This is a genomic window from Nocardia sp. JW2, assembly GCF_051843015.1.
Lineage (GTDB): Bacteria > Actinomycetota > Actinomycetes > Mycobacteriales > Mycobacteriaceae > Nocardia > Nocardia coubleae.
In genome coordinates this window covers 227,086-268,758 of record NZ_JBPXLK010000007.1, presented here as the reverse complement: position 1 = coordinate 268,758, position 41,673 = coordinate 227,086, and the positions used below count along the sequence as shown (strand labels likewise).

The following is a 41,673-nucleotide window of genomic DNA, read 5'->3' as shown; positions in this document are numbered from 1 at the left end:
GCCGCCTCTTCCCTCCCTACGGGCACTCCTTCGTCGCACCCTTCGGTCAGTCCAGAGGCGGCGACGCGCCGAGACCGATCGTGGTTTCCTCTTCGCGGGGAAGACTAGCTGGCGCCGCGAGTCTCGGTACGCAACGCCGAGACCGGTCTTGTGTTTCCTCTTCGCGGGAAGAGTATCGGCTCAGTGGGGGTCTTGCTGTTCGGTGTCCTTGTTTTCCGGGGCGGCGTCGTGGATGAGGCGGGCCAGTTCGTCCGGGCCTGCCAGGTCGGTGGGGGCGATGGTGCGGCCGGAGCGTACGTAATGGAAAGCGGCGCCGACTCGTTGGAGGATCGCGTCCTCGGATTCGCCGGTGCGGGCGGCCATCAGGCGGGCCCAGGCCAGGCGGTAGACGGCGAGCTGCATGGCGACGGCGGGTTCGTCGGCGGGGCCGGGTTCGGCGCCGGTCTTCCAGTCGACGACGATCCAGCGGTCGCCGGGTTCGGCGAAGACGGCGTCCATCCGGCCGCGGATGACGGTGCCCGCGATGCTGGTTTCGAACGGCACCTCCACGTCGATGGGGTTGCGGTGCGCCCAGGGTGAGCGACGGAAGGCGGCCTGCATGGTGGCGAGTTCCTGATCGGCGCGGCCTGCCGTGTCGGCGGCGCCGGGCAGTTCGTCGAGGCCGAGCAGCTGATCGGTGCTGTACCAGGACTGCACCCAGGCGTGGAAGGCGGTGCCGCGGCGGGCCATCGGGTTCGGCGGGTAGGGCAGGGGGCGGCGTAGGCGGGCGGCCAGGCGGGTGGGGTCGGCGCGCAGTTCGACCAGTGCGGTGGCGGGGAGCTGGCCGGGCAGTTCCACCTGCTGTTCGGCGAGTTCGGCGGCGGTGAACTCGGCGAGCAGGGCGTCGACGTCGTTGGCCCAGCCTTCGGGATCGTCGTCCTCGGGCGCGGATTCGGCCGGCGTGCCGCGTAACTGGTCGAGGGCTGCGCGGACGAGGGTGGCGCCCTGTTCGATGGGGTCGCGGCGGTCACCGAGGGGGTCGCGGGGCCACTGGGCGGTCGGCGGGTTGTCGGCGAAGGGGTTGACGGCGTCGGCCGGTGGTTTGTCGTCCCAGCGGGCGACGGTCGCGACGCCGTAGGCGGGGCTGTCGGGGTCGTCGTTGGCCTCTTTGAGTTCGAGCAGGAACTCCGACGGCCCCTTCTGCGAAGTGCCGGTTTCGGGCCAGTAGTAGGCCGAAACCAGCAGGACCCGTTCGGTTCTGGTGAGGGCGACGTAGAACAGGCGGCGCTCTTCGTCGAGGCGGCGGCTCTTGAGCGCGTCGCGGTGTTCGGTGATGGCCTGTTCGAGTTCGGCGCGGTCACCGACGCCGCTCAGGTCGAGGACCGGGACGCCTTCGGCGGCGTCGGGCTGGGCGCGGTCGCCGCGCAGGGTGGTGGGGAGTTCGGTGAGGGCGCCGAGCCAGGTGCTCAGGGCGGTGGTGGAGGGGAACACCGAGGCGCTCACGTGCGGCACCGCGACGACTTCCCATTCGAGCCCCTTGGCGGCGTGCACCGTGAGCACCTGAACCCGATCGCGGGCGACCTCCACTTCGCCCGGCTCCAAACCGTTCTCGACGGATTCGGCGGCCGTGAAGAAGGCGAGCAGCCCGCTGAGCGAGGCGCGCGAGTCGGCGGCATAACCCGCGACCACCTCGGCGAAGGCATCCAGGTGTTCGCGGCCCGCGCCGCCGCCCGCGATCGCGCGGCGGGTCTGGGTCTCCACACCGACGCCGATCGTCCGCTCGACGTCGGCGACCAGTTCGACCAGTGGCTGCCCGCTGCGTTCACGCAGGGCCGCCAGTTCCTCACCGAGGGCGAGGATGCGCGCGTAACCCGCCTCCGAATAGTTCTCCGCCGGACCGGGATCGGCGATGGCGTCGGCCAGGCCCGCGCGTTCGGTGGGTTCCGGGGCCACCTCACGCAGGGCGGACGCCAGGCCGGTCGCGTCGGTGATCGCGGTGGAGGCATCGCCGGACAGGCTCCCGATCGACAGCATCCGAGCCCGCTTGGCCAGCGCGGCCAGGTCGGCGACACCGATGCGCCAGCGCGCGCCGGTGAGGATGCGCACCGCCGCGCTTCCGGTGCCCGGTTCGGCGATCAGCCGCAGGGTGGCGACGATGTCGGCCACCTCGGGGGTCGCCAAAAGTCCACCGAGTCCGACGATTTCGACAGGAAGGCCCTGTTCGCGCAGAGCTTCGGCCAGCGGCGCGGCGTCCGCGTTGCGCCGGATGAGTACCGCCGAGGTAGGCGGCGGTCTGTCCTCTTCCCGCGCCTGGATCCACTCGCGGGCGATCCGCTCGGCAATCCAATCCCGTTCCTGGGCAACAGTTTCCGTGAGCGCGAGTTCGACAGTGCCCGCATGGGCGTCGGGCTTGGCACGCAGGGCGTCCACGGTCGCACCCCCGGCCGCGCGCGCTCGCGACCGCAACGGGTCGGCCACGAGGTTGGCCAACGCCAGCGCTTCGGGCGGATTCCGCCAACTGGTGAGCAACGGCAGAATCGGCGCCGGAAGCCCGTCGCCGACAGGGAAATCCGTCGCGAACCGGGGCAGGTTCGCCGCCGAGGCACCACGCCATCCGTAGATCGACTGCATCGGATCACCCACCGCCGTCACGGCGAGCGCACCGGAACCTGCTTCCCCGGCTCTACTTCCGTCCCCGGACGCACCAGGGCTGCCCCCACCGGGCAAGCCGGAGCTCGGCGAATCACCACGCCGACCATCATCGACGCCGTCGCGCGCACCACCGCGGCGGCCGGGGCTGCCGGCCCGACGCACATCGGACGCGATTTCACCGGGGGCCGGGTCGTCGGACCACAGCGTGGCGTGGTCGGACGTGGCCGACGCGCGCACCCGCACCGGCTCGCTACGCCGATTCTGTTGTACCGCCCTGGCATTGCCGAACAAGGCCGACAGCAGGACTCGCTGGGCATGTCCGGTGTCCTGGTACTCGTCGAGCAGCACCAGTTTGAAGCGGGCGCGTTCGGCGGCGGCGACCTCGGGGTGGTCGACGGCCAGGCGGGCAGCCAGCGACATCTGGGAGCCGAAGTCGAGGGCGCCGCGGCGTTCGAGTGCCTCGGCGAGCTGATTGACCAGCGGAAGCAGGGCGACGCGTTCACGCTGGGCGTTGACCACGTCCTGGAGCTTCTGGCTCGGGCCGCCGCGCTGACGCGGTCCGGCGGGCAGCGTATAGACGAGTTTTTCCAGTTCGGCGTGCGCTTCGGCGAGTTCCTCCGCCTCCACCAAGTGTTCGGCGAGCTGCCCGGACAGCGCGAGCACGGCCTCGGTGACCGAGACGGGGGTGCGGTCGGTGTCGAGGTCGCCGTCCCAGGAGCGGACCACCTCGTGCGCGAGCTGCCACAGCTGCGTCTGGGTGAGCAGCGCGGCCGAGGGTTCCACCGGCAGCAGCAGACCGTGTGCGGTGAGCAGCCTGCCCGCGTAGGAGTGGTAGGTGCTGATCTCCGGTTCGGCGCCCGCGATGACGGTGCGCAGCGCGCCGCTGGGATCGATCTCGCGGACCAGCGGTGCACCGGCCAGCCGGGCCAGGCGGGTGCGGATGCGAGAGGTCAACTGCTGTGCCGCTTTTCGGGTGAACGTGAGGCCGAGCACCTCGTCGGGGGCGACGAGCTGGTTGGCGACCATCCACACCACGCGCGCGGCCATCGTCTCGGTCTTGCCCGCGCCCGCGCCCGCGACCACCAGCGTGGGACCGGGCGGCGCCGCGATGACGGCCGCCTGTTCGTCGGTCGGTGGCGGCAGACCGAGCGCGTCGGCCAGCCGCTGCGGGGTGACGCACACGCCGCTCACTCGTCGGTCACCTGCCGTCCGGTGTCACGCACGGGACAGCTGCCGCCGACCGGGCAGTGCCTGCACCCGTCGTTGCGCACCGCGAGGTAGCCGGGGCCGCGGGTGGCCGCGGCGGCGTCGTGAATGGTGGTTCGCCACTGCTCGAGTCCCTCGGCGTCGAGGGGGTCCTGGGCGCGTTCGGTCGCCCCGGTCTTGTTGTGGGGTTTGGCGACGTAGACCAGGCGCGCACCGCCCGGCTCCCCCGGTTCGGCGTCCTCCTCGTCGAGCGCGCCGTGGGCGGCGGCGACCTGGTAGGTGGCCAGCTGGGCGTGGTCGGCGACGGTCTTCGCGCTGATCGGTGTCTTGCCCGTCTTCACGTCGACGATCACGAACCGGCCCTGCGCGTCGCGTTCGAGCCGGTCGACCCGGCCCCGGATACGCACGGGCCGTTCCCCTTCCGCGCGCGGCGGCAGCACGCAGTCCACCGGCACCTCGACCCCGGCCTGCGTGAGTTCGCCACGGGTGGTGCGCACCCAGGCGAGGAAGGTCTCGAGCATGGCCTCGGTGCGGCGCAGTTCCTGGCGGGAGTGCCAGCCGGTGGCCGGGTCGATCGCCTTCCACGCCTGGTCGAGGGCGGCGCGCACCTGGTGTTCCGGCACGTTGCCCGCCAGTGCCTGCACCAGGGTGTGTACGAGGTTGCCCTTCACGGCGTGCGGGTTGTCGCCGTCGGTGCCGCCGTGGCGTTCCAGCGCCCAGCGCAGCGGACAGGTGCGCAGCAGTTCGACCGTCGACGGGGACAGGCCGATGGGTGAATCGTCGTCGTCCCACAGTTCGCGTTCGCTGCTCAGTGCCGCGGTGCCGTACCAGTCGTCGGGGTCGGTACCCGGCACACCCGCATCGGCGAGGCGCGCCAGCTGCCGGGCCGCGCGGTCGCGGCGCCGCGGGTCGGCGCCGGGATCGCAGACCACACCGCGCAATTCGGCGACCAGCGCGTGCATCACCAGCGCGCGGCCGGGATCGGCGACGGGCAGGGCGCCCGGCTCGCCGGTGTCGTCGTCGCCGAGCAGTTCGGTGAGAAACCGCGACGGCACCAGATCCTGGTCTCCCGCAACGGATTCGACGGCGGTCACCAGCAGCGAGCGCCGAGCCCGGCTGCACGCGACGAGCAGCAGTCGGCGTTCTTCGGCGAGGATCGGGGCCGCCCGGTTCGTCTTCGCCGCCGGGTCGACACCGGCCACCAGGTCGACCAGGTCCTCGGTGTGCAGCAGCGTGCCGCGCGCTCGCGGGTTGGGCCAGATGCCCTCCTGCACGGCGGCGACCGCGACCACGTCCCACTCCCGGCCCGCCGCCGCGTGCGCGCTGAGCAACGTGACGGCCTCTGTTTCGGCGGTCAACGGCCTGCCCTGCTGCGGAATCTGCTGGTGCAGCAGATATTCCACGAAACCCTCGATGCCCGCCTTCGGTAGCCGGTCGACATAGGCCGCTGCGGCGTCGAACAATTCGACGGCGGCGTCGAGGTCGCGGTCGGCCTGCATACCGGCCGCGCCGCCGCGCCGGGACTGCCGGAACCAGCGGCGTTCCAGTCGCGAACTGGTCCACAGGGTCCACAGCACGTCCTCGAGGCCCTTGTCGTGCGCTTGGGCCTGCCTGGCCTTGTCGACGGCGCGCAGTACCCGGTGCAGCGGGGCCGCCTCCACCTCGGTGAGACCGTCGAGCAGGCGGGGCTCGCCGATACCGACGATGAGGTCGCGCAGTACCTCGGCCGAGGACTGGTCGATCAGCGGTACCTCGGCCGGTTCCGGGCGCGTCGGCGTGGCGACGACGTCCAGTGCGGGCGGCATGGTTTCGGCATCGAGGACGTCGATGTCGTCCGGAAGCCGTTCGGCGACATCCCAGTCCGGTTCCGGCTCCGGGCGCAACGGGTCGTCGGGGTCCGGCGGCGGGGGCAGCCACTCGTCGTCGACCGGATCCGGTTCGGGCTCCGGCCATTCCGGTGGTGGCGGCGGTTCGTCCCACAGCAGGAACTGGTCGGCCGCTTCGGGCGGCGTGCCCGCCAAGGCGCCGGTGCGTTCGAGGTCGAGCACGGTGCGGCGGATGCCACGGCGCAACCTGCGCAGCGCGATCTGATCGGCCCCACCGAGCGGTCCCGACAGCAGATCCATGGCGTCTTCGGGCGAGAACACCGAGTCGACGGCCCGTCGCGAACCCGGCCGCGATCGATCACCGGCCAGCAGCACGCGCAGCGCGAGCACCATCCACGCCGCGCCCCGCCTACGCGCCAGTGGTTCGGCCACGGCGGGCCTGCGCACCGGCACCCCGGCGGCCAGCAGCGCCCGCCGCAACGGGGCAAGCGACAACGGCACCGATCGCACGATCACCGCCATGTCGGACCACGGCACACCGTCGGTGAGATGCGCGCGCCGCAGATGGTCCGCGATCAGCGCGGCTTCCTTGGCGGGCGTCGACAACACCCGAACCCGCACGCTGGTCTCGTCGTCCGGCGGCGGCCCGGCTGTCGACTCATCGGATCTGCCCTGGCCCCGCCGCTCGGCAGCCGGATCGGGCCCGGGGCCATCGGGCTCGCCACCGCGCGAGTCCACCTCGGCTTCTGGCTCGTTCAGGTCAGCGCGCGACTCCTGCCCCGGCAGCACCCGATGCCGCGCGCTGCCCGGCAGCCGGGCGGCGATGCGGGCGGTGGCCAGGCGGATCGGTGCACCGCTGCGGTGATTGTGGCGCAGGATGATTCGGCGTCGGGGAACCGTGTCGAGGTCGACGAGGAACCGCGAGTCGGCGCCACGGAAGGTGAAAACGGCCTGGTCGGGGTCGCCGGTGACAACAGTGCTCGCGCTACCGCTGCCGATCGCGCGCACCAGGGTCGCGGCTTGCGGATCCAGGTGCTGGGCGTCGTCGACGAGCAGGTACCGGATCCGATCACGTTCGGCGGCAAGGAGATTGCGGTCGCCCGCGAGCGCGTCGAGGGCGGCACCGACCAGTTCGGCGGCGTCGAGGGCGGGCGCGGTGGCTTCCGGCGCGGCCACACCGACCGACCAGCGCAGCATCGACGCCTCTTCATAGCGCTGCAGGAACCGACCGGCGGCCACCCACGCGTCGTTGTCGTGTTCACGGCCCAGCTTCATCAGGTCCTCGGGGCCGATCCCGCGTTCGGTGGCGCGCAACATCAGGTCGCGCAGTTGTTCGGCGAACCCGCCGAGGGTCAGCGCGGGCTGCAGGCGCGGCGGCCACAGACCAGACGCACCGTCTTCGATGTCTTCGAGGTCGCCGCGCAACATCTCGCGCAGGACCGCGTCCTGTTCGGCACCGGTGAGCAGACGCGGCGGCGGGTTGCCGTGCCGTTCGGCGTGACGGCGCAGCACCGAGAAGGCGTAGGAGTGCAGGGTGCGAACCATGGGTTCGCGGCTGGCACCGGGGATGCCGGTCTGCGGGCCGAGCCGGTGGGTGATGGCGTCGCGCAGGGCCGCGGCGGCGTGTTTGGTATGGGTGAGGACGAGGACCGAGGACGGGTCGGCGCCGTCGGTGATGCGGGCCGCGACGAGGTCGACCAGCAGCGAGGTCTTGCCCGTGCCGGGGCCACCGAGCACCTGCCAGGGCAGCCAGCCGGGGCGCGGCGGGGCGGGTTGGGCTTGTTCGGCGAACAGCGCGCGCACAGGCGCGCCCCAGGCCCGCGGCCGGGGCGCTCGCGTCGTCCGGCGCACGAGTCGCACCGAGCTATCCGATCGCACCACATCGGCTATTGCAACAGACCCCACCGACACGCCCGCCCACCCCCATCGGGGGACACGCTGCGCGATAGTGCGCGACCGGCCACAATGGCTGTCGTGTCGTCGCTTCATGTACAACGTTTCGGCCCCACCGACGGTCCCGTCGTCCTCGCCCTGCACGGCCTCACCGGCCACGGCAACCGGTGGGAAACCCTCGCCACCCGGCATCTGCCGCAGGCCCGGGTGATCGCGCCCGACCTGCGCGGACACGGTCGTTCCACCTCCCTGCCGCCGTGGGACATCGATACCCTCGCCGCCGATGTGGCCGCACTCGTGCGGGCGGAGACCGACGGTCCGGTCGTCGTGGTCGGGCATTCGTTCGGTGGCGCGGTCGGCATCTATCTGGCGCGCGCGCATCGCGAACTCGTGCGCTCGCTGGTGCTGCTGGATCCGGCCATCGGGATCGACCCGAAGCTGATGGAACAGGTGGCCGCCGCCGATCTGGCCTCACCCGATTACACCGATGTCGACGAGGCGCGCTCGGACAAACAGGTGAGCGCGTGGGGCCCCGACGAGGTCGACCCGGCCGAACTCGAGCGCGAGCTCGCCGAGCACCTGGTGCCCGCCGAGGGCGGCCGGGTGCGGTGGCGCACCTTCCAGCCGGCGATCACCTCGTACTGGGGACAGCTGGCCCGTCCGTTCGTGCTGCCGCCCGCCGATGTGCCGACGGTGCTGGTCCAGGCCGCCAAGGTGCAGCCGCCGTACGTCACCGCCGAATTCCGTGGTGCGCTGGCCGCCGAGCTCGCCGATTTCACCGCTCACGACTGGGATTGCGACCACATGGTCCCGCAGGCCCGTCCCGCCGAGACGGCCGCGCTCATCGCGTCGGTGCTGTAGACCGTGCCCGCGACGACCGACGACCAGGTGGAGCGGGTGCGCGCCCTCGTCGCCGCCATCCCACCCGGTCGCGTCGCCACCTACGGCGACCTCGCCGCCGCCGTCGGCCTGTCCTCGCCGCGCACGGTCGGCTGGATCATGCGCACCGACTCCTCCGACCTCCCCTGGCACCGCGTGGTCCCCGCCTCCGGCCGCCCCTCCCCCCACCTCGCCGCCCGCCAGCTCCGCCTCCTCGCCGAGGAAGGAGTCTCCATCACCGACGGCCGCATCGACCTGCGCACCGCCCGCCTCTGACGATCGGGTCGGGGCCGGCGCGGATAGCATGGCCGACATGTCGACTACTTCGCTGGTCTCATGACCGATGCCGATGCGATCGTGCTGGCGGGCGGGCGGGCCAGCCGGATGGGTGGGGTCGACAAGCCCGGGATCGTGATCGGTGGGCGGTCGATGCTCGAGGCGGCGCTCGGGGCGGTGAGCGACTGCGGCGAGGTGGTTGTCGTCGGTCCGCCGCGACCCGAACTCGACGCGCGGATCAAGCAGGTGCGTGAGGTGCCGCCGGGGTCGGGGCCGGTGTCCGCCATCGGCACCGGGCTGGCCGCGCTCGGGCCCGAGTCGGCACCGTGGATCGTTGTGCTCGCGGCCGACATGCCGTTCCTCACACGCGACACCGTGCGCGAATTATTGCTCCGCGCAGCCGAATCCACCGCCGAAGCGGTGTTCGCCATCGATGCGTCGGGGCGGCCGCAGTACCTGGTCGGCGTGTGGCGGCGCACCGCGCTCACGGCGGCGCTGGCAGGCCTGGACGCCCTGGTGAACCAGCCGATGAAGGCGATCATCCCCACCGAGACGGCTCTGGTCGAACTGCCGGGCACCACCGACTGCGATACCGAGGAGGAGGTGCGCCGGGCACGCGAGTCCGTCGACAACGACGCCCGCCTCGACCTCACCGAAGCCAGGAATCGCATCGCCGGCGCACTCACCCCGTTGATCGCCTACGACGCCGCTTTCGCCGACGTACCCGGCGCCGCACTGGCCGAACCGGTGGTCGCGGCGGGCGCACTGCCGCGCTTCGACGTCTCGGCCATGGACGGCTACGCCGTGTGCGGTGACGGCCCGTGGCGACTGCGCCGCGATGTCGGATTCGCCGGTGGCGCAAGGCCGCTCGGGCTGTTGCCCGGCGAGGCGGTGCGGATCGCGACCGGTGCGCACGTGCCCGACGGAACCACCTCCGTGCTGCGCGACGAATTCGCCGTCGTCACCGGCGACGATCTGGCACGGCGGCCCGGCACCCCGATCCGGAGCGATGTGCGGCGCAGCGGCGAGGACCTGCGGGTCGGTGATCGCGTCGCCCCGGCGGGCACCCGGGTGACGGCGGCGCTGCGCTCGGCCGCCGCCTCGGTGGAGGTGACAACGGGTTCGGTCCGTGGGCCCGTCCGAGCTCGAATAGTGATGACCGGTGACGAGATCCGCAGCACCGGCCCGCTGCAGATCGGCCAGACTCGCGACTCGATCGGCCCCGTCCTGCCGGACCTGCTCACCGGCTGCGGTGTACGCGTGGTCGACCGGGTGCACCTGCGCGACACCGCGCACAGTTTCGACGAAATGCTCACCGCCACAACCGGTCTCGATCTACTGGTCGTGGTCGGCGCCACCGGCGGCGGCGCCGCCGACCAGTTGCGCACCGCGCTGGCGCGCACCGGCGCCCGCATCGTCGTCCCGAGACTCGCACTGCGCCCGGGTGGTTCGACCGTCGTAGCCGAATTGCCCGACGGCCCAACGGTTCTCGGCCTGCCCGGTAATCCCTTCGCCGCCATCGCCGTACTACTCGCCCTCACCCCGGCGATCGTCGCGGCCCGCACCGCCTCGGCGCCGCCGCGCACCGTTGTCGGCCCGCTGCACAATGCCGCCGAAATCGCCGCCCCCGTCACCCGCATCACGCCCGCGCGCTACGCCCCCGGCGGCGGCTGGATCGGTGACCCGAATATCCGCACCGCCCACCTGGCCGGTCTCGTCGACCGCGACGGATTGGTCGTGGTCGCACCATCGGCCGAAGACGGCGACCTCGTGGAATTCCTCCCGCTCCCGAGTTGAAACAATGTCGCCGGAATTACCGTCGGTGACTGCCGAAAATGCCGGGACACGCCGAATATCCGCTGGTAGGAATGCTATTTATCGTTCAACTCTACCGCCGCGACGACTCGATGCCTATCGTTGAGCAAGTCAGGCGTACCCCGCCTCGAAAAAGGCGGAATTACGCCGGACATCCGAATTAGGCGAAGTATTCATCCCTCGGAAAGGACCGTGTGGAGATGGCTGAGAAGTCGAAGAAAACGCCGAAAAAGATGCCCAAGCAGATGCCCCGCCAGCAGCAGGAGCAGCGGCAGGAGCAGGACTCGCAGCGGATGACGCGAGCAGGCCAGGATGATCGGCGCGAGCCGCGCCGCCCAGGCAGCCACTGATCCACGCGTGTCGACGAGCCGCCGGTACCGGTACCGGCGGCTCGTCCACGTCAGGCCCCGATCGGCAGGGCCGCGTCACGTCCCCTGCGAGCCGTCGACGGATCGGGCGCGGGGACCGCGTCGAGCAGGCGACGGGTGTATTCCTGCGCTGGTGCCGCGAACACCGCGCGTGCCGCACCGGTTTCCACGATCCGGCCCTGTCGCAGCACCAGGACGCGGTCGGCGACCTGATGCACCACGGCCAGGTCGTGACTGATGAACAGGCTCGCGAACCCGTATTCGGCGCGTAGATCGGCGAACAGGTCGAGCACCTGCGCCTGCACCGAGACATCGAGCGCACTGGTCGGTTCGTCGGCCACCAGCAGCCGGGGCGCCAGTGCCAGCGCCCGCGCCAACGCCACCCGCTGACGCTGCCCACCGGACAACTCCGCCGGCCTGCGCTCGGCGTAGTCCCTCGGCAACCGGACCGACTCGAGCAGATCGCCCACTTTCGAGTACAGCAGCGCCCCCGAGGCGACTCGATGCACCTGGAGCGGTTCACCGATCGCGTCGGCGATGCTGCGTCGCGGGTCGAGCGAGGCGCTCACATCCTGATGCACGAGCGCCACGTGCCTGCGCAACCCGCGCAGCTCCCGCCGGGGCAACCCGGTCAGCGACACACCCTGTAGCTGCACGGTCCCCGAGGTCGCGGGCACCAGCCCGAGCGCGGTCCGCCCGAGTGTGCTCTTGCCCGAACCGGACTCCCCGACGATGCCGAGTACCTCGCGCGGACTCAGCGTCAACGAGATGTCGTGCAGCGCGGGGAACGCGGCACCACCGTGCCGACCGGGATAGACCACGGACAACTCGTCGATCCGCAACACCTCGCGGTACTCCGGTGCCGGTACGCCCCCGCCCTTCTCGGCGACGACGGCCGGTTTCCGTTCCACCACCCTCCGCAGCGCCCGCTCGAGACCCCGAGTCGCGCGACCCGCCGCACCATCGGACTCCGCGGGAAGGGCTGGAGCGGTACCGTCCCCAGTGCCCACCAGGTCGGCCGCCTCGGCACCGGTATCGAACCGCACCGGGTCGGGCCTTTCGGTGCTCGAAGCGTTCGGGACGACGTCGGCCTCGTTCGCACCGCGCGTCGGGATCACCGTCTCGACTGGCTGGACCTCGGGCACGCCGTCGGGGTCGCCGACCTCGGGCGCCACCGCTGCCCCACCGCGCGCCGAACGTGCCGGCAAGCGCGGGACCGACGCGAGCAGCGTGCGGGTGTACTCGGCCTGCGGTGCGGCGAACAGGTCGAAGACCGGCTGCTGTTCGACCACCTGACCCGCGCGCAGCACCACCACGCGATCGGCGATCTCGGCGACCACGCCGAGGTTGTGGGTGATGAACAGCACCGAGGTGCCCCGATCACGTCGCAGCGTGTGCAGCAGGTCGAGGATTTCGGCCTGCACGGTGACGTCGAGCGCGGTGGTCGGTTCGTCGGCGATGAGCAGGTCGGGCTCACCCGACAGCGCGAGCGCGATGACCACCCGCTGCTTCTGCCCGCCGGAGAGCTGATGCGGGTACCAGTCGAGGCGTTCGGCGGGTTCGGGGATGTCGACGGCGGTGAGCAGTTCGATCGCGCGGGCACGGGCCGCGGCCTTGTCGGTGACGCCGTGCGCGCGCAGGGCCCGCACGAGCTGGGTGCCGATCTTCTGCACCGGATTGAGCGCGGTCTGGGGCTCCTGGAACACCATGGCGGCCCGCGTACCGCGCAGGCCGCGCAAGGTCGCTTCGTCGGCGCCGACGATCTCGGTCGAGGCGAGGGTGACCGACCCGCGCGCCCGCGCTGTCTCCGGCAGCAGTCCGAGCGCGGCCCGCGCGGTGAGCGACTTCCCCGACCCGGATTCGCCGACCAGCGCGACGACCTCCCCGCGCCGCACCTGCAAGCTCACCCCGTGCACCACGGTCTTGTCCCCGAAGGCGACGACCAGCTCGGTGATGTCGAGCACGACATCTTCGGGCTCGCGCTCTTGCGTACTCATCCCGATCTCCTCGCGTTGCCCAGTGCTTGGGCGATCAACAGAAATCCGAGCGTCAGCCCGGCGACGACGACCAGCGGCCCGACCGCCATCCACGGATTGGCGTCGAGGTTGCCGATGGATTCACCGATCAGCGAGCCGAGCGAGGGATTCGGGGGCTGGACCCCGATCCCGATGAAGCTCATCGCGCCCTCGAGGAACACCGCGACCGACAGCGACAGCGCGAACTGCACGACGAGCGGTTCGATCGCGTTGGGCAGCACGTGTTTGCGCAGCGTCCACCAGGTGCCCGCGCCGATCACCTCGGATGCCTCGACGAAGGGTTGTTCGCGCACCGCGAGCACGGCGGTGCGGATCTGACGACCGAAGATCGGGATCTCCGCGGCCACGATGACGATCACCACCGCGTGCCAGCCCGGCCCGGTGATCGCGGCGAGGGCGATCGCGAAGATCAGCGACGGGAAGGCCAGCACCAGGTCGAACAGGCGCTGCACGGTGACATCGGCGAACGGGTGCACGGTGGCGGCGAGCCCGATCAGCGAACCGATCACCGCGGCGAGCGGCACCGCGAGTGCCACGATGAGCAGGTCGACGCGGATTCCGGCCAGCACGCGCGCGGCGACGTCGCGGTTGAGGTGGTCGGTGCCGAGCCAGTGCTGTGCGCTCGGGCCGAGCAGGTTGGCGGACGGTATCTGCGCGAGCGGGTCGAAGGAGCTCAGTACTCCGGCGAACACACCGGCGAGCGCGATCACGCCGACCAGGAGGACACCGGCCAGTCCCTGTCCACTGCGCAACGCGGCCGCTCGCCGCGCGCGTGTTTCCGCGATCGCGACAGTCACGATCGTCCCCCGATCCGGACTCGCGGGTCCAGCCACGCATGGGCGAGATCGGTGAGCAACTGGATCACCACGAACACCGCGACGGCGAGCAGCAACAGCACCTGCACCACCGGATAGTCGCGGCGGCTGATGCCCTGCTCGATGAGCTGACCGATCCCCGGCCACACGAACGCCGCCTCCACCAGCACCGCCCCGCCGAGTAGCTGACCGGTCTGCAGGCCGAGCACGGTGAGCGAGGTCGGCAGTGCGTTGCGCAGCGCCCCGCGCGTGACGATCTCGCGGTGGTCGACACCGAGCGAACGTGCCGTGAGCACATACGGTTTGGTGAGCTCGGTCCGCAGGGACTCGGTGAGGAACCGGGTCAGCGCCGCCGCCACCGGCAGTGCGAGGCAGATCGCGGGCAGCAGCAGATACTGCACCGCGATATCCGGCCGGGCGATGAATCCGTCCGGCGGCACCCCGCCCGAGGGCAGGATCGGGATCGCGACGGCGAACACCAGCACCAGCAGTGGTCCCACCACGAAGGTCGGCAACGCGACGGCGATCGTATTCGCCGCCGCCACCACGGTATTCAGCCAGCGACTCGGCCACAGCACCGAGGCCAGCGACACCGCAAGGCTCACCACCACGGCGAGCACCAGCGCGGTCACCGTGAGCACGAGGGTATTGGTGAGCCCACGACCGACAAGATCGCTGATCTGCCCACCGATGAGGTAGGACCGGCCGAGGTCCAGGGTGACCAGATCGCCCAGCCAGCTCAGGTATTGCACGGGAATCGACCGGTCGAGACCGAGCTGCTGCCGAATGGCCGCGACGGACTCGGGTGTCGCGTCGTTGCCCGCCAGGATGGTGGCCGGGTCGCCCGGCACCAGGCGCAGCAGCAGGAAGATCAGCACCGACGCTCCGAACAGAACGAGCAGCGCCGAGGGGAGGCGGTGCAGCAGGTAGCGCGTCATGACAGGAACGTGTCGGTGAGTACGGGTTCGCGGCGCTTGGTCCAAGCGAATCCGTGCACCGTGTTGCTGGTGGAGTACTGCTGGAAACGCACGCCGATTTCGATCAGGAACAGCCCTTCCAGCAGCTGATCCGTCACGGCCCGGTAGGCGCGCACCGCGTCGGGCCCGGTGCCCTGCGGCAGTTGCCATGCGGCATCGGCGGCCGCGGTGTAGGCAGGCGACTCGTAGCGAGAGGCATTGCGGCGGGCGTTGAACGGGTACGCACTCACGGTGAGCGTCGACGGCACGAACTGTGCCCACGAGTGGTCGGTCACCCACAGCCCGCGGAACTGCTGGCCGGTGAGCTGCTTCACGAAGGCGGCGTTGTCGATCGGGTCGAGATCGACCTCGATGCCCACCTCGGCCAGGTTGGCCTGCACGATCTGGGCGGTCGCCTCGAATCCGGGCGCGAAGGTCAACGGCAGGCGCGGTGGCTTGGTCACCTGGGCCAGCAGTGCCTTGGCCTTGCCGATATCCCGGCCGTACCTGGTGTTGAGGGACTCGTCGAACGCGGGAGAATTCTTCGGCCACGGCACATTCAGGGGATAGCCCGCGCCGCGATAGACCTCGGTGACGATCCGTTCGCGGTCCAGCGCGTAGGCGATGGCTTGGCGCACCCGCACATCCGCCAGCGCGGGCTCGGAGACATTGACCCCCACATAGGTCTGCAGTTCGGCGCCCTCGAGATTGTGCACGGTGAATCCGCCACTCTTGGACAGTGTTTCGGCGTCGCGGAAGCTGAGTTCACGCGCAGCGGCGACCTGACCGGTCTTGAGTGCGTTCAGCAGAGCCTGCGGATCGGGGACGATCGAGACCTCCACCCGGTCGAGGTAGGGACGATCCGGGATCCAGTACCCGCTGTTCTTGGCGAAGATCAGCTGCGAATTCGGAATTCGCTGTACGAAGGTGAACGGTCCGGTGCCGATATAGGTTTCACCGGTGCCGAGTTTGTCGGCGGTTTCGCTGTCGAGAATGGGCACCGTATCGAGCAGGTCGAAGATATTGCTCACCGGATGGGCGAAACGCAGGACGATCCGGGTGGGCGAGACGATATCGAATTCGGTCACCGCGGCGGCGGTCGACCGCAATTGCGCCGACCATTTGGGGTCGGCGTAGGTGCGGATCGAGAACTCCACATCCTTGGCCGTGAACACCCGCCCGCTGTGGAATTTCACGTCGTCGCGCAGGTCCAGACTCACCGAGCGGCCGTCGGCGGCGAGCTGCCAGGCCTCGGCCAGCAGCGGCTGTGGTTCGAGTGAATCGTTCGGGTAGCGGATCAGCGATTCGTAGACCAGGCCGACGAGCACCGGGGTGGCGGCGGTATTGGTGAGCAGGTTGGCGGGCACCAGGTCCTCACGGATGCCGACCTTCAAGGTGCCACCGCGCACCGGCGTCGCGTCGTCGCCGCCTGCCTTCTGCTCCGAGACCGCGGAGGTGCACGCCGCGAGGGCCGCCCCACCGAAGATGGCCGCGGCAGCGATACCGCTGGTGCGCAGGAAATTTCGGCGATGGATACCGCCACGCGATGCATTGTTCGTTGACACGACAGCGACGCTAACAATGTGCGAGACACCGGTCACCGATTCCGCGCAGGCTGCATCTAACCCTGGTGACCAGCCATTTCGTCCAGTTCACTGCGGGAATGCCAGTTCCACCCCACGCACGCGGTTACGAATCCTTCGCAGGCTCGATCGGACGCACCTCCGCCGATTCCACGCCGGATTGGACCTCGCCTGCCACGGCGCCCGCCGGTGCGCCGAATATCGTCGTCGTCCTCGTGGACGATATGGGTTACAGCGATATCGGCCCGTACGGTTCCGAGATCGCCACGCCCACACTGGATCGGCTCGCCGCGACGGGTGTGCGCTTGTCGAATTACCACACCACTCCCCTGTGCTCACCGTCGCGCGCCGCGTTGCTCACCGGTATCAATCCGCACCGCGCGGGATTCGGTTTCGTCGCCAATGCCGATCCCGGCTATCCCGGGCTGCGCCTGGAACTGGCCGACGATGTGCTCACCCTCCCGGAGATTCTGCGGGACAACGGATATGCCACCTACGCGGTGGGCAAATGGCATCTGGTGCGTGATGCCACGATGAATCCGGCGGCGCACCGGAATTCGTGGCCGACACAGCGCGGATTCGACCGGTACTACGGGTCGCTGGAAGGCCTCAATTCCTTCTACTACCCGAACCAACTGGTTTCCGACAGTTCGGTGGTGGATGTCGAGGAGTATCCGCCGGGTTACTACCTCACCGACGACCTCACCGACAAGGCGCTGTCCTACATCAAGGACCTACGCGCACACGACGCGACGAAACCGTTCTTCCTGTACTTCGCGCACGTCGCCATGCACGGGCCGTTGCAGGCGAAGGCGCAGGACCAGGCGAAGTACCGCGGGCGATACGACGAGGGCTGGGACGAATTGCGCCGGAAGCGCTTCGCCGAGCAGTTGGCGCAGGGCCTGTTCCCCCCGGGCACCCAGCAGAAGCCGCGCAATACCGAGCCGGGTTACGAGGCGGCGGAATGGGATTCGCTGTCCCCGGCCGAGCAGCGGCGGTACGCCCGGTACATGGAGGTGTACGCGGGCATGGTCGACAGCATCGACCAGAGTCTGGGCCGCATCGTCGATCTGCTCGAGGAACTGGGCGAGCTCGACAACACGGTCATCGTGTTCACCTCCGACAACGGCGGCACCGCCGAGGGCGGGCCGGAGGGCACCCGCTCCTATTTCGCCGAGTTCGCGCACATCGACGACCCCGACTGGGTGGGCGATGTGCCCCACGACGAGGAACTGATCGGTACCGCGAAGCTCGGGGTGCACTACCCGCGTGGCTGGGGGCAGGCGTCGAACACGCCGTTCCGCTTCTACAAGGGGCAGACCTTCGCCGGTGGGGTGCGGGTGCCGCTGATCGTGTCGTGGCCGAAAGGCTTGCCGCGCAAGGACGACGACACCGGTATCCGGCACGAGTACGCCTATGTCACCGACCTGGCGCCGACCCTGCTCGACCTCGCCGGGCTCGACCGGCCTTCGGTCCGCAACGGTCTACCGGCCAAGGACTTCGACGGCGTATCCGCCGCCGCCCTGCTCCGCGACGCCTGGGCACCGACCCTGCACACCGAGCAGTATTCGGAGATGACCGGTCATCGCGGCTTCTATCGCGACGGGTGGAAACTGCTCTCGCTCCACGAAGCCGGCTCCGACCTGGACGCACCCGACTGGCAGCTCTTCGACGTGCGCGCCGACCCCACCGAGCTGCACGACCTTTCCGCACAGTATCCGGACAAGGCCGCCGAACTCGCGGCTGCCTGGGACGAATCGGCGTGGGCCAATACGGTTTTCCCGCTCCTCACCCGTGCCGACCTCTTCCGCAGGCGCCCGGAGGAGGCCCGCCTGGCCGACCCGGTACGTCTGCTCCCCGGGACCCCGACCCTCGAGCGCTATCGTTCGCAACGGCTGATCGCCTACCGCGACTTCACCATCACCGCCGAACTGGGCGCAGCCACCTCGCGAACCGGTGACCGATCCGTGCCCACCGGATACCGGGACGGCGACGAAGGCGTACTCGTCGCCCACGGTGACCCGCTCGGTGGTTACCTGCTCTACATCGAGCACGGCGAGGTGGTGCTCGGCGTGAACAGTTACGGCCGCTACGCGTCGGTGGGCACACCGCTGCCGGTCGGCACCCGCTCGGTCACCGTCCGCGCCACCGTGCGTCCCCACCTGCGCTGGGACTTCGTCGTCGAAGCCGACGGCACACCCCTGGCCGAACTCCCCGACCAGGTCCAGCTCGTCGGCATGGCGCCGTGGACCGGCATCTCCGTCGGCGTCGACGCCCGCGGCCCGGTGTCCTGGGACCTACGCGAACGCCGCGGCCCCTTCCGCTACACCGGCGCCCTCCGCGCGATCACCTACACGCCAGGTCCGATCCAGGTTCCGCAGGCCACCATCGATGCGGTCGAACGCGAGGCCGAGTTCGTTGCCGAGTAGCGCCCCGGGCATGCACTCCGCCGAGCTGGTCACGCGTCTGTCCAGGTCGGGATCGGGTCCCGGCGGGTCGACCTGGTCGGATATCGTCTACCGGCGGAAAGACAGTCTCGCAGTGAGGACACCCCGATGGACGACAGTTCCCTGACCTGGGACGACGGTGCGCTCGTCACCATCGACCAGCGCGGGCTGCCGCACGAGGTGCGTGAGCTGCGGTTGACGACCGTCGATCAGGTGATCGACGCCATCACCACGCTCGCCATCCGTGGTGCGCCCGCCATCGGGATCGCGGGGGCGTTCGGCGTGGTCATCGCGACCCGCGCTCACACGAAGGTCGTCGACGCCGCCACCGAGGCCGTCGCCGAACATGGCTGCGGGGCCGCTGAGCAGGTAGGACAGCGCAGCGCGGCCGTCTCGCGCGAAGCAGTGCGAGCCGGACATTCGGGCGGCGAAGTGGTCGACATGGCGGCGGTGGAAGCCGAGGCGGATCGAATCGCGGCGGCGCGACCCACCGCCGTCAATCTGGCATGGGCGGTCGAGCGGGTGCGGGCACGGATTCCCGAAGGTGCCGACGCCGTACTGGCCGAAACCCTCGACATGCTCGCCGAGGACGGCCGGGTCAACCTGGCGGCCGCCACCCACGCCGCCGACCTGGTGCAGCAGCTCTGTGGTGACCGGCCGCTTCGCCTGCTCACGCACTGCAACACCGGGCGTCTGGCCACCAGCGCGGTGGGTACGGCCATCGGCGCGCTGCGGGTGCTGCACGAGCGCGGTGTGGTCACCGATGTGATCGTGGACGAGACCCGGCCGCTGCTGCAGGGTGCGCGGCTCACCGCGTGGGAGCTGGCCGAGGCGGGCATCCCGCACCGGCTCACCATCGACTCGGCCGCCGCGTGGGCGATGGCGACGGGCCAGGTGGACGCGGTGCTCGTGGGCGCCGACCGGATCACCGCCAACGGCGATGTCGCCAACAAGATCGGCACCTTCGGTCTTGCCCTTGCGGCGCGTCATCACGGCATCCCGTTCATCGTCGTCGCCCCGGAGTCCACCCGCGATACCGCGATGGCGACCGGCGCGCAGATCGTCGTCGAACAGCGGGCCGCCGCGGAGGTCACCGGGTTCGGTGGGGTGGAGGCCGCACCGGCAGGCACCGCCGTGTTCAACCCGGCCTTCGATGTGACACCGGCCGACCTGGTCACCGCGGTGGTCACGGAGAACGGTGTGGTCTACCGCAACGCGGACACCTTCGACGGGAACGGCCGCGCCGCGAGCTCGGCGAGCGACATGGCCGGACGCGCGCTCGCCGCCGTCGCTCGTCAGCTCTACGAGCGCGGCTGGATGCCCGGTACGGCAGGCAACATCTCGGTGCGATCCGGGAGCGACGATGCGCTGATCACCGCCAGCGGATTGTCGAAAGGCGAACTGACCGAGCGCGATGCGGTGCGCGTCCGCGTGGCCGACACCACCGTGTACCCGGGTCAGGACCGAAAACCCTCCGCCGAGACCAGCATTCACACCGCCGTGTACCGCACGCGCGATGCCGGTGCCGTCGTGCACGTGCACTCACCGTTCGCCACCGCCCTGGCGACCACCGCCCGGCCGGGTGACACCGTGCGGGTCAGCGGGTACGAACTCATCAAGGGTTTCGGGCTCGACGATCCGTCGACCGTGTATGTTCCGGTGTTCGCGAACTGGCCCGACGTCGCGCGTATCGGGGCCGACATCGAGTACTACCTGCGCGAGAATCCCGGTGCCGCACCGATTCTGTTCATCACCGGGCACGGCATCACCGCCTGGGGTGACACTCTTGCTCAGGCGCGTGATCGCGCCGAATGCCTGGAAGCACTGTGCGAGTTGATCGCCCGCACCGGACGTACCGACGCCACTCCTTTCGAGATCGGACCGAGATGACCCTGCTGCAAGTGATGGCGGCCGACAATGCCGCCGATGTCCGGGTGCGGACCACCGATACCGCCGAGATCGGTGCCGAGCTGTCGAAGCACGGCATCGCCTTCTCCCGCTGGGAGGTGCTCCCCGACGCCGCGACCACCGACTCCGACACCCTGCTCGCCCATTACGCGCCGCGGATCGCCGAACTGAACGCGTCGGGTCGCTACGAGCACATCGATATCGCCCGCATCCACCCCGACGACGACAACCCCGACTGGCCCGCCACTGCGGCGGGTGCGCGCACCAAGTTCCTCGACGAGCACCGGCACGCCGAGGACGAGGTGCGTTTCTTCGCCGCCGGTCGCGGCTGCTTCTACCTGCACATCGACGACGCGGTGCTGGCCACGGTGTGCGAGGCGGGCGACCTGCTTTCGGTGCCCGCGGGCACCCTGCACTGGTTCGACATGGGCCCCCGCCCCGATTTCGTCGCCATCCGCTTCTTCGAGGAGGCCGACGGCTGGATCGGCGACTTCACCGGCGACAAGATCAGCGCCGGTTTCCCCACCCTGGACGAGCTGCTCGCGTGATCCGCGCGATCGTCCTCGATATCGAGGGCACCACCAGCCCCACCGATTCGGTACGCACCGACCTGTACGGCTACACCGAGCAGCATCTGCCCGCCTGGCTGGCCGAGAATGTCACCGGCGCAGCCGGATCCGTGATCGCCGCCACCCGGGAACTGTCCGGCGAGGCGACCGCCGATACCGCACGGATCGCCGAGATCCTCACCGGCTGGCTGCATTCCGATGTGAAGGCCGAGCCGCTGAAAGCCGCCCAGGGCGCCATCTGTGCGGAGGGCTTCCGCGCAGGCGACTTACACGGCCGCTTCTTCGACGACGTCGCCCCCGCCCTGCGCGCCTGGCACGGCGCAGGCCACACCCTCTACATCTATTCCTCCGGATCCGTACGCAACCAACAGGATTGGTTCACCTACGCCGACCCCGGCGACCTCTCACCCCTCATCACCGATCACTTCGACCTGGTGAACGCCGGCCCCAAACGCGAACCGTCCTCCTACGACACCATCACCACCCGCATCGGCGTCGCCCCGCGTGAAACCCTGTTCCTCTCCGATCACCCGGACGAACTCGACGCCGCGGTCACCGCAGGCTGGCACGTGGTCGGCGTCCACCGCCCCGGCGAACCGAATCCCCCACGCCCACCGCACAAGTGGGTCGGATCGTTCGCGGAGATCGACCCTGCCGCGCTGACCGAACAGTAGGCCGCGGCGAGCACAAGAAAAGACGCGCCGAGGTCCTGGTGTGGACCTCGGCGCGCCGAATCACTTGCCGACAGTGACCTTTTCGCGTTCAGTTTCCGGTTCGTAGGTCTCCCAGAAGGTGGCGTTGCGGATACCCAGTGCCTTCGGATCGAAGACCGGGTCCTTGCCTTCCTTCTTCTGCTTCTCGTAATCACGCAGGGCCTTGTAGGCGGGCTGCTGGATGATGATGATGCCGATGATGTTGAGCCAGGCCATCAGGCCGACGCCGATGTCGCCGAGGGTCCAGGCGTCGGTGGCCGTCGACAGCGCGCCGACGGCGACCGACACCAGGATGAGGGCCTGCAGGACCAGCGTGGTGTTGGCGCCGACCGTGCCGCGGATGACGGGGACCGGCTTGGCCGCGGCCTTGCCGACCAGGAAGCGCAGGTTGGTGTCGGCCATGTAGTAATAGGCGATGATCGTGGTCAGGCAGAAGAACGCCAGCGAGATCGCGACGAAGGTCGAGCCGAAACCGCCCCACAGGGTGTCGACCGCGTGCTGGGCGTAGGCGGGGCCGACCGCGGCGTCCGACGGCAGCACTCCACCGTCGGCCAGCACCTTGCCGTCGGCGGACTCACCCTCGAAGACCCGGTAGGCGCCGGTCGACAGGATCAGCAGACCGGTGGCGGTGCACACGAACAGGGTGTCGATGTACACGGCGAAGGCCTGCACCAGACCCTGCTTGGCGGGGTGGGACACCTCGGCGGCGGCCGCCGAGTGCGGGCCGGTGCCCTGACCTGCCTCGTTGGAGTACACACCGCGCTTGACGCCCCACATCACGGCCGCGCCGATGATCGCGCCGAACGCCGCGTCGGCGCCGAGGGCGCTGCGCACCACCAGGGCGAGGATCTCCGGGATCTGGCCGGCGTTGGCGAACACGATGACCATGGAGATCAGGATGTAGCCCACCGCCATGAACGGCACGACGACCGCCGCGAAGGCGGCGATGCGCTTGACGCCACCGATGATGACGAACGCGAGCACGATCACGGTGCCGAGGGCGACCACCCATTCCGACACACCCCAGGCCTGGTTCATCGCGGCCGCCATGGAGTTGGACTGCACGCTCGGCATGAGCAGACCGCAGGCCAGCACCGTCACGGCGGCGAAGATCACCGCGTAGACGTTGAACAGTGGGGCGGCCTTGGTGTGCGACATCGCCCGGTGGAAGTAGTAGGCGGGCCCGCCACGGTACTCACCGGTGAGCGGGTCGCGGGTCTTGTAGATCTGGCCGAGGGTGCACTCGACGAAGGAGGTGGAGGCGCCGAGGAAGGCCACTGCCCACATCCAGAACAGCGCACCCGGGCCGCCGAAGGCGATGGCGGTGGCGACGCCCGCGATATTGCCGGTGCCGATCCGCCCCGACAGCGACATCGCCAGCGCCTGGAACGACGACACGCCCGCGGCGGACTTCTCGCCGCGCAACAACAGCCGCACCATCTCCGGGATCTGGCGGACCTGGACGAACCTGGAGCGGATCGAGAAGTACACCCCCGCGGCCAAGCACAGATAGATCAACGAGTTGCTCCAGATATAACCGTTGATCGTGGTCAAGAACTCAGCCACTCGCTCGTACTCCCTGATAGCCATCGATGGACGCCAGACATGATCGCATGTCCGGTAACCGCTGGTTAGCTGAGTACATATTGTTCGCCCGCCCGCCCCGCTCTCGGGCGTGGATCGAAGCGACGCAGGTCACTGTGGGTGTGTAAACAAATGTAAACCGTCCGAGAACCCGTCGTTTCCGAAGCATCACCGCGGCGGTGCCGAACCGCCTCGCGAGCGTCGGGAAAGGCCGGTCGGGTGGGGGTTTCCCCTGGTCGTGGCGGGTGTGGTGGGTGAGCGTCGGGTTACGGGGGTGACCAGCACATTTCGCCCACCTCACAACGCACAAAGGCCCGATCCGGGGTGTGAGAAGTTCGTTTTGACCGGCGGGATCGCCTCCTTACAGTTGGCCTCAACAGCCCGATTTCACAAGCTCGAAGGGGGCGTCGTGGTTAATTCGCGCACTCATGGTCCGTCGCCCACCGATTTCGGTGACAGTCTGCTGACGCTCGGAAAGTACTTTCAGCGCGGTGAGGTTTCCGCGGATCAGCGGTCGGTGTTCAAGGTCGGTGGGCGCGATGCCGACGCGTTCTACCGCGACCGGTGGTCGCACGACAAGGTGGTGCGCTCCACCCACGGCGTGAACTGCACCGGTTCGTGCTCGTGGAAGATCTACGTCAAGGACGGCGTGATCACCTGGGAGTCCCAGCAGACCGACTACCCCTCGGTGGGCTCGGACAAGCCCGAGTACGAACCGCGCGGCTGCCCACGTGGCGCCTCGTTCTCCTGGTACACCTACTCCCCCGCCCGCGTGCGCTACCCGTATGTGCGCGGCACCCTGCTCGATCTGTACCGCAAGGCCAAGGCCGAGCTGAAGGACCCGGTGCTGGCCTGGGAGTCGATCGTCGAGGATCCGGTCAAGGCCAAGGCGTACAAGAACGCCCGCGGCAAGGGCGGGTTCGTGCGCGCCGAGTGGTGGGAGGCGGCTGAAATCGCCGCTGCCGCACATGTTTACACGATCAAGCAGTACGGCCCCGACCGCGTCGCCGGGTTCTCGCCGATTCCGGCGATGTCGATGGTCAGCCACGCCACGGGCGCCCGTTTCGTGTCGCTGCTCGGCGGCTACATGCTCTCGTTCTACGACTGGTACGCCGACCTGCCGGTGGCCTCGCCGCAGGTGTTCGGTGACCAGACCGACGTGCCGGAGTCGGCCGACTGGTTCGACGCGGGGTACCTCATCATGTGGGGTTCCAACGTCCCGGTGACCCGCACCCCCGACGCGCACTACATGACCGAGGCGCGGTATCGCGGCCAGAAGGTCGTGGTGGTCTCTCCCGACTACGCCGACAACACCAAGTTCGCCGACGAGTGGGTGGCCGCACGCCCCGGTACCGACGCGGCGCTGGCGATGGCGATGGGGCACGTGGTGCTCAAGGAGTTCTTCCTCGAGAAGCAGACTCCGATGTTCCTGGACTACATCAAGTCCTACACCGATTTGCCGTACCTGATCTGTCTCGACGAGGCGGCGGATCAGGGCGGCGCTCTTCCCGGCAAGTTCCTGACGGCGGCCGATCTGGGCCACACCGACGAGAACGCCGCACACAAGCCGGTACTGCTCGATCAGGCCGGAAACCCGGTGGTGCCCAACGGTTCTCTTGGCCACCGCTTCAACGAGGCCGACGCGGGCAAGTGGAATCTCGACCTCGAAGGGGTCGACCCGCTGCTCACCCTGCTCGGCCATTCCGACGAGGCGCCGACCACCATTGCGCTGCCCCGCTTCGACACCGACACCGCCGCACCCATCATCCGCGGCGTGCCGACGAAAACCGTTGCGGGCAAACGGGTCACCACCGTCTTCGACCTGCTTCTCGCCCAGTACGGCCTCGGCCGTGACGGCCTGCCCGGCGAGTGGGCCAAGGGTTACGACGACGCCGAGTCGCCCTACACCCCGGCCTGGCAGGAAACCATCACCGGCGTGCCCGCCGTGCAGGCCGCGCGCATCGGCCGCGAATTCGCCGACAACGCCGAACGTTCCGGTGGCCGCTCGATGATCCTGATGGGCGCGGGCACCAACCACTGGTTCCACTCCGATCAGATCTACCGCGCGTTCTTCACCCTCACGCTGCTCACCGGCTGCCAGGGCAAGAACGGCGGCGGCTGGGCGCATTACGTCGGCCAGGAGAAGTGCCGACCGGTAACAGGTTGGGCCACCTTGGCTTCGGCGAGCGACTGGCAGCGCCCGCCGCGTCAGATGCAGGGCACCGTGTTCTGGTACCTGACCAACGACCAGTGGCGCTACGACCCGTTCACCTCGGACTCGTTCGCGTCCCCGCTCGGCAAGGGCAAGTTCGCCGGTCGTACCGCCGCCGACAACATCGCGCTGGCGAGTCGTCTCGGCTGGATGCCGAGCTACCCGACGTTCAACCGCAACCCACTGGACATGGCCGACGAAGCGGCCGCCGCGGGTAAGACACCCGGTGAGCACGTGGTCGACGGCCTCAAGTCCGGTGACCTGCGTTTCGCCTGCGAAGACCCCGACGCCCCCGAGAACTTCCCGCGCGTGCTCACCGTGTGGCGGGCAAACCTGCTCGGCTCCTCGGGCAAGGGCAACGAGTACTTCCAGAAGCATCTGCTCGGCTGCGGCTCCAACCTGCAGACCACCGACGCCACCGGCGTGCGCCCGCAGGAACTGGAATGGCGGGAGGAAGGCGCCGAGGGCAAGCTGGACCTGCTGCTGGCCCTTGACTTCCGCATGACCAGCACCACCCTGTTCGCCGACATCGTGCTGCCCGCCGCCACCTGGTACGAGAAGCACGACCTGTCCTCCACCGACATGCACCCCTTCGTGCACGCCTTCTCCCCCGCCATCTCCCCGCCGTGGGAGGCCAAGACCGACTTCGAGGCGTTCCACCGCATCGCGCGCGGATTCTCCTGGCTGGCCGAAAAGCACCTCGGCACAAGGAAAGACATCGTCGCGGTGCCGTTGCAGCACGACTCGCCGGATGCGCTGGCGCAGGCGGGCGGCAAGGTGCTGGACTGGAAAGCCGGTGAGTGCGAACCGATTCCGGGCAAGACCATGCCCAAGATCGTCGAGATCGAACGCGACTACACCAAGATCGCCGAGAAGCTCGCGGCGCTCGGCCCGCTGGTCGACACGCTCGGCGTGACCACCAAGGGCATCACGACCTACCCGGACAAAGAGGTGGAATACCTCGCGGGCAAGAACGGCACCGTGGTGTCGGGGATTGCGGCCGGGCGGCCGTCGCTGGCCAAGGACACCTTCGCCGCCGAGACGATTCTCGCGCTGTCGGGGACGACCAACGGCCGTCTCGCGGTCGAGGGATTCCACCAGCTCGAACGCCGCACCGGTACGAAACTCGCCGACCTCGCCGCCGAGGCCGAGGGCAAGCAGATCACCTTCGCCGACACCCAGGCGCGGCCCGTTCCGGTGATCACCTCGCCGGAGTGGTCGGGTAGCGAGAGCGGCGGGCGCCGGTACTCGCCGTTCACCATCAATGTGGAGCGGCTCAAGCCGTGGCACACCCTCACCGGGCGTCAGCACTTCTACCTCGACCACGACTGGATGATCGAACTCGGTGAGCAACTGCCGATCTTCCGTCCACCGCTGGACATGTCGGCGCTGTTCGCGGAGCCGAGCATCGGCAATGTGAGCGGCAACGGGCTCACCGTGCGCTACCTGACCCCGCACTCGAAGTGGTCCATCCACTCGGCCTACCAGGACAACCTGCACATGCTCACGCTCTCGCGTGGCGGTCAGACCATCTGGATGTCGGATGTGGATGCCAAGAAGATCGGTGTGGCCGACAACGACTGGATCGAGGCGATCAACCGCAACGGTGTGGTCGTGGCCCGCGCGATCGTCTCGCACCGCATGCCCGAGGGCACGGTGTTCATGTACCACGCCCAGGACCGCGCGGTCGACGTGCCGCGCATCGAGGGCGCCGAGGACACCACCTCCGAAGCCAAGGGCAAGCGCGGCGGTATCCACAACGCACTCACCCGGGTGCTGATCAAGCCCTCGCACCTGATCGGCGGCTACGCCCAGCAGTCGTTCGCGCTGAATTACCACGGCCCCACCGGAAACCAGCGCGACGAGGTCACCACCATTCGCCGCCGCAACCAGAACGTGGAGTACTGACATGCGCGTTATGGCTCAGCTCGCCATGGTCATGAACCTGGACAAGTGCATCGGCTGCCACACCTGCTCGGTCACCTGCAAACAGGCGTGGACCAATCGCGGTGGCACCGAATACGTCTGGTTCAACAATGTGGAAACCCGTCCGGGACAGGGCTATCCGCGCCAGTACGAGGACCAGGAGAAGTGGAAGGGTGGCTGGACGCTCAACAAGCGCGGCAAGCTCACCCTGAAGTCGGGGTCGCGGTTCAAGCGGTTGATGAACATCTTCGCCAACCCCGATCTGCCGACGGTCGACGACTACTACGAGCCGTGGAGCTACGACTACGACAACCTGCTGTCGTCGCCGCCCACGGACACCACTCCGGTCGCGCGGCCGAAGTCGCTGATCACCGGCGAGGACACCAAGGTCACCTGGGGTGCGAACTGGGACGACGACCTGGGTTCGGGCCCCGAGCAGGTCGGCAAGGACCCCTTGCTCGGCAAGCTCGAGGACAAGGTGAAACTGGAGTTCGAAGAGACCTTCATGTTCTACCTGCCGCGCATCTGCGAGCACTGCCTCAATCCCTCGTGTGCCGCGTCGTGCCCGTCGGGCGCGATCTACAAGCGCGAGGAAGACGGCATCGTGCTCGTCGACCAGGACAAGTGCCGTGGCTGGCGCCAGTGCATCACCGGCTGCCCATACAAGAAGATCTACTTCAACCACAAGACGGGCAAGGCGGAGAAGTGCACCTTCTGCTACCCGCGCGTGGAGGTCGGTATCCCGACCGTGTGCTCGGAAACCTGTGTGGGCCGGCTGCGCTACATCGGTGTGATGCTGTACGACGCGGACGCGGTGCTCGAGGCGGCGCAGGTCACCGACCCGCAGGATCTGTACACCTCCCAGCTCGGTGTATTCCTCAACCCGCACGACCCGCGCGTGATCGCCGAGGCGGAGAAGGCCGGTATCTCGCCGGAATGGATTGCCGCCGCGCAGGATTCGCCGGTGTACAAGCTGATCGTCGACTACCAGCTCGCGCTGCCGCTGCATCCGGAATACCGCACCATGCCGATGGTCTGGTACGTGCCGCCGCTCTCGCCCGTGGTGGATGTGCTCACCGAGACCGGCCACGACGGCGAGGACGCGCGCAACCTGTTCGGCGCCATCGATGCCCTGCGCATTCCGATCGGCTACCTGGCGGAGCTGTTCACCGCCGGTGAGATCGGTCCGGTGCGCGCGTCGCTGCAAAGGCTGGCCGGTATGCGGGCTTTCATGCGGTCGGTGAACCTCGGTGAGGAACCCGATTCGGGTATCGCGCCCTCGATCGGGCTCGAGCCCGAGGAGATCGAGGCGATGTACCGGTTGCTCGCCATCGCCAAGTACGAGCACCGCTATGTGATCCCCTCCGGCGCGACTTCCCGTGCGCACGAGCTGGATTCGCTGGCCACCGGGTGCAGTCTCGACACCGACGGCGGGCCGGGTATGACGGCGTTCGACCAGGTGGTGGAGAAGTTCTCCCTCGCCGACACGAATCAGGCGGCACCGGAGGAGAAGTCGGGGCGGATCAACCTGCTCAACTGGGACGGTCGCTCCACCGCGGGCCTGCTGCCCGGCAGCGACAACGGCAACAGCAACGGCAACGGTCACACCGGCAACGGCGCCGGATCCGGTGGTGGAGGCAACGGCGCCGCCACCACCGACCCGGCCGTCAGCGGGGTGCCGCAATGAGTCTGCTCTCCATCCGGCGGCGACCCGAGCCCGTCCTCGCTTTGGCCGAGCACGAGCGTCGCATGGTCTGGCGCCTGGCCGCGCTATTGCTTGACTATCCCGGCGAACAGACCCTTGCCCTGCTCGGCCAACTGTCCTCCGCCGCAGCACAATTGCCCGACGAGGTGCGCACTCATTTCGAGCCGGTACTCGCCTACCTGCGCGGCACCCCGGACATCGAGGTCGCCCAGAGCTATGTCGAGACCTTCGACATGCGCCGCCGCGCCAGCCTGCACCTGACGTTCTACGCCTACGGCGACACCCGCAAACGCGGCATGGCACTGCTGCGTTTCAAGCACGCCTACCGCCAGGCCGGTGCCGAACTCGGCGACGAGGAACTGCCCGACCACCTGCCGGTGCTGCTCGAGTTCGCCGCCACCGTCGACCCGATCGGCGGCGAACGCCTGCTCGGCGAACACGTGCCGGTCCTGGAGCTGCTCCGGTTGTCACTGGGAGACAACAACTCCCCGTACTCGGGTGTCCTCGCGGCCGTCCTGGCGACCCTGCCACCGGTGACCACCGCCGACCGCCGCCGTATCGCCGAACTCGCCGCCCAGGGCCCGCCCGAGGAAGAGGTCGGCCTGGAACCCTTCGCCATGGACCCCGCCCTCTTCGACGCCACAGAAGGACGCCGATGAACGCCACCATTCCGCTCCCCGAAGGCCTGTGGCTGATCCTGCCCTACATCGCCGCGACTTCCTTTGTGCTGGGCCATGTCTGGCGCTACCGGTTCGACCAGTTCGGGTGGACCACGAGGTCCTCGCAGATCTACGAGTCCAAGCTGCTGCAGCTGGGCAGTCCGCTGTTCCACTTCGGCATGCTCGGGGTGTTCGGCGGGCATGTGATGGGCCTGCTGATTCCGCAGTCGTGGACGGCGGCGCTCGGGATCTCCGAGCACACCTATCACCTGGTCGCGGTCGGCGCGGGTTCCGTCGCGGGCCTGATGGTGGTGGCCGGAGTCGCCATCCTGTGTTACCGCCGCATCGTCGTGCCCGCCGTGCGCAAGGCGACCAGCCGCAACGACATCATGATGTACACGCTGCTCACGTTGGCGCTGGTCACCGGGCTGCTCAACACCTGGGGCTCGAACCTGCTGTGGGGCACCTACAACTACCGCGACACCGTGTCGCCGTGGTTCCGCAGCCTGTTCACCATCGACCCGGAGCCGGGGCTGATGGTCGGCGTCCCGTGGACCTTCCAGCTGCACGGACTGGTGGTGCTCGCCCTGGTCGCGGCCTGGCCGTACACCCGGCTGGTGCACATGTTCAGCGCGCCCATCGGGTACCTCACCCGCCCGTACATCGTGTACCGGCGCAAGGAAGTGGACACCAAGGACAAGACCCGTTTCGCCAAGGCCTGGGACGCCCCGGTGACTCCCGATCGCTGGTAAGTCAGCTTTTCGCCCGGTGAGCGGGCGATACCGTTGCGGTCCGTAATTGAAACGTGTTTCACTTCGGGAATGAGCGATGTCCTCGCGCCCGCCCGTCTCGGTCCCCTCACCCTGCGCAACCGCGTGCTCAAGGCGGCCACCTTCGAGGGACGCACCCCGGACGCGCTGGTCACCGACGACCTGGTGGAGTTCCATCGCGAGGTCGCCGCCGGTGGGGTCGGAATGACGACGGTCGCCTATTGCGCGGTCGCACCGGGTGGGCGGACGGATCGGCATCAGATCTGGATGCGGCCGGAGGCCGTGCCTGGGCTGCGGCGGCTCACCGATGCCGTACACGCCGAGGGCGCGGCGGTGAGCGCGCAGCTCGGGCACGCGGGACCGGTGGCGAACGCGCGGTCGAACCGGGCGCCCGCGCTGGCGCCGAGTCGGATGTTCAATCCGCTCGGGATGCGGTTCACCAAGGTGCCCGACGCACTCGCCATCGCCGAGGTGGTCGAAGCGCACGCGCTCGCGGCCCGGTTGGCACGGGAGTCCGGGTTCGACGCCGTCGAGGTGCACCTGGGCCACAACTACCTGGCCAGCGCCTTCCTGAGTCCGCTGCTGAACCGGCGCCGCGACGAATACGGCGGTTCCCTGGCGAACCGGGCACGGGTGGCGCGGGAACTGGTGCGCGCCGTGCGCGACGCGGCGGGCGACGACATGGCGGTCACCGCCAAACTCACCATGGAAGACGGTGTGCGCGGCGGTTTCTCGATCGAGGAGTCGCTGCGGGTGGCGCGCTGGTTGCAGGACGACGGCGCCGTCGACGCCATCGAACTCACCGCGGGTAGCTCCCTGCTCAACCCGATGGCCATCTTCCGTGGCGACGCGCCGCGCCGGAACTTCGCCCGCGCCCTGCCGATTCCGGTGCGCTGGGGTTTCCAGCTCGTCGGCGGCAAGTTCTTGCGCGAATACCCTTATCGCCCAGGCTATCTGCTCGACAAGGCGCGGCGCTTCCGGGCGGAGCTGACGATGCCGCTGATCCTGCTCGGCGGTATCACCGACCTGGCGGGTGCCGAACAGGCCCGCACCGAGGGCTTCGATTTCGTCGCGATGGGCCGGGCCCTGCTCCGCGAACCCGATCTCGTCCGCCGCTGGCAGTCCGACCGGGCGACACCGTCGCTGTGCACGCATTGCAACGAGTGTGTGCCGACCATCTACTCGAAGACCCGCTGCGTGCTGCGAACCCCCTGACACCGATCAATTCGCGGGGTTCACGTCGTCTGCATCATGGGACGTCGGCTCGGCACCACGGCGCCCGGTGATCGAGGGTGCCACGGAGGTTTCACGTGCCCGATTCCCGTGCCGCGCTGTGGGCGCTGACGCACGCCGAACGCGCCGCTCTCGCGGACGACCTCGCCCGCCTCGACGACGATCAGTGGAGTTCGCCGTCGCTGTGCGGTGCGTGGACCGTCGAAGACGTGGTCGCGCACCTCACGGCCGGTGCGAGTACCGGCCGGATGCGCTGGCTGGTGAGCGTTCTCGGTGCGCGCTTCGACTTCGACAAGCACAACGAGCGGCGCAAGGCCGAACACCTCGGGACGACATCGGCCGAAACCCTCGACCGATTCCGGGCGATCGTCGACAGCACCACCGCACCGTCGGGCGATACAGCCGCATGGCTCGGGGAAGTCGTGGTCCATGCCCAGGACATCCGCCGCCCCCTCGGATTCACCACCACGCCGTCGATCGAGGCGACCACCGCCGTCGCCGAATTCTTCGCCGGGCGCGACTTCACCGTCCCCAGTCGCACGCTCATCGAAGGCCTTCGCCTGGAGGCGACCGATGGTCCCTTCACCCATGGCACCGGACCACTGGTCCGCGGAACGACGATCGCACTGACCATGGCGATGGCGAGCCGAGTCACCTACTGCGGCGACCTCACCGGCCCCGGCCTCCCCACGCTGCGCGACCGCATCACCGGCAACGAGAACTGAATCCAGGCACCTCCCGGCCGAGACGACCGGCCTGTCCTCCGACACAGCTACGTTCGCGCTTTCGTCCCCGGGGCAGGATGTCAGGCTCCGGCGCCCAGAGCTTTGCGAACGGTGTCGAACCAGGCCTGGGTGCCGACCAGGCCCGCTTCGATGTCCTTGCGGCCGCCGTGGAAGCCGAAGAGTTCGGCGGCGTAGCGGCTGAGAACCGTCCCCTCGGACTCCTCGAGTTCGGCGAGGACGTCGGTGTCGCCGAGGAGGTAGGCAACAGTGGCGATCTGACCGTCCGGCCACTGGTCGCGGTGGGTTGCCCAGCCGTCGGCGCGGACCGCGCGGGCTCTCGCGAGCAGCTCCGCGCGCAGAGCATCGCGGTCGGCGTCGGTCGGCTTACGGGGTTTGCCCCAGCTGATCCGTTTCACATCCGACATGTCGAGTCCTCTCGCCTGTACACACGACTCATGGACCGAGTCTTGCACGGCGACCGCCTGAGTTGATTTGATGAAGATCTTCTCAACGTATCATCGACTCAGTAGCTGTCCGGACAAGGAGACGCAGGACCATGCGCGAAGCTTCAACTGGGCCCGTACCGACCACCGCGGGCGACCACGGCGGCGTTCTGCGGTGCCGATACGGCACGGTCGACGATTTTCGGATCGAGCAGTTCCTCGACGGCATCGGCGCCTTCGCGGGAGCGGGCGCGAACGTCATCGTGCAGCTCGCGAACCGGCCCGTCGGCTACGGCGTCGTCGAGAGCACGGTCGAGTCGGGCCGCGCCGATGTGCACCCGTGGAAACGCCTGCGCACCACGCTGACCTACATCGCGGTGGCGATGCTCGGCACCGAGGACGACCGCACCATCTATCGCGAGGCGGTCGGCAGCGTTCATCGCCATGTCCGCTCGGCTCCGGGTGCCGCGGTCGCGTACAACGCCTTCGATCCCGAGCTGCAGAAGTGGGTGGCGGTCTGCCTGTGCTGGGGTGTCCTCGATCTCCACGAACGGCTGTACGGCCCGCTGGACCGCGACACCAAGGAGGTCTTCGTCCAGTACGGCGCCAAATTCGGCACCGGCCTGCAGATGCGACCCGGCATGTGGCCCGCCGACCTGGACGAGTTCGAACGCTACTTCGAAGCCGGGCTGGCGACCATGCGGATCGATGACGTGGTCGCCGAATACCTGCGCAAGCTGATCGGGTTGCGCAATGTGCCGCGGCCACGCCGCCTCGCGGACTTCCACCGCTTCGTCGTGATCGGTCTGCTGCCCGAACCCATGCGCGCCCAGCTCTACCTGCCGTGGACCGACGCACAGGAACGACGGCACCGGATCCTGTTCCGCGCCATCGGCGCCGTCTACGGGCGGCTGCCCGTGCGCGCGCGGCTGTTCCCGTACTCGACGGTGCTCTGGGACATGCGCCGACGCCACCGGCTCGGGCGCCCGCTCGTCTGAGTACGGTGAGGCAGTGAGCAGATTGCTGGCCCGGATCCGCAGCCACGGCGGCGTGGAACGGGACAACGCCGATGTCCTGAACGGCGCCCTGGCCGCGTTCCTCGACTTCGGCATCAAACGCACAAGCATGGCCGAGGTGGCCCGCCGCGGCGGGCTGTCCTTGGCCACGCTGTACCGCCGGTTCGGCGGGAAGGACGACGTCGTCCAGGCCGTCGGGCTCTGGCAGGTGCGCTGTCTGCTGAACGAGGCCGACGAATCGATGCGCAGGCAAGCCGAGGACGGCGCGAGCGCCGAGGACCAGATCGTCGAGCTGTTCGTCGTCTTCGCCCTCGGTCTGCGCCAGAACCCGCTGCTGGATCGTCTGCTCGCCACCGACGCCGCCGCCGTGCTGCCCTATCTCACGACCGGCGGGTCGCCGGTGATCGAACTCGGCCGTGACTTCCTCGCCGAGTTCATCACCCGCTTGCAGCAGCAGGGCAAACTGCCCGCCTACGATCCGCTGCCCGTCGCCGAGATGGTGGCGCGCACGGCGTTGTCGTTGGTACTGACCAGGCCCACTGTCATACCCCTCGACGACGAGGCGGCGGCGCGCCGGTTCGCCCGCGATCACATCGCACCGGGGTTCCGCCCGCCGCGCGCACCATAGCGCACCCAGCCGACGGAACCCGCCGACGACTACTTGCCGAAGCGACGCCGTCCGCGCGCACCGGTGGCACGCATCGCGTTGCGCATGAACCCGAAGCTCTTCAGGCTGTACGGGTACCAGACCAGTTCCTTCTTCTGCGTCGGCAAGGCGGGCGCGGTGATCGCCTGCTTGCGGCAGTACTTGCGCACACCGTCCGCTCCGCCGAATCGGTAACCGGTGCCGGACTGGCCCCAACCACCGTGCGGGAGCGCGAAATTGAACAGGTTGATGGTGGCGTCGTTGATGTTCACCGCGCCGACCGCCAGCCGCCGGGCAATGGCCTGGCCGCGCGACTTGTCGCCGGTCCACACCGAGGCCGACAGACCGTACTCGGAGTCGTTGGCGAGGCGAACGGCCTCGTTCTCGTCGGCGACCTTGATCACCGGGATGGTTGGGCCGAAGGTTTCCTCGGTGATGCACGACATCGAATGATCGACGTCGACCAGCACGGTCGGTTCGAAGAAGTTGCCCTCCCCCGTCGCCTTTCCGCCGGTGAGTACGCGCGCACCCTTGGCGATCGCCTCTTCGACGTGGCGGGTGACGATCGCGACCTGTGCATCGTTGGCGAGCGGGCCGACATCGATGGTGCCCGCTCGGTTGTCACGACCGAGCCGCAGCGACTCGACGTGGGCGACAAGCTTGTTCACGAACTCGTCGTACACCGGGGCTTCGACGTACACCCGCTCCACCGACACGCACAGCTGCCCGGCATTGGTCAGGGCACCGAAGGTGATGCCGTTGACCGCGCGCTCGAGGTCGGCGTCGGCCAGCACGATCGCCGGGTCCTTGCCGCCCATCTCGAGGCTGTAGGGGCGCGTGCGTTCCGCGCACGCGACGGCGATCCGGCGCCCGGTGCCGCCGGAGCCGGTGAACTGGACGAAGTCCGAGTTGTCGACCACCGCGGCGCCGGTGTCACCCGCCCCGGAGACGATCGTGAACACGGGCGGCGCGCCGATCTCGGCCCAGCCGCGAGCCAGGAGCAGTGGCGTCAACGGGGTCACCTCCGACGGCTTGAGCAGCACCGCGGCGCCCGCGGCGAGCGCCGGAACGACATCGGCGGTCACCATGGCGAGCGGGAAGTTCCACGGCGTGATGATGCCGACCACGGGGTACGGCACGTATGCGGTAGTCAACTTCTTGACCCGCATCAACGGGGTGTGCGGGCGCACGTCGGTGTCGGCGAGGAACTCGGCCGCGTTGCGCGCGTAGTAGCCGAGGATATCGACGGTGAAGGCGACTTCCACCTCGGCCTCGACCCGGGGCTTTCCGGATTCGTCCTGAATCGAGTCCGCCAGTTCGGCCGCATGGTCGAGCACCCAGTCCTGCAGCTTCAGCAGCCACTGCTTGCGGCCGGCCGGGGTGATCGACTGCCATCTCGGCTGTGCCTCGCGGAGCGCGGCGGCTGCCGCGGCGACCTGCGCCGGGGTGGCGACGGCGACGGTGCCGACCGTCTCCCCGGATGCCGGGTTACGCACGATGATCTCGGCGTCGACGATGGGCGTGGCGGAATCAGACACTTGTTCTCCCGGCTGGCCGAATAGGACTCCACCTCACTGTAGACAGCCTGAGAGAATTTGCATATCACTCTTTCAAATCGGCGTCACGCCTTGGCGGCGGCCGGGCGGTGCGGCTGATCGGCGGCGCGGAGGAACTCCCCGACGCGCTCGGTTCCGAGGACCGGATCGGCCGCGCCTCGGCCGAACACATAGCGCCCGTTCACGAACACCGCGCGCACCGTCTCGTCGTTGCGGTTGACCATGCGTGAGAGGCCGCCGTACACCGCGACGGGACTCTCGGCGTAGGCCTCGAGGGTGTCGTCGAGGTGGGCGGGGTCGATGACGACCGCGTCGGCACGATCGCCGAGTCGCAGATGGCCCGCGTCCAGGCCGTACCAGTCGGCCAGCTCACCGGTGAGCCGGTGCACGGCGCGCTCGACGGACATGAACGGCCGCTGCCCTGCGGCGGCGACTCGGCGCAGCAGACGAAGACCGAAGTTGTAGAAGGCCATATTGCGCAGGTGGGCGCCCGCATCGGAGAAGCCGAGCTGCACCGACGGGTCGGCGGCGAGTACATCGGCGACCTCGGGGCGGTGGTTGGAAATAGTTGTGCGCCAACGAAGTTTGTCGCCGTGCTCCACCACCAGGTCGAGGAAGGCGTCGACAGGGTGCAGCCCACCCCGGTCGACACCGACCTGACCGAAGGTCTTGCCGAGCACTGTGTCGTCGGGGCAGGCGACGATATCGGCGTCGAAGAAGTCGCGGTGCCAGACGCGCGGACCGTACTTCTTCTCGTAGTCCTTGCGGAAGGTGCGACGGTAGCCCTCGTCGCACAGGAGGTGGCGCTGCTCGTCGAGCTGGTCGGACAGGTGCAACGCGGCGGCGCCGGAACCGAATTCCTCGAACACGGGCAGCGAGATGCCGTCGGAGTACACCTCGAAGGGCACCGGCAGATGTTGCCAGCGAAAGTCGCCGTCGAGTCCGTTGATGATCTTGCCGAGGGCGGGGAACATCTTCGCCGCGCCGGGCACCGCCTTCACATCGGCGGCCGACAGCAGGCTCACTTTCAGCGGATCGCGCCACAGCCCGATGCTGGAGGCCGCCATCGACACCAGGCTCACCGGGTTCCCGACGTCGGGTCCGCCCTGCAGCGCGCGACCGCGCTTGCGCAGGATGTTGTTGAGCCGGTGCCGTTCCCTGCTCTTCGCATACGTCGACGGCAGGGTCCGCGACCGGCACTGCACGCCGTCGAGCTTGTCGAAAAGCAGTTGCTGGGAGGACATTCCGACGAAACCGGCGTCCAAGGCCGCGCCGAGCATGCGTTCCATCTCGGCGAGTTCTTCGGCGCTCGGCTTCACCTCCCTGCGGGTGGCCCGGTCCAGGCCCATGACCGCGGCCCGCATATCGGAGTGGCCGATGAAGCAGGCCAGGTTCGGACCGAGCGGCAGCTGCTCGAGCGCCTCTATGAATTCTGTTGCGGTGACCCAGGTTCGATGCTCGTCCAGCGCACTGACGACGTAGTCGCGGGGAATGGCCTCCACCCGCCCGAACAAATCACCGGCCGTCTCGCCGTCGACGTGGACGGTCGAGAGCGAACACGATCCGAGCAGCACGGTGGTGACGCCGTGGCGCACCGACTCCGACAGCGAGGGCTCGAGCAGCACCTCCACGTCGTAGTGGGTGTGGATGTCGATCATGCCGGGAATCACCCACATACCCTCGGCGTCGACCACACGGGGACAACCTGTTTCGTCGAGGGCGGTCTCGGAGATCGCGGCGATTCGGCCGTCGCGGATGCCGAGGTGGCGGATCGCGGAGGCGGCGCCGGTGCCGTCGAACCAGCGGCCGCCCTTGATGATGCTGTCGAACATGTCCATCCTTCTACACCGCGAGGTCGCGCCGGGTGACCTTGCCGGTCGCGTTGCGCGGCAACGCCTCGGCGGTGATCCGCCAGCGTGCGGGCACCTTGAAGTAGGCGAGCCGGGCGGCGAGGTACTCGCGCAGTTCGTCCTCCTCGACCGTGCCCGGTTCGGCGACGACCACGGCCGCCACCTCTTGGCCCAGGTCGGGGTGCGGCACGCCGAAGACCGCGCAGTCGGTGACCGAGGGGTGTTCGACGAGGACGTTCTCGATCTCGGTGGGGTACACGTTCTCCCCGCCGCGCAGGATCAGGTCGGTGCGCCTGCCCGACACGGTGAGCCTGCCGTCGGTCATCGTCCCGAAATCGCCTGAGCGCAACCACCTTCGGTCGTCGATGACCTCCGTCGTCGCGGACTCGTTGTTCCAGTAGCCGAGCATCACGTACTGGCTGCGGATGAAGATCTCGCCTTCGGTCCCGTCGGGCAGCACCGCGCCGTCGGGGTCACGGATCTCCACCGACACCCCGATGATCGGCCTGCCGACCGACCCCGCGTCGGCCAACAGATCCAGCGGTGTCGCCACGGTGGCGGCGGTGCCGCTCTCGGTGAGCCCGTAACTGGTGGTCAGCGACAGCGGGACTCCGGCGAGGTGTTCGCGCAGCCGCTCGAGCAGGGCGGGCGCCGAGGGCGCGGAGTTCAGCGACAGTGCCGCCAGCGTCGACAGGTCGTAGCCCGACACGTCGTGGTCGAGCAGGCGGGTCGCCATGGTCGGTACCGCCGCCCAGTTGGTGACCCGTTCCCGCTGGACCAGGGTCAGCACCCGGTCCACGTCGAAGGCGCCGTGCGGGAACACCGCCGCCGCACCGGTGGCCAGGCGCGGGATCACCAGATTGTGCAGGCTGGCGATGTGGAACAGCGGCGCGGTGACCAGGTACCGACGCTCGCTCGGCCCGTCACCGACCGGCTGACCGGTGAACGCCGCCTGCATGGCATCGGTGAAACGGTGATATTCGGTGATCGCCAACAGGTTTCGCTGGGTATGCACCACGCCTTTGGCGCGCCCGCTCGTCCCGCTGGTGTACAGGATGACGGCCGGGTCGTCTTCTGCCACTTCGGTTTTCGGCATCGCGGCACCACGGTACTCCGCGACGAGGGCGGGCAGGTCCTCCTCGAAGGTCAACACCGGCACGTCACTGCCCGTTTCGGCCAGCCGCGCAGACCTTTTCGCGTCGGCAACCACCACCTTCGGGGTGGTGTGGCCGAGGGCGTAGGCGATTTCCGGCGGCGCCCACCAGGCGTTGTAGCCCACCGGGATGGCGCCCAGACATTGCGCCGCCCAGAAGGTGACCACCCAGTCGGGACCGTTGGCGGCCAGGATCGCGACCCGGTCGCCCTTGCCGACGCCGTGACGTTCGGCCAGCGCGGTCGCCAGCGCACCGACCGCCGCCGCGTGCTCGGTGAAGCTGACCCGGCGGTCCTCGGTGACGAGATAGTCGCGATCACCCCAGGTCAGGGAGTGCTCGAGCAGCTCACGCAGGCTGCGCCGCCGACGCGCGAACACCGGCATCGGCGCACCGAGCACCTCCTCGACCGTCATCTCGAAGGGCGCGCCGGGCGCGGTGAGTCCGGCCGCCACCTGTGCGACGAACACCTGGGGGTCAACGGCTTCGGTCATGAGGTCCTCCCTCGAGAACGGTCGGTTCCGGCGACCGCGTCGAAGACCGCCTTCAGATAGTTGTCGCAGCGATCCGACCCGATCACGCCCGGCGCCATCCGATTCATGGTGTAGGCGAAGGTGATTCGGCGATCCACGTCGTTGACCACCATGGCGCCGCCGTAGCCCGCCCACCAGCAGACCCGGCCGTCGGGAATGTGTGGGTAGGTCTCAGGACGCGGCAGGCCGTAGCCGATGCCGAACCGCAGCGGGGCGAGCAGCGCCAGGTCGAGGCCGTCGGCCTGCTCGCGGAAGATCGATTCGATCGTGGCGGGCGAGAGGAATCGCCTGCCGCCGAGCTCACCACCGCACGAAACCAGGGACTGCACCCGGGCGACCGAACGCGCGTTGCCGTGCCCGTTGACCGCCCCGAGCTCGGCGCAACGCCAAGCGGGAGTCGCCGTTTCGGCGATGTCGAGCAGCGGACTCGTGAGCGTTTTGACGAGAATGCTGTCGGGGTCGAGCGCGGACATGTCGAATTCGCGTTGCGGCGGTGCGACGAGCGTGGCGATCCGGTCGGCGTGCTCGGGTCCGGTGCCGATGTGGAAATCCGCGCCGAGCGGTCCCGCCAGCTCGGCGGCGAAGAACTCGCCGAGGGTGCGCCCGGTGATGCGCCGCACCAATTCCCCGACCAGATGCCCGTAGTTGAGGGCGTGATAACCGGAGGCCGTGCCGGGCTCCCACCACGGTGGCTGAGCGGCGAGCCGGGCGGCGGCGGCTTCGGTGTCGTAGATGTCGGCGAGCGCGATGGGCCGTTCCCAGCCCGAGACGCCCGAGGTGTGCGACAGCACGTGCCGCACCTCGACGCGGTCCTTGCCCTCGGCGGCGAATTCGGGCCAGTACCTGGCCACGGGTGCGTCGAGGTCGAGGTCGCCGCGATCCACGAGCAGCAGGGCGCACAGGGCGGTCATCGTCTTGGTCACCGAGAAGACGTTCACCAGGGTGTCGGCCTGCCAGGCCACGGTGCGGTCGGGGTCGGCGTGACCACCCCACAGGTCGAGGACCGGATCGCCGTCGACCGTCACGCACAGCGACGCGCCGAGTTCGGCACCCGTGGCGAGCTGCTCGTCGAATACCGCTCGCACCTGCGCGAAGTCGTCCCGGCAGAAGCCCGCTGCGCGCGTCATCGACTGGCCTCGGCCTGGGCGCGCGCGGGTACCGGCAACGTATTGCCCGCGGCCGCGGCACGTTTGGCTCCGCGCTCGAGCTCCTTGGTCAGCCCGCGAACGTACGGCTCGAATTCCACCTGGATGGTGTGGCGCGGCGAATCGTAGTACCGCCCGGCGCGGGCATCGAGCCGCTCGTCGACCTCGACGTCCATCTCGGCCCGCGAGGGCAGGTGATAGCGGCCGGTGAGGTAGGCGGCGACCAGCTTGGTCTGCTGTTCGGCGAAGTTGACCAGCGTCGGCGTCGGTTGTGCCAGACCGAGATAGAACAGATTGTCCACCGACGGCTTCATCATCATCTGGAACAGCGGGAGCCGGTTGTCGCTGTCCGGCACCAGCGACGGATCGGTGAAGAACGGGAAGCTGATGTGATAGCCGGTGGCGCACAGCACCACGTCGACCTGTTCGCGCGAGCCGTCGGCGAAATGGACGGTGTCACCGTCGAGCCGGGTGATGGCGGGCTTGCATTCCACATCCCCGCAGCCGGCGCGGTGCAGGAATTCCTCACTCGCCGACGGGTGCGCCTCGAACGGTTCGTGATCCGGTGCGGGCAGACCGTAGTTCTGCATCAGACCGC

At 69.0% G+C, this 41,673-nt stretch carries 29 protein-coding genes (1 of these 29 only partly in view); 16 read left to right on the top strand and 13 right to left on the bottom strand.

Going from position 1 to position 41,673, the window contains the following annotated elements; genetic code table 11:
* Nucleotides 1-180 precede the first annotated feature (180 nt).
* Nucleotides 181-3,822: a UvrD-helicase domain-containing protein gene (locus tag ACSVDM_RS13485; protein WP_439265102.1), complete on the bottom strand. Its 3,642-nt coding sequence runs from the start codon at nt 3,820-3,822 to the stop codon at nt 181-183.
* On the bottom strand, nt 3,819-7,514 hold the full coding sequence (locus tag ACSVDM_RS13480) for an ATP-dependent helicase (RefSeq protein WP_439265123.1): 3,696 nt from the start codon (nt 7,512-7,514) through the stop codon (nt 3,819-3,821). Before ACSVDM_RS13480 ends, ACSVDM_RS13485 begins: the two co-directional genes overlap by 4 nt.
* A 114-nt stretch (nt 7,515-7,628) precedes the next feature.
* On the opposite strand from ACSVDM_RS13480, the gene ACSVDM_RS13475 reads away from it, so the two are divergent.
* The 4 genes from ACSVDM_RS13475 (at nt 7,629) to ACSVDM_RS13460 (ending at nt 10,876) form a co-directional block, all read left to right on the top strand.
* On the top strand, nt 7,629-8,417 hold the full coding sequence (locus tag ACSVDM_RS13475; RefSeq protein WP_439265101.1) for an alpha/beta fold hydrolase: 789 nt from the start codon (nt 7,629-7,631) through the stop codon (nt 8,415-8,417).
* Between the two features lie 3 nt (nt 8,418-8,420).
* Entirely contained in the window at nt 8,421-8,711 is a 291-nt protein-coding gene (locus tag ACSVDM_RS13470; protein ID WP_439265099.1) for an MGMT family protein, read from the top strand.
* Between the two features lie 60 nt (nt 8,712-8,771).
* Nucleotides 8,772-10,508, top strand: a complete 1,737-nt coding sequence (locus ACSVDM_RS13465) for an NTP transferase domain-containing protein (protein WP_439265097.1) — start codon at nt 8,772-8,774, stop codon at nt 10,506-10,508.
* Between the two features lie 218 nt (nt 10,509-10,726).
* A complete protein-coding gene (locus ACSVDM_RS13460; protein WP_157104805.1) occupies nt 10,727-10,876 on the top strand; it encodes a hypothetical protein in 150 nt (49 codons plus the stop codon).
* A 50-nt stretch (nt 10,877-10,926) separates the two neighbouring features.
* Here ACSVDM_RS13460 and ACSVDM_RS13455 read toward each other — a convergent pair whose 3' ends face one another.
* From ACSVDM_RS13455 to ACSVDM_RS13440, 4 genes are read right to left on the bottom strand one after another with little or no spacing between them, the layout of a single operon-like run.
* Nucleotides 10,927-12,891, bottom strand: coding sequence for a dipeptide ABC transporter ATP-binding protein (locus tag ACSVDM_RS13455; RefSeq protein ID WP_439265095.1), 1,965 nt, complete (start codon nt 12,889-12,891; stop codon nt 10,927-10,929).
* The gene (locus ACSVDM_RS13450; RefSeq protein ID WP_439265093.1) at nt 12,888-13,727 is read right to left on the bottom strand and encodes an ABC transporter permease; all 840 of its coding nucleotides are present in this window, start codon (nt 13,725-13,727) and stop codon (nt 12,888-12,890) included. Before ACSVDM_RS13450 ends, ACSVDM_RS13455 begins: the two co-directional genes overlap by 4 nt.
* Complete coding sequence (locus tag ACSVDM_RS13445) at nt 13,724-14,683, bottom strand: ABC transporter permease (RefSeq protein WP_439265092.1); 960 nt, start codon at nt 14,681-14,683, stop codon at nt 13,724-13,726. The genes ACSVDM_RS13450 and ACSVDM_RS13445 overlap by 4 nt, the downstream gene beginning before the upstream one ends.
* On the bottom strand, nt 14,680-16,266 hold the full coding sequence (locus ACSVDM_RS13440) for an ABC transporter substrate-binding protein (protein ID WP_439265090.1): 1,587 nt from the start codon (nt 16,264-16,266) through the stop codon (nt 14,680-14,682). Before ACSVDM_RS13440 ends, ACSVDM_RS13445 begins: the two co-directional genes overlap by 4 nt.
* A gap of 98 nt (nt 16,267-16,364) precedes the next feature.
* Between ACSVDM_RS13440 and ACSVDM_RS13435 the strand changes: the two genes are divergently transcribed.
* The 4 genes from ACSVDM_RS13435 (at nt 16,365) to mtnC (ending at nt 21,882) form a co-directional block, all read left to right on the top strand.
* Nucleotides 16,365-18,713, top strand: a complete 2,349-nt coding sequence (locus ACSVDM_RS13435) for an arylsulfatase (RefSeq protein WP_439265089.1) — start codon at nt 16,365-16,367, stop codon at nt 18,711-18,713.
* Between the two features lie 126 nt (nt 18,714-18,839).
* Nucleotides 18,840-20,621: an S-methyl-5-thioribose-1-phosphate isomerase gene (gene mtnA / locus ACSVDM_RS13430; RefSeq protein ID WP_439265088.1), complete on the top strand. Its 1,782-nt coding sequence runs from the start codon at nt 18,840-18,842 to the stop codon at nt 20,619-20,621.
* Nucleotides 20,618-21,187 (top strand): 1,2-dihydroxy-3-keto-5-methylthiopentene dioxygenase, encoded by a 570-nt coding sequence (locus ACSVDM_RS13425; RefSeq protein ID WP_067491561.1) that lies wholly within the window; start codon nt 20,618-20,620, stop codon nt 21,185-21,187. The genes mtnA and ACSVDM_RS13425 overlap by 4 nt, the downstream gene beginning before the upstream one ends.
* Nucleotides 21,184-21,882, top strand: a complete 699-nt coding sequence (gene mtnC / locus ACSVDM_RS13420; RefSeq protein WP_439265086.1) for an acireductone synthase — start codon at nt 21,184-21,186, stop codon at nt 21,880-21,882. The genes ACSVDM_RS13425 and mtnC overlap by 4 nt, the downstream gene beginning before the upstream one ends.
* 60 nt (nt 21,883-21,942) lie before the next feature.
* Here the strand turns inward: mtnC and ACSVDM_RS13415 are convergent, their stop codons facing one another.
* Entirely contained in the window at nt 21,943-23,487 is a 1,545-nt protein-coding gene (locus ACSVDM_RS13415; protein WP_439265084.1) for an alanine/glycine:cation symporter family protein, read from the bottom strand.
* Nucleotides 23,488-23,914: 427 nt separating this feature from the next.
* Between ACSVDM_RS13415 and ACSVDM_RS13410 the strand changes: the two genes are divergently transcribed.
* The 6 genes from ACSVDM_RS13410 (at nt 23,915) to ACSVDM_RS13385 (ending at nt 32,735) form a co-directional block, all read left to right on the top strand.
* Nucleotides 23,915-27,625, top strand: a complete 3,711-nt coding sequence (locus tag ACSVDM_RS13410; RefSeq protein ID WP_439265082.1) for a nitrate reductase subunit alpha — start codon at nt 23,915-23,917, stop codon at nt 27,623-27,625.
* 10 nt (nt 27,626-27,635) lie between these two features.
* A complete protein-coding gene (gene narH / locus ACSVDM_RS13405; RefSeq protein ID WP_439265122.1) occupies nt 27,636-29,330 on the top strand; it encodes a nitrate reductase subunit beta in 1,695 nt (564 codons plus the stop codon).
* Entirely contained in the window at nt 29,327-30,007 is a 681-nt protein-coding gene (narJ, locus tag ACSVDM_RS13400) for a nitrate reductase molybdenum cofactor assembly chaperone (protein WP_439265080.1), read from the top strand. Before narH ends, narJ begins: the two co-directional genes overlap by 4 nt.
* The gene (gene narI, locus ACSVDM_RS13395) at nt 30,004-30,759 is read left to right on the top strand and encodes a respiratory nitrate reductase subunit gamma (RefSeq protein ID WP_067491549.1); all 756 of its coding nucleotides are present in this window, start codon (nt 30,004-30,006) and stop codon (nt 30,757-30,759) included. Before narJ ends, narI begins: the two co-directional genes overlap by 4 nt.
* 69 nt (nt 30,760-30,828) lie before the next feature.
* Complete coding sequence (locus tag ACSVDM_RS13390; RefSeq protein WP_439265079.1) at nt 30,829-31,992, top strand: NADH:flavin oxidoreductase; 1,164 nt, start codon at nt 30,829-30,831, stop codon at nt 31,990-31,992.
* Between the two features lie 95 nt (nt 31,993-32,087).
* Complete coding sequence (locus ACSVDM_RS13385; RefSeq protein WP_439265077.1) at nt 32,088-32,735, top strand: maleylpyruvate isomerase family mycothiol-dependent enzyme; 648 nt, start codon at nt 32,088-32,090, stop codon at nt 32,733-32,735.
* Between the two features lie 80 nt (nt 32,736-32,815).
* Here ACSVDM_RS13385 and ACSVDM_RS13380 read toward each other — a convergent pair whose 3' ends face one another.
* Complete coding sequence (locus ACSVDM_RS13380; RefSeq protein WP_439265075.1) at nt 32,816-33,160, bottom strand: hypothetical protein; 345 nt, start codon at nt 33,158-33,160, stop codon at nt 32,816-32,818.
* Between the two features lie 131 nt (nt 33,161-33,291).
* Between ACSVDM_RS13380 and ACSVDM_RS13375 the strand changes: the two genes are divergently transcribed.
* Together ACSVDM_RS13375 and ACSVDM_RS13370 are read left to right on the top strand one after the other, a co-directional pair.
* Nucleotides 33,292-34,176 carry an oxygenase MpaB family protein gene (locus ACSVDM_RS13375; RefSeq protein ID WP_439265074.1) on the top strand — a complete coding sequence of 295 codons (885 nt, stop codon included), beginning with the start codon at nt 33,292-33,294 and terminating at the stop codon, nt 34,174-34,176.
* A gap of 13 nt (nt 34,177-34,189) precedes the next feature.
* Nucleotides 34,190-34,822, top strand: a complete 633-nt coding sequence (locus ACSVDM_RS13370; RefSeq protein ID WP_439265073.1) for a TetR/AcrR family transcriptional regulator — start codon at nt 34,190-34,192, stop codon at nt 34,820-34,822.
* Between the two features lie 29 nt (nt 34,823-34,851).
* Here ACSVDM_RS13370 and ACSVDM_RS13365 read toward each other — a convergent pair whose 3' ends face one another.
* The 5 genes from ACSVDM_RS13365 to ACSVDM_RS13345 form a co-directional block, all read right to left on the bottom strand.
* Nucleotides 34,852-36,378, bottom strand: a complete 1,527-nt coding sequence (locus ACSVDM_RS13365; RefSeq protein WP_439265071.1) for an aldehyde dehydrogenase family protein — start codon at nt 36,376-36,378, stop codon at nt 34,852-34,854.
* An 83-nt stretch (nt 36,379-36,461) separates the two neighbouring features.
* On the bottom strand, nt 36,462-38,228 hold the full coding sequence (locus tag ACSVDM_RS13360) for an N-acyl-D-amino-acid deacylase family protein (protein ID WP_439265069.1): 1,767 nt from the start codon (nt 38,226-38,228) through the stop codon (nt 36,462-36,464).
* Between the two features lie 10 nt (nt 38,229-38,238).
* Nucleotides 38,239-39,891: a class I adenylate-forming enzyme family protein gene (locus ACSVDM_RS13355; protein WP_439265068.1), complete on the bottom strand. Its 1,653-nt coding sequence runs from the start codon at nt 39,889-39,891 to the stop codon at nt 38,239-38,241.
* Entirely contained in the window at nt 39,888-41,057 is a 1,170-nt protein-coding gene (locus ACSVDM_RS13350) for a serine hydrolase domain-containing protein (RefSeq protein ID WP_439265066.1), read from the bottom strand. Before ACSVDM_RS13350 ends, ACSVDM_RS13355 begins: the two co-directional genes overlap by 4 nt.
* On the bottom strand, nt 41,054-41,673 hold the 3' portion of the coding sequence (locus tag ACSVDM_RS13345) for a flavin-containing monooxygenase (RefSeq protein ID WP_439265064.1). The gene runs 751 nt beyond the window's last position; only the last 620 of its 1,371 coding nucleotides appear in the window; its start codon lies off the right edge, out of view; its stop codon occupies nt 41,054-41,056. The genes ACSVDM_RS13350 and ACSVDM_RS13345 overlap by 4 nt, the downstream gene beginning before the upstream one ends.

Excerpts from the sequence above, each read along its gene's own strand:
- narI (WP_067491549.1), top strand. The coding sequence starts at position 30,004 with ATGAACGCCACCATTCCGCTCCCCGAAGGCCTGTGGCTGATCCTGCCC.
- ACSVDM_RS13425 (WP_067491561.1), top strand. The coding sequence starts at position 20,618 with ATGACCCTGCTGCAAGTGATGGCGGCCGACAATGCCGCCGATGTCCGG.
- ACSVDM_RS13390 (WP_439265079.1), top strand. The coding sequence starts at position 30,829 with ATGAGCGATGTCCTCGCGCCCGCCCGTCTCGGTCCCCTCACCCTGCGC.
- ACSVDM_RS13455 (WP_439265095.1), bottom strand. The coding sequence starts at position 12,891 with ATGAGTACGCAAGAGCGCGAGCCCGAAGATGTCGTGCTCGACATCACC.
- ACSVDM_RS13375 (WP_439265074.1), top strand. The coding sequence starts at position 33,292 with ATGCGCGAAGCTTCAACTGGGCCCGTACCGACCACCGCGGGCGACCAC.
- ACSVDM_RS13475 (WP_439265101.1), top strand. The coding sequence starts at position 7,629 with ATGGCTGTCGTGTCGTCGCTTCATGTACAACGTTTCGGCCCCACCGAC.
- ACSVDM_RS13350 (WP_439265066.1), bottom strand. The coding sequence starts at position 41,057 with ATGACGCGCGCAGCGGGCTTCTGCCGGGACGACTTCGCGCAGGTGCGA.
- ACSVDM_RS13445 (WP_439265092.1), bottom strand. The coding sequence starts at position 14,683 with ATGACGCGCTACCTGCTGCACCGCCTCCCCTCGGCGCTGCTCGTTCTG.
- ACSVDM_RS13355 (WP_439265068.1), bottom strand. The coding sequence starts at position 39,891 with ATGACCGAAGCCGTTGACCCCCAGGTGTTCGTCGCACAGGTGGCGGCC.
- ACSVDM_RS13380 (WP_439265075.1), bottom strand. The coding sequence starts at position 33,160 with ATGTCGGATGTGAAACGGATCAGCTGGGGCAAACCCCGTAAGCCGACC.
- ACSVDM_RS13465 (WP_439265097.1), top strand. The coding sequence starts at position 8,772 with ATGACCGATGCCGATGCGATCGTGCTGGCGGGCGGGCGGGCCAGCCGG.
- narJ (WP_439265080.1), top strand. The coding sequence starts at position 29,327 with ATGAGTCTGCTCTCCATCCGGCGGCGACCCGAGCCCGTCCTCGCTTTG.
- ACSVDM_RS13435 (WP_439265089.1), top strand. The coding sequence starts at position 16,365 with ATGCCAGTTCCACCCCACGCACGCGGTTACGAATCCTTCGCAGGCTCG.
- ACSVDM_RS13460 (WP_157104805.1), top strand. The coding sequence starts at position 10,727 with ATGGCTGAGAAGTCGAAGAAAACGCCGAAAAAGATGCCCAAGCAGATG.
- mtnA (WP_439265088.1), top strand. The coding sequence starts at position 18,840 with ATGGACGACAGTTCCCTGACCTGGGACGACGGTGCGCTCGTCACCATC.
- narH (WP_439265122.1), top strand. The coding sequence starts at position 27,636 with ATGGCTCAGCTCGCCATGGTCATGAACCTGGACAAGTGCATCGGCTGC.
- ACSVDM_RS13360 (WP_439265069.1), bottom strand. The coding sequence starts at position 38,228 with ATGTTCGACAGCATCATCAAGGGCGGCCGCTGGTTCGACGGCACCGGC.